The 57671-nt window shown below is 52.8% G+C and carries 52 protein-coding genes (1 of these 52 running past the window's edge); 24 read left to right on the plus strand and 28 right to left on the minus strand.

Annotated elements, in window-relative coordinates:
* Positions 1 to 275 (plus strand): hypothetical protein (locus V2P20_RS10875; protein WP_331818209.1); only part of this gene is annotated, 275 nt, incomplete at its 5' end.
* 17 nt (positions 276 to 292) lie between these two features.
* On the opposite strand, the gene V2P20_RS10880 is transcribed toward V2P20_RS10875, so the two are convergent.
* The gene (locus V2P20_RS10880; RefSeq protein ID WP_331818210.1) at positions 293 to 493 is read right to left on the minus strand and encodes a hypothetical protein; all 201 of its coding nucleotides are present in this window, start codon (positions 491 to 493) and stop codon (positions 293 to 295) included.
* A 2-nt stretch (positions 494 to 495) separates the two neighbouring features.
* The gene (locus V2P20_RS10885) at positions 496 to 2868 is read right to left on the minus strand and encodes a DNA translocase FtsK 4TM domain-containing protein (RefSeq protein ID WP_331818211.1); all 2373 of its coding nucleotides are present in this window, start codon (positions 2866 to 2868) and stop codon (positions 496 to 498) included.
* Positions 2869 to 3063: 195 nt separating this feature from the next.
* Here V2P20_RS10885 and trxB point away from each other — a divergent pair, with 195 nt between their 5' ends.
* From trxB to infA, 4 genes are all read left to right on the plus strand, one after another.
* Positions 3064 to 4017 (plus strand): thioredoxin-disulfide reductase, encoded by a 954-nt coding sequence (gene trxB, locus V2P20_RS10890; protein WP_331818212.1) that lies wholly within the window; start codon positions 3064 to 3066, stop codon positions 4015 to 4017.
* A gap of 63 nt (positions 4018 to 4080) precedes the next feature.
* A complete protein-coding gene (gene aat / locus V2P20_RS10895; protein WP_194968419.1) occupies positions 4081 to 4773 on the plus strand; it encodes a leucyl/phenylalanyl-tRNA--protein transferase in 693 nt (230 codons plus the stop codon).
* A complete protein-coding gene (locus V2P20_RS10900) occupies positions 4773 to 5480 on the plus strand; it encodes an arginyltransferase (protein WP_331818213.1) in 708 nt (235 codons plus the stop codon). The genes aat and V2P20_RS10900 overlap by 1 nt, the downstream gene beginning before the upstream one ends.
* A gap of 91 nt (positions 5481 to 5571) precedes the next feature.
* Complete coding sequence (infA, locus tag V2P20_RS10905; RefSeq protein WP_020157601.1) at positions 5572 to 5790, plus strand: translation initiation factor IF-1; 219 nt, start codon at positions 5572 to 5574, stop codon at positions 5788 to 5790.
* A gap of 38 nt (positions 5791 to 5828) precedes the next feature.
* Here the strand turns inward: infA and clpA are convergent, their stop codons facing one another.
* Positions 5829 to 8099: an ATP-dependent Clp protease ATP-binding subunit ClpA gene (clpA, locus tag V2P20_RS10910; protein WP_331818214.1), complete on the minus strand. Its 2271-nt coding sequence runs from the start codon at positions 8097 to 8099 to the stop codon at positions 5829 to 5831.
* Between the two features lie 16 nt (positions 8100 to 8115).
* Complete coding sequence (gene clpS, locus V2P20_RS10915) at positions 8116 to 8439, minus strand: ATP-dependent Clp protease adapter ClpS (protein WP_027157262.1); 324 nt, start codon at positions 8437 to 8439, stop codon at positions 8116 to 8118.
* A gap of 254 nt (positions 8440 to 8693) precedes the next feature.
* On the opposite strand from clpS, the gene V2P20_RS10920 reads away from it, so the two are divergent.
* The 6 genes from V2P20_RS10920 to pckA all read left to right on the plus strand — a co-directional run bounded on the left by V2P20_RS10920 (position 8694) and on the right by pckA (position 16292).
* Positions 8694 to 9155: an NUDIX hydrolase gene (locus V2P20_RS10920; protein ID WP_331818216.1), complete on the plus strand. Its 462-nt coding sequence runs from the start codon at positions 8694 to 8696 to the stop codon at positions 9153 to 9155.
* On the plus strand, positions 9148 to 10239 hold the full coding sequence (gene mnmA / locus V2P20_RS10925) for a tRNA 2-thiouridine(34) synthase MnmA (protein WP_331818218.1): 1092 nt from the start codon (positions 9148 to 9150) through the stop codon (positions 10237 to 10239). Before V2P20_RS10920 ends, mnmA begins: the two co-directional genes overlap by 8 nt.
* A gap of 93 nt (positions 10240 to 10332) precedes the next feature.
* On the plus strand, positions 10333 to 11697 hold the full coding sequence (gene purB, locus V2P20_RS10930) for an adenylosuccinate lyase (RefSeq protein ID WP_331818220.1): 1365 nt from the start codon (positions 10333 to 10335) through the stop codon (positions 11695 to 11697).
* Positions 11698 to 11920: 223 nt separating this feature from the next.
* The gene (locus tag V2P20_RS10935; protein WP_331818222.1) at positions 11921 to 13150 is read left to right on the plus strand and encodes a nucleoside recognition domain-containing protein; all 1230 of its coding nucleotides are present in this window, start codon (positions 11921 to 11923) and stop codon (positions 13148 to 13150) included.
* Between the two features lie 4 nt (positions 13151 to 13154).
* Positions 13155 to 14444, plus strand: coding sequence for a tRNA (N(6)-L-threonylcarbamoyladenosine(37)-C(2))-methylthiotransferase MtaB (gene mtaB / locus V2P20_RS10940; RefSeq protein ID WP_331818224.1), 1290 nt, complete (start codon positions 13155 to 13157; stop codon positions 14442 to 14444).
* Between the two features lie 267 nt (positions 14445 to 14711).
* A complete protein-coding gene (gene pckA, locus V2P20_RS10945) occupies positions 14712 to 16292 on the plus strand; it encodes a phosphoenolpyruvate carboxykinase (ATP) (protein ID WP_331818225.1) in 1581 nt (526 codons plus the stop codon).
* A gap of 68 nt (positions 16293 to 16360) precedes the next feature.
* Here the strand turns inward: pckA and V2P20_RS10950 are convergent, their stop codons facing one another.
* The 3 genes from V2P20_RS10950 to mtnA are packed head-to-tail and all read right to left on the minus strand — an operon-like array spanning position 16361 to position 18741.
* The gene (locus V2P20_RS10950; protein WP_331818227.1) at positions 16361 to 16972 is read right to left on the minus strand and encodes an inorganic pyrophosphatase; all 612 of its coding nucleotides are present in this window, start codon (positions 16970 to 16972) and stop codon (positions 16361 to 16363) included.
* Between the two features lie 16 nt (positions 16973 to 16988).
* Complete coding sequence (gene cysZ, locus V2P20_RS10955; protein ID WP_331818229.1) at positions 16989 to 17708, minus strand: sulfate transporter CysZ; 720 nt, start codon at positions 17706 to 17708, stop codon at positions 16989 to 16991.
* A complete protein-coding gene (mtnA, locus tag V2P20_RS10960) occupies positions 17695 to 18741 on the minus strand; it encodes an S-methyl-5-thioribose-1-phosphate isomerase (RefSeq protein ID WP_331818231.1) in 1047 nt (348 codons plus the stop codon). The genes cysZ and mtnA overlap by 14 nt, the downstream gene beginning before the upstream one ends.
* A gap of 60 nt (positions 18742 to 18801) precedes the next feature.
* On the opposite strand from mtnA, the gene V2P20_RS10965 reads away from it, so the two are divergent.
* From V2P20_RS10965 to V2P20_RS10995, 7 genes are all read left to right on the plus strand, one after another.
* Positions 18802 to 20127 (plus strand): TRZ/ATZ family hydrolase, encoded by a 1326-nt coding sequence (locus V2P20_RS10965; protein ID WP_331818233.1) that lies wholly within the window; start codon positions 18802 to 18804, stop codon positions 20125 to 20127.
* 68 nt (positions 20128 to 20195) lie between these two features.
* Positions 20196 to 20903, plus strand: a complete 708-nt coding sequence (ubiG, locus tag V2P20_RS10970; protein ID WP_331818235.1) for a bifunctional 2-polyprenyl-6-hydroxyphenol methylase/3-demethylubiquinol 3-O-methyltransferase UbiG — start codon at positions 20196 to 20198, stop codon at positions 20901 to 20903.
* Between the two features lie 7 nt (positions 20904 to 20910).
* Positions 20911 to 21591, plus strand: a complete 681-nt coding sequence (locus V2P20_RS10975; RefSeq protein WP_331818237.1) for an HAD-IA family hydrolase — start codon at positions 20911 to 20913, stop codon at positions 21589 to 21591.
* Positions 21582 to 22310, plus strand: a complete 729-nt coding sequence (locus V2P20_RS10980) for an SDR family NAD(P)-dependent oxidoreductase (RefSeq protein WP_331818239.1) — start codon at positions 21582 to 21584, stop codon at positions 22308 to 22310. Before V2P20_RS10975 ends, V2P20_RS10980 begins: the two co-directional genes overlap by 10 nt.
* Positions 22311 to 22320: 10 nt before the next feature.
* A complete protein-coding gene (gene sufT / locus V2P20_RS10985) occupies positions 22321 to 22869 on the plus strand; it encodes a putative Fe-S cluster assembly protein SufT (RefSeq protein WP_194968435.1) in 549 nt (182 codons plus the stop codon).
* 351 nt (positions 22870 to 23220) lie between these two features.
* Positions 23221 to 24237, plus strand: a complete 1017-nt coding sequence (locus V2P20_RS10990; protein WP_331818241.1) for a bacteriohemerythrin — start codon at positions 23221 to 23223, stop codon at positions 24235 to 24237.
* A gap of 312 nt (positions 24238 to 24549) precedes the next feature.
* Positions 24550 to 25002, plus strand: a complete 453-nt coding sequence (locus V2P20_RS10995; protein WP_331818243.1) for a nucleoside deaminase — start codon at positions 24550 to 24552, stop codon at positions 25000 to 25002.
* A 117-nt stretch (positions 25003 to 25119) separates the two neighbouring features.
* Here the strand turns inward: V2P20_RS10995 and rluB are convergent, their stop codons facing one another.
* The 9 genes from rluB to V2P20_RS11040 all read right to left on the minus strand — a co-directional run bounded on the left by rluB (position 25120) and on the right by V2P20_RS11040 (position 33400).
* Entirely contained in the window at positions 25120 to 26118 is a 999-nt protein-coding gene (gene rluB / locus V2P20_RS11000) for a 23S rRNA pseudouridine(2605) synthase RluB (protein ID WP_331818245.1), read from the minus strand.
* On the minus strand, positions 26072 to 26677 hold the full coding sequence (scpB, locus tag V2P20_RS11005) for an SMC-Scp complex subunit ScpB (protein WP_331818247.1): 606 nt from the start codon (positions 26675 to 26677) through the stop codon (positions 26072 to 26074). Before scpB ends, rluB begins: the two co-directional genes overlap by 47 nt.
* Before the next feature lie 211 nt (positions 26678 to 26888).
* Positions 26889 to 27701 (minus strand): ScpA family protein, encoded by an 813-nt coding sequence (locus V2P20_RS11010; RefSeq protein WP_331818249.1) that lies wholly within the window; start codon positions 27699 to 27701, stop codon positions 26889 to 26891.
* A 9-nt stretch (positions 27702 to 27710) separates the two neighbouring features.
* Complete coding sequence (locus tag V2P20_RS11015) at positions 27711 to 28364, minus strand: site-2 protease family protein (RefSeq protein WP_331818251.1); 654 nt, start codon at positions 28362 to 28364, stop codon at positions 27711 to 27713.
* A 16-nt stretch (positions 28365 to 28380) separates the two neighbouring features.
* Positions 28381 to 29001 carry an L-threonylcarbamoyladenylate synthase gene (locus V2P20_RS11020; protein ID WP_331818253.1) on the minus strand — a complete coding sequence of 207 codons (621 nt, stop codon included), beginning with the start codon at positions 28999 to 29001 and terminating at the stop codon, positions 28381 to 28383.
* A 42-nt stretch (positions 29002 to 29043) separates the two neighbouring features.
* Positions 29044 to 29727, minus strand: a complete 684-nt coding sequence (gene tsaB, locus V2P20_RS11025) for a tRNA (adenosine(37)-N6)-threonylcarbamoyltransferase complex dimerization subunit type 1 TsaB (RefSeq protein WP_331818255.1) — start codon at positions 29725 to 29727, stop codon at positions 29044 to 29046.
* A complete protein-coding gene (locus tag V2P20_RS11030; RefSeq protein ID WP_331818257.1) occupies positions 29724 to 31643 on the minus strand; it encodes an ATP-dependent DNA helicase in 1920 nt (639 codons plus the stop codon). Before V2P20_RS11030 ends, tsaB begins: the two co-directional genes overlap by 4 nt.
* A gap of 189 nt (positions 31644 to 31832) precedes the next feature.
* Positions 31833 to 32570: a rhomboid family intramembrane serine protease gene (locus V2P20_RS11035; RefSeq protein WP_331818259.1), complete on the minus strand. Its 738-nt coding sequence runs from the start codon at positions 32568 to 32570 to the stop codon at positions 31833 to 31835.
* A 170-nt stretch (positions 32571 to 32740) separates the two neighbouring features.
* Positions 32741 to 33400 carry a diguanylate cyclase gene (locus V2P20_RS11040; RefSeq protein ID WP_331818261.1) on the minus strand — a complete coding sequence of 220 codons (660 nt, stop codon included), beginning with the start codon at positions 33398 to 33400 and terminating at the stop codon, positions 32741 to 32743.
* A gap of 514 nt (positions 33401 to 33914) precedes the next feature.
* On the opposite strand from V2P20_RS11040, the gene V2P20_RS11045 reads away from it, so the two are divergent.
* Together V2P20_RS11045 and V2P20_RS11050 are read left to right on the plus strand one after the other, a co-directional pair.
* On the plus strand, positions 33915 to 34160 hold the full coding sequence (locus V2P20_RS11045; protein ID WP_331818263.1) for a DUF1496 domain-containing protein: 246 nt from the start codon (positions 33915 to 33917) through the stop codon (positions 34158 to 34160).
* A gap of 75 nt (positions 34161 to 34235) precedes the next feature.
* The gene (locus V2P20_RS11050; RefSeq protein WP_194968446.1) at positions 34236 to 34643 is read left to right on the plus strand and encodes a TraR/DksA family transcriptional regulator; all 408 of its coding nucleotides are present in this window, start codon (positions 34236 to 34238) and stop codon (positions 34641 to 34643) included.
* Between the two features lie 45 nt (positions 34644 to 34688).
* Here V2P20_RS11050 and V2P20_RS11055 read toward each other — a convergent pair whose 3' ends face one another.
* The 8 genes from V2P20_RS11055 to V2P20_RS11090 form a co-directional block, all read right to left on the minus strand.
* Positions 34689 to 35921 carry an HlyD family efflux transporter periplasmic adaptor subunit gene (locus tag V2P20_RS11055; RefSeq protein ID WP_331818265.1) on the minus strand — a complete coding sequence of 411 codons (1233 nt, stop codon included), beginning with the start codon at positions 35919 to 35921 and terminating at the stop codon, positions 34689 to 34691.
* On the minus strand, positions 35918 to 37378 hold the full coding sequence (locus V2P20_RS11060; RefSeq protein ID WP_331818267.1) for an efflux transporter outer membrane subunit: 1461 nt from the start codon (positions 37376 to 37378) through the stop codon (positions 35918 to 35920). Before V2P20_RS11060 ends, V2P20_RS11055 begins: the two co-directional genes overlap by 4 nt.
* Before the next feature lie 3 nt (positions 37379 to 37381).
* The gene (locus V2P20_RS11065; RefSeq protein WP_331818269.1) at positions 37382 to 39034 is read right to left on the minus strand and encodes a DHA2 family efflux MFS transporter permease subunit; all 1653 of its coding nucleotides are present in this window, start codon (positions 39032 to 39034) and stop codon (positions 37382 to 37384) included.
* A gap of 365 nt (positions 39035 to 39399) precedes the next feature.
* On the minus strand, positions 39400 to 39996 hold the full coding sequence (locus V2P20_RS11070) for a VPLPA-CTERM sorting domain-containing protein (RefSeq protein WP_331818271.1): 597 nt from the start codon (positions 39994 to 39996) through the stop codon (positions 39400 to 39402).
* Positions 39997 to 40447: 451 nt separating this feature from the next.
* A complete protein-coding gene (locus V2P20_RS11075) occupies positions 40448 to 41113 on the minus strand; it encodes a hypothetical protein (protein WP_331818273.1) in 666 nt (221 codons plus the stop codon).
* Between the two features lie 286 nt (positions 41114 to 41399).
* Positions 41400 to 43211 carry a sigma 54-interacting transcriptional regulator gene (locus V2P20_RS11080; RefSeq protein WP_331818275.1) on the minus strand — a complete coding sequence of 604 codons (1812 nt, stop codon included), beginning with the start codon at positions 43209 to 43211 and terminating at the stop codon, positions 41400 to 41402.
* An 80-nt stretch (positions 43212 to 43291) separates the two neighbouring features.
* Complete coding sequence (locus tag V2P20_RS11085; RefSeq protein ID WP_331818277.1) at positions 43292 to 43582, minus strand: chaperone modulator CbpM; 291 nt, start codon at positions 43580 to 43582, stop codon at positions 43292 to 43294.
* A gap of 1 nt (position 43583) precedes the next feature.
* Positions 43584 to 44528 carry a DnaJ C-terminal domain-containing protein gene (locus V2P20_RS11090; protein WP_331818279.1) on the minus strand — a complete coding sequence of 315 codons (945 nt, stop codon included), beginning with the start codon at positions 44526 to 44528 and terminating at the stop codon, positions 43584 to 43586.
* A gap of 242 nt (positions 44529 to 44770) precedes the next feature.
* Here V2P20_RS11090 and V2P20_RS11095 point away from each other — a divergent pair, with 242 nt between their 5' ends.
* The 3 genes from V2P20_RS11095 (at position 44771) to V2P20_RS11105 (ending at position 50742) form a co-directional block, all read left to right on the plus strand.
* Positions 44771 to 47194: an AAA family ATPase gene (locus V2P20_RS11095; RefSeq protein WP_331818281.1), complete on the plus strand. Its 2424-nt coding sequence runs from the start codon at positions 44771 to 44773 to the stop codon at positions 47192 to 47194.
* 105 nt (positions 47195 to 47299) lie between these two features.
* On the plus strand, positions 47300 to 49819 hold the full coding sequence (gene glgP, locus V2P20_RS11100) for an alpha-glucan family phosphorylase (protein WP_331818283.1): 2520 nt from the start codon (positions 47300 to 47302) through the stop codon (positions 49817 to 49819).
* Between the two features lie 83 nt (positions 49820 to 49902).
* Positions 49903 to 50742, plus strand: a complete 840-nt coding sequence (locus tag V2P20_RS11105) for a hypothetical protein (RefSeq protein WP_331818285.1) — start codon at positions 49903 to 49905, stop codon at positions 50740 to 50742.
* 255 nt (positions 50743 to 50997) lie between these two features.
* Here V2P20_RS11105 and V2P20_RS11110 read toward each other — a convergent pair whose 3' ends face one another.
* Positions 50998 to 52017, minus strand: coding sequence for a dihydroorotate dehydrogenase-like protein (locus V2P20_RS11110; protein WP_331818287.1), 1020 nt, complete (start codon positions 52015 to 52017; stop codon positions 50998 to 51000).
* A gap of 7 nt (positions 52018 to 52024) precedes the next feature.
* Entirely contained in the window at positions 52025 to 55618 is a 3594-nt protein-coding gene (gene nifJ / locus V2P20_RS11115) for a pyruvate:ferredoxin (flavodoxin) oxidoreductase (protein ID WP_331818289.1), read from the minus strand.
* A 276-nt stretch (positions 55619 to 55894) separates the two neighbouring features.
* Between nifJ and V2P20_RS11120 the strand changes: the two genes are divergently transcribed.
* Positions 55895 to 56161, plus strand: coding sequence for a hypothetical protein (locus V2P20_RS11120; protein ID WP_331818291.1), 267 nt, complete (start codon positions 55895 to 55897; stop codon positions 56159 to 56161).
* 146 nt (positions 56162 to 56307) lie between these two features.
* Here the strand turns inward: V2P20_RS11120 and V2P20_RS11125 are convergent, their stop codons facing one another.
* Together V2P20_RS11125 and V2P20_RS11130 are read right to left on the minus strand one after the other, a co-directional pair.
* Complete coding sequence (locus V2P20_RS11125) at positions 56308 to 56583, minus strand: hypothetical protein (RefSeq protein WP_331818292.1); 276 nt, start codon at positions 56581 to 56583, stop codon at positions 56308 to 56310.
* 1045 nt (positions 56584 to 57628) lie between these two features.
* Positions 57629 to 57671 carry part of the coding region annotated (locus V2P20_RS11130) for a hypothetical protein (protein WP_331818294.1) on the minus strand (this coding region is incomplete at its 5' end). The annotated region continues 218 nt past the right edge of the window, so 43 of the 261 annotated nt are shown.

The raw sequence follows: 57671 nt of genomic DNA on the forward strand, positions 1-57671 counted from the left end.
GGTTCTCGCACCCGAGGGCGAGTTACTTTCTTTTGCGCGGCCAAAAGAAAGTAACCAAAGAAAAGGCCGCCCGGTTGCCGCTTGCTTCCTGCGCTCCTCGCTTTCGCCGAGGGTTGCCAAAAGGGACTCCTGTCCCTTTGGCAACGCGCTTCATCCATGAAACGCCCCTGCGGGCTGTTCTCGCCGAAAACTGCGGTGCTCGGCGCGGCAAACGGGAAAGGGTGCCTATCGTAACATCAGTTTATGACTTAAACCTGCTGGCTAAAGGCGACTAAAGTCGCCCCCACACGCATCAGAAAAAATGAAACTTTTGGTTCAGCGCATAGGCCAGAGCCAAAATAATTATTTCCACAAAAATGAGCCCCCAGAAATAAAGTCCGAAAAGCACCATTTTTACTTGTATCTGCGGCTGTTCGGTGTGCCGTCTGACGAAAAGTACCCCGCCGATGACGGCAATAATTACCATGACCGCGCCAATAATTGCAATATTCATCGTCAATCCCTGACCGGAGGCGGTGCCAGAACCACTCTCGAGCCGTTGGACTCGGCCGGACTGACAACGCCCGCCGCTTCCATCTCTTCGATCATGGAGGCGGCACGGTTGTAACCGACCTTGAAACGCCGCTGCACACTGGAGATTGAAGCCTTTCGTGATTCGGTGACAAACTGCACGGCCTCGTCATACAGCGGATCGCCTTCTCCGCCGCCACCATTGCCGCCACCGCCCATGCTGAAGCCGTCGCTGGAATCGGATGATTCGCGCGTAATTTCATCAAGGTAATTTGCCGGGGCCGTTTTCTTCAGAAACTCGACAACCCGGTGAACTTCATGGTCATCGACAAACGCGCCATGAGCGCGAACCGGAATGCTGGTGCCGGATGGCAAAAACAGCATATCGCCGTTGCCCAACAGCGCTTCAGCGCCGCCCTGATCGAGAATCGTGCGCGAGTCGATCCTTGAAGAAACCTGGAACGAAATCCGCGTCGGCACGTTGGCCTTGATCAGACCGGTTAGTACGTCAACCGACGGGCGCTGGGTCGCCAGAATCAAATGGATGCCGGCCGCCCTGGCTTTCTGGGCCAGACGTGCGATCAACTCTTCGACCTTCTTGCCGACGATCATCATCATATCGGCCAACTCGTCGATGACGATAACGATGCTCGGCAATGTCGTCAGAATCGGAAATTCTTCACCTTCTTCAAGCTCCCTGACCAACTGGAACATCGGGTCCCTGATCGTCTCGCCCCTGGCTTCGGCATCCGTAATCAACTGGTTGAAGCCGGCCAGGTTTCTGACGCCCATCTTGGACATCAGCTTGTAGCGACGCTCCATTTCGGCGACAGCCCAGCGCAAGGCATTGCTGGCTTCTTTCATGTCGGTCACGACCGGCGTCAGCAGATGGGGAATGCCCTCATAAACCGATAATTCCAGCATTTTGGGGTCGATCATGATCATGCGTACCTGCTCCGGCGTCGATTTATAGAGCAAACTGAGAATCATGGTGTTGATAGCGACCGATTTTCCCGAGCCCGTCGTACCGGCCACCAGGGCATGCGGCATTTTGCCGAGATCGGCGACGACGGGCGCGCCGGAAATATCCTTGCCCATCGCCAGCGTCAGCTGTGATTTCGATTTCTCAAAATTCTTTGAGGCCAGCAGTTCGCGCAAAGTCACCATTTCGCGTTCGCGATTCGGAATCTCGAGGCCGATAACCGATTTGCCCGGAATCACTTCGACAATACGCACACTGGTCACCGATAAGGCGCGCGCCAGATCCTTGGACAGGCCGCTGATGCGGCTGACTTTAACGCCGGCGGCCGGCTGCAATTCAAAGCGCGTGATCACGGGGCCCGGCAGTACGCCCACGACTTCCACGACAACATTAAAATCCTCAAGAATGCTCTCGACCAGTCGGGACATTTCTTCCAGATCGCTTTCGGAATACCCTTTAACATGGGTATCACGTTCATCCAGCAGCGTCAAAGGCGGTAATACGCCCTCGCCCGCAATTGAAAAATCGGTATTCTGTTGTTTTTTGGCTTTGCTTATTTTTTCAACTTTTTCAAAGATGGCGATTTCTGCCTTTTCAAGAATGGGCACCGTCTTTCCTGCCGCCTTTTCAATAACGGGTACCGCTTCGATTGCAGGCAGCATTTTCGGCTTGGGCTTTTTCCTGACTTCGGGTTTCTCGGCGGAAAACTCAGGCGCCTGAACCCGGACAGAAGGCTTGACAGATATCTCAATCCGGTTGAGGGGGCTCATCTGCCAGAGACTCATGATTTTAGCCCCTAAAAAACGGCAGAGGATAACTGTGGATTTACCGATCAAATCAAGCAACGTAATCCAGGATAGTCCTGTAAACAGCGTAACGCCGGCCAATAACACGACCAATAGAAACAAAGTCGCTCCTGAATTGCCGAATATTATCAGCAAGGCGTCTCCGGTTTCCTGGCCTAAAATGCCTCCTGTGCTGCCCGGCAATTCAATCTTGACCCTTAACAAATGCAAATAAAATAAGGCCGCTCCGGAGACAATGGTGGCGATGAGACCTGACCAGCGCAGGGCTGTAATAACTTTGCCGCCTGTTGGCCTGCCCTGTCTGTAGATCAGATAACCATACCAGGAGATCATGGCTGGAAACAGGTAGGCCGTTAAACCAAAAATGCTGAGAGTAAAATCAGAAAGCCAGGCCCCGACGACACCGCAGGCGTTGGTAACTGTCTGTGCCGCGCCGCTATGCGACCAGCCGGCATCTTCATTGCTGAAAGTGATCAGCGAAATGAGTAGGAATAATGCGCCAGCTGAAAAACTCAGTAGAGCGACCTCGCGCAAACCCCGAAAAGTTTTTTCTTCCATCACAGCAGCCATGTCATAACTCGTCAGATAATAATTCCAATAAAACATTATTATAGGCGAATGATCACATATTTTACATTAGAAGTATACTCAATAACCGCCCGCCTGCTTTCTCTCTAAATGCTAGAGAATAAAGTTTACGAAATAGTATTTCGCCTTCATAATTTCTTGAAGATTTATCTATATTTGTCCTTTGGAGGATTTTTGATGAGCGACGTCAAACACTGTCGTCTTTTGATTCTTGGCTCCGGCCCTGCCGGGTATACGGCTGCCATCTATGCTGCGCGCGCCAACCTGAATCCGGTTATCATCACTGGCATGCAACAAGGCGGCCAGTTAACCACTACCACAGAAGTTGATAACTGGCCCGGCGATGCTGAAGGCCTGCAAGGCCCAGCTTTGATGGAGAGAATGCTTAAGCATGCAGAGCGATTCAATACCGAGATTATTTTTGACCATATCCATACGGCCGACTTGTCAGCCCGCCCTTTCAAACTGACCGGCGATGCCGGCAGATATACCTGCGATGCGCTGATAATCGCTACCGGCGCCTCAGCGCGTTATTTGGGGCTGGAATCGGAAGAAGCCTTTAAAGGCAAAGGTGTTTCGGCCTGCGCGACCTGTGACGGATTCTTCTACAGAAATAAACCGGTCGCGGTTATCGGCGGCGGCAATACTGCCGTTGAAGAGGCGTTGTATTTAGCGAATATCGCTTCGAAAGTCACCGTCATCCACCGCCGCGACAAGTTCCGTTCCGAAAAAATCCTGTCCAGCAAATTGCTTGAAAAAGCCGAAAACGGCAATGTAGCCATCGAGTGGAACCATACGCTGGATGAAGTTTTGGGCGACGATATGGGTGTTACCGGCGTCAGAATCAAAAATACCCACAACGGCTCAACCAAAGATCTGGATGTGCACGGCGTTTTCATCGCGATCGGCCATACGCCCAATACGAGCATTTTCGAGGGTCAACTTGACATGGAGAATGGCTACATTAAAGTGAAAAGCGGCATTCATGGCAATGCCACGGCCACAAGTGTCGAAGGCGTATTTGCGGCGGGTGACGTAATGGATTCCGTTTATAAACAGGCAATCACTTCAGCCGGAACGGGCTGCATGGCCGCTCTCGATGCAGAAAAATTCCTGGATGAACTAGCATAGGAGATATGCAAAAACGCGAAGGCACCAGGCGAAAATTCCCGCCTGGCGCCTTCTGTCCGCATTATGCAACTGACAATTCTAGATCCGAATAATCCATATGAAGACTTCCCGTCATTGAGTCAAGCACTACGGGATCCCGACGGTTTGCTTGCGGTAGGCGGCTGCCTGTCAAAAACACGACTGCTCAAAGCTTATCGAAACGGAATCTTTCCCTGGTATAACCCTGAAGATCCTATACTCTGGTGGTCGCCAGACCCTCGACTGGTCTTGTTCCCGGACAAGCTGATCGTTTCCCGCAGCTTGCGCAAGACTTTGCGGCAAAACAAGTTCTCGGTAACTTTCGACCTGGCTTTTGATAAAGTCATCAATGCCTGCGCGGCGCTCCGGAAAGACAGTTCGGGCACCTGGATAACGGATGAAATAACCGAGGCTTACAGCGAACTGCACCGGCTCGGCTTTGCTCACTCTGTAGAGGCCTGGTTTAATGGCTCGCTGGTCGGCGGATTATATGGCGTTGCCCTGGGTCAGGTTTTTTTTGGCGAATCCATGTTTCATACCATGACTGATGCCTCCAAGATAGCTTTTGTCAGCCTGGTCGAACAACTTAAATTATGGGATTATCAGCTAATAGACTGCCAGGTTCATACCCGCCACCTGGAAAGCCTGGGTGCCCAGGAAATTGACCGAGCTTATTTTGTAGAGTTGCTTAATCAATATTGCGATACTGCCGCCAATAAATCCGCCTGGAAACTTTGATGACAACAATTTCTATCCCGCTATTTCTGACTCAGGAATATGACTGCAGTTATCTGGATGGGGAGCAGGCGCAGTCCGCGTTCGTGCACCCGACATTTCAATTGACTACGCCTATCTATTCATTACTGATAGAGCAAGGCTTTCGCCGTAGCGGCGATCAGGTCTATGTTCCAAAATGCCTTCAATGCTCTGCCTGTATCCCGGCAAGGCTGGCGGTCAACCAATTCAGGGCCAACAGGGCCCAGAAGCGCTGCCTGAAAAAGAACAGCCAGACCCAAGTTACGGTTAAACCGCCTGTTTTTGAACAACAGCATTACGATATGTATATGCACTATCAGAAAATGAGACACGATGATAGCTCCATGGCGCATTCCAGTCCCGATGAGTATCTCAGTTTTCTGAGCAGTTCGTGGTGCGATACTCGTTTCGTGGAATTTTCGATCAATGACCGGCTGGCTGGCATAGCGGTAGTTGATTACCTTGATAATGCCTTATCGGCTGTTTATACATTTTTTGATCCCGAACTTTCAAGTTACAGCCTCGGCGTTTACGCCGTGTTATGGCAGATCGAGCAGGCCAGACGCCAACAGCGGGAATATTTATACCTGGGCTTCTGGATAAAAGACTGTAAAAAAATGTCTTACAAGAGTGAATATCAGCCTTTACAGTTATTTAGTAAAAATTGTTGGACTGAATTATCCCTTTAGACAAATAAAGCCTCATTTCGATATACACGTTTGTTGTTAAAAACAAGCTTATGTTATCATTGGCGGCTTTATATTACCTGGACCAAAACAAATGGCAAAAGAAGATCAAATCGAAATGGAAGGCAAGGTGATTGACACCCTTCCGAATACCATGTTCCGCGTTGAACTCGAAAACGGTCACATTGTGACAGCGCATATTTCCGGAAAAATGCGCAAACATTACATCCGCATCCTCACCGGAGATAAAGTCAAGGTTGAAATGACGCCTTATGACTTAACCAAAGGCCGCATCACATTCCGCATGCGCTAATCCCATTGTTCATGGGACAGCGCATGCTTCCTGATTTATTAGCTGTTTTCCGGCACGCTTAGCTCTCTGCTTTCTATAGCAAAGGCAAGCTCATTGTTTTCCACGTAAATCCGCACATCGCCTCCGTGCGCCAACTTGCCGAATAGCAAATCATTAGCAAGAGGTTTCTTGATTTTTTCCTGAATCAAGCGCGCCATAGGTCTCGCTCCCATTTTGGGATCACAGCCGTTTTCAGCTAGCCACAACCGGGCATCGGGCTCCAGCGTCAGCGTTACATGCTTTTCTGCAAGCAAGGCTTCGAGTTCAAAGATGAACTTATCGACCACATGCCCGACAACTGAGATATCCAGCGGCTTAAACTGGATGATGGCGTCCAGGCGGTTGCGGAACTCAGGCGAGAAGCCTTTTTCGATCACTTTCAAGCTGTCGCTGGCATGATCCTGCTGGGTGAAGCCAATGGAGGCGCGACTGCCCTCTTCCGCTCCGGCATTCGTAGTCATCACCAGGATGATGTTGCGAAAATCGGCTTTGCGTCCGTTATTATCGGTTAATGAACCGTGATCCATGACTTGCAGTAGCAGATTGAACACGTCCGGATGGGCTTTTTCCAGCTCATCAAGCAGCAATACGGCATGCGGATGCTTGGTCACCTGCTCGGTCAGCAAACCGCCCTGATCGAAGCCCACATAACCAGGAGGCGCACCGATCAGTCTGGAAACCGTATGACGTTCCATGTACTCGGACATATCGAAGCGGATCAGCTCGACGCCCAGCACTTTGGCCAGTTGCCGCGTCACTTCGGTTTTACCTACGCCCGTAGGCCCTGCAAACAGGAAAGCGCCAATGGTTTTTTGCGATTCACGCAAACCGGCGCGAGATAATTTTATCGCCGAAGCCAATGCCGAGATTGCCTCGTCCTGGCCGAAAACCAGCATTTTCAGGTTTTTCTCCAGATTTGCCAGCTTATCAATATCGCTGGAAGAAACGGATTTCGCAGGAACTCTGGCTATTTTTGAAACAATCTCTTCAATTTCAGCGACATCAATAACCTCTTTGCGATCAGCCTCGGTCATCATACGCTGTCTTGCACCCGCTTCATCAATGACATCGATGGCTTTATCGGGCAGATGCCGGTCCGTGATGTAACGGTCCGACAACTCCGCAGCCAGACGCAAGGCCTCAGCGGAATATTTCACCTCGTGATGATCCTCAAAGCGGGATTTAAGTCCCTTTAAAATGAGAATAGTATCCTCAACGGAAGGCTCGGCGATATCGACTTTCTGGAATCTGCGCGCCAGCGCATGATCTTTTTCAAAAATGCCCCGGTATTCTTGATAAGTGGTAGATCCGATACAGCGCAACTGGCCGGAAGCCAGCACCGGCTTAATCAGATTGGAAGCATCCATGACGCCGCCCGAAGCAGATCCTGCCCCAATAATGGTATGAATCTCGTCAATGAACAAAATCGAATCAGGCTCTTTCTTTAACTGACTGACCAAAGCTTTGAGGCGTTTTTCAAAATCGCCCCTGTATTTGGTGCCGGCAACCAGAGCCCCCAAATCCAGCGCATAAATGGTACTGTTCAGCAGAACTTCAGGGACATTCTCCTCGACAATTCTTTTCGCGAGGCCTTCCGCGATGGCCGTTTTACCAACACCCGCCTCGCCTACCAGTAAAGGATTATTTTTACGACGGCGGCAGAGTATCTGAATGGTTCTTTCAACCTCAAGCTCTCGTCCGATCAGCGGGTCTATCCGGCCTCTCAGAGCCTCTTCATTGAGATTGACGGCATATTTGTCCAGCGGACTGCCTGAAGCGTCAGGATCAGAACTGCCAACCTCCGATGTCCGCTCATCGGGAGAATCTTTCTCCTGATCCACTTTTGAAATGCCGTGAGCCAGATAATTGACCACATCCAGGCGGGATATGTCCTGTTTGTTCAGCAGATAAACCGCATGAGAATCCTGTTCGCTGAACAGGGCTACAAACAAATTGGCTCCGGAAACTTCTTTCTTATCCGATGCCTGCACATGAAAAACCGCGCGCTGCAGGACTCGTTGAAACCCCAAAGTAGGCTGAGTTTCCCGCTGCACACCTTCCGGAATCAACGACATGGTCTCATCAATGAATTGGGTCAACTGCGCGCGCAGCAACTTGATATCACATCCACATGCTCTCAGAATAGGTTCTGCGGAAGCGTTATCGAGTAGCACCAGCAGCAAATGCTCAACCGTGATAAATTCATGTCGCTTTTCATGCGCAGTTTTAAAAGCATGATTCAATGTAATTTCAAGTTCTTTACTTAACATAATTTATCTCTCCAACCTATGCTTCTTCCATTGAACACAATAATGGATGATGATGTTCACGTGAATATTCGTTGACTATATACACCTTGGTTTCAGCAACATCTTTAGAATACGTGCCACACACACCTACACCCTGCGTATGCACTTGCAACATCACCTGCGTCGCTTTTTCTTCAGACATAGCAAAAAAATCCATTAGAATCTCAATTACAAAGTCCATCGGTGTAAAATCGTCATTTAACAGGATAACTTTGTATAAAGGTGGCCGTTTTAACTTAGGCTTGGCTTCCTGAACAACCAAACCGTCATCGTTATCTTTAGATGGATCAAAATCAGACATATCAACGAAAATAATAAAAGTATTTTAAGAGCTTAACCATAGTGCCAATATCAGTAAATTTCAACTCTAAACATAACAAAATACACCCGTTCTTTTCGACTAGCGAAAAGTTTATTCTCACACATTAACCGGTATCTCCGGGAAACGCTTGCGACACCCGTTTGACTTATTTCATCAGTAGAGTTCAAAAATCTTTACAAACATAATATAGCCAAATCAAGTAAAATAGCATTTTTTACAGCTGGAATTCATCAATGGTTTGGAAACCACACGTCACAGTCGCTGCCGTGATTGAACAGAACAATCGTTTTTTAATTGTTGAAGAAGAAACCTCCAATGGCATTCAATTCAATCAGCCTGCGGGCCATCTTGAAAAGGGAGAGAATTTGATCGCGGCCGTCAAACGTGAAGTTCATGAAGAAACTGCCTGGTTTTTTGAGCCCGAACACATCGTAGCGATTCAACTTTGGCGAAAGAACCCGGAATTTCCGAGTTTCATCAGAATCTGCTTTTCAGGACTATGCCATTCGCACAATCCGAACCAGAAACTGGATGACGGCATTATTGGCACCCATTGGCTGACCCGCGACGAAATAGCCTCCAGAGAGCATCGTTTGCGCAGCCCTTTGGTGCTTATCAGCGTGGATGAATACCTGAGCGGGCAGCGTCACTCCTTATCATTACTACAATCATTTCTCGATCTTGATCATGCGTAAAAACATAATCGTCGGCATGTCCGGCGGTGTCGATTCATCCGTAACAGCGTTACAACTTCTGGAACAAGGCCATCAGGTAACCGGTTTATTCATGAAAAACTGGGAAGAAGATGACGGCACCGAATACTGCACAGCCATGCAGGACCTCGCTGACGCGCAACAGGTCTGCGACAAGCTGGGCATTGAATTAAAAACCATCAATTTTGCCGCCGAATACTGGGATGAAGTGTTTGAAGTCTTTCTGTCCGAATTCCAGGCAGGCCGCACACCCAACCCGGATATCCTCTGCAACAAGCACGTCAAGTTTAAAGCCTTCCTGAATTATGCGATCGAGGATCTGGGCGCCGAATACATTGCCACGGGACACTATGCCCGCGTCAGCGAAAAAAACGGCGAATACTTTCTTTTGAAAGGACTCGATCCCGGCAAAGAGCAAAGTTATTTTCTTTATACGCTGGGGCAAAAACAGCTGTCGCGCACCTTGTTTCCGATCGGTCATCTGCACAAAACCGAAATCCGGGCCATGGCCAAAAAGGCCGGTTTCGCCAATCACAAGAAAAAAGACAGCACCGGCATTTGCTTCATTGGCGAACGCAAATTCAAGGAGTTCCTGCAACGGTATTTGCCGACCCAGCCCGGCGAAATGCGCACGCCGGAAGGCCAATATATCGGCCGGCACCAGGGCTTGATGTATTACACACTCGGGCAGCGCCAGGGCCTTGGCATAGGCGGCGTTAAAGATGCGCCGGACGAGCCGTGGTATGTTCTCGAAAAAGACCTCGAAAACAATGTCCTTGTCGTTGGCCAGGGTCACGATCATCCATTGATGCTGCACAATGTGCTGGAAGCCAGCCAATTGGACTGGTGCAGCAACAAGCCATTGACCCAGCCGATACGCTGCAGCGCCAAAACGCGCTACCGGCAGCCGGACCAGCCTTGCCGCCTGGAGCCTATCGGCAACGACCGCTGCAAGGCGGTTTTCGATCAGCCTCAGCGAGCCATTACGCCAGGCCAGTCCGTCGTTTTTTATGACGGGGAAATCTGCCTCGGCGGCGGCATTATTGAATCCAAAGCCAATGAATAATATCTAAAGTTTATTCAGTGCGAAGCCCTGCTGCCGCCAAGCATCGGCATGGCTTCGTCGTGACCAAAATATCAAAAACATTCGGACAAACTCATGACTAATTTTGCTCTTACCGCTATTTCTCCCATTGACGGCCGCTATGCCGATAAAGTGCAAGAATTAAGGCCTATTTTCAGCGAATACGGCCTGATCCGTTTTCGCGTGCAGGTTGAAGTGCGCTGGCTGCAGGCGCTGGCCTCTCATCCGCAGATCACCGAAGTCAGCCCGCTGAGCGATTCCGCCAACCAATTACTGAACAGCATCGTCGACAACTTTTCGGAAGCCGATGCGCAGCGCGTTAAAGACATCGAGAAAACCACCAATCATGATGTCAAAGCGGTTGAGTACTTGCTGAAAGAAAAAATAGCCGGCCACGCTGAGTTGGAAAAAGTCAGTGAGTTCATTCATTTTGCCTGTACTTCAGAAGACATCAACAACCTGTCTTACGCACTGATGCTGAAAGAAGGCCGTGCAGTCATCGCCAAGCAAATCACTGACTGCATTAATGCGATCAAGGCTATCGCTGTGGAAACGGCCGGCCAGCCCATGCTGTCGCGCACGCACGGCCAATCCGCCACCCCGACCACGACCGGCAAGGAATTCGCCAACGTGGCCGCGCGCATGCTGCGCCAGAAAGAGCAACTGGAAGACGTCGCCTTATTAGGCAAAATCAACGGCGCCGTCGGCAACTACAATGCCCATGCCGTGGCTTATCCCGATGTGGATTGGGCCGAGTTTTCCAAGAACTTCGTCGAATCCTTAGGGCTGCAATGGAATCCTTATACGATCCAGATCGAGCCGCATGATTATATTGCCGAATTTTTCCACGCGCTGTCGCGTTTCAATACGATTTTGCTCGACTTCGACCGTGATGTATGGGGTTATATTTCGTTGGGTTATTTCCGCCAAAGAACGATTGCCGGCGAAATCGGCTCATCGACAATGCCCCACAAAGTCAACCCGATCGATTTTGAAAATTCGGAAGGCAATTTAGGCATTGCCAATGCCCTGTTTTCATTTTTGGCCGAAAAGTTGCCGGTTTCCCGCTGGCAGCGCGATTTGACCGACTCAACCGTGCTCAGAAATATCGGCGTCGGCATCGCTCACACCAGCATCGCCATACAGGCCAGCTTGAAAGGCATCTCCAAGTTGCAGATCAATGCCGAAGCCATTGAAGCCGATCTGAATGCCAACTGGGAGGTGCTGGCCGAGCCGATTCAAACCGTCATGCGTCGTTACGGCATTGAAAAACCTTATGAAAAATTAAAAGAGCTGACCCGCGGCCAGCGCATTACGCCAGAGCAGCTTCGGACCTTCATTGAAAGCCTGGACATACCGGCTGAAGCCAAGACAGCGTTGCTGGAATTAACGCCCCGCAATTACACCGGCTATGCTGAAAAACTGGCCAGAAACATTTAATGATCAATTTTGTGAGACGGCTCACAGCATGATTCAATAATTTTCGAGATAATCGAACGCGATTGTCACACAGGTTAACTTTCTCCCTTGTTAGGCTAACTCGACAATCAGACTTCCTGGCTGTGTCGCCGCTCCTGGCACAGCCCTCTTTTTATTCCCGGCAAGACAACCACGGCTTTCCCGCATTAAAATAGCACGCAGTTATTACTCATACTGGCCTGCCGTGCTCAATATCATCTGGATTTTCTTTTTCGTCGCTGCTTTTTTCACGGCGCTGTTTAAACTGCTGTTCCTGGGAGATCAACAGGTTTTTGCACAAATCATGACCGCGATGTTCAGTTTGTCCAAATCGGCATTTGAAATTTCAATAGGCCTTACCGGCATCCTGGCCTTATGGCTGGGCATTATGCGCATCGGCGAACGCAGCGGGTTCATCCAGTTAATGACGCAAGGACTGACGCCGCTATTCAGCCGTTTGATGCCGGACATCCCCAAAGACCATCCTGCGCTGGGCGCCATCGTCATGAATATCTCGGCCAATGCCCTGGGGCTGGATAACGCCGCCACGCCGATGGGCATCAAAGCTATGAAGGAACTGCAAACGCTGAACCCGCATCCTGACACGGCCAGCAATGCGCAAATACTGTTTCTGGTTATCAATACCGCAGGGGTCACGCTGTTTCCGGTCACGATTTTCACTTATCGCGCGCAGCTGGGCGCCGTTAATCCGACCGATGTCTTCATCCCCATTTTATTAGCGACTTATATGTCGACCCTGGGCGGCCTCCTTGCCGTGGCATTCGTGCAGAAAATCAATCTGCTCGATAAAGTCGTCATGGCTTACCTGGGCGGCTTTACCTTGCTTGTAGCCGGCATTATCGGTTATTTTTCAAGCCTGCCCCAGCAGCAGATGCTTGAGCAATCGGCCTTGATGAGCAATGTCATCCTGTACACGCTGGTTGTCGCATTTATTTTCGGCGCGATCCATAAAGGCATCAATGCCTATGAAGCCTTTATCGATGGCGCCAAAGAAGGCTTTCAGACTGCGATCACCATCATCCCTTACCTGGTTGCCATGCTGGTCGCCATCGGCGTATTCAGGGCCAGCGGCGCTTTGGATTTATTGGCAGACCTGGCGCGCTATCTGGCTTCTTTATTCATGATCGACAACCGCTTTATCGATGCGCTGCCCACTGCGCTGATGAAGCCATTCAGCGGCAGCGGCGCCCGGGCCATGATGATCGACACGATGAAAACGATGGGCGCCGATTCGTTTGCCGGCCGTCTGTCATCGATCGTGCAAGGCAGCACGGAAACGACCTTTTATGTGCTGGCCATTTATTTCGGCGCAGTCGGCATCAAAAATATCCGTCATGCCGCTGCTTGTGGGATAATAGCGGATTTTGCGGGCATTATGGCCGCCATTTTTATTGCCTATTGGTTCTTTGGCTGATTTTATGAATATCCACCTCAAAACGCTCGGTTGTCGTCTTAACGAAGCGGAACTGGAAACCTGGGCTCAGGCTTTTCAAAAAGCCGGCCATCAGATAACGCGGCAGGCGGAAGCCGCCAATCTGGTCGTCATCAATTCCTGCGCCGTGACTCAGGACGCCGCCAGAAAATCGCGCCAGCTGATTAAACGCATACACCGGGACAATCCAGCAGCCAAGCTGGTCGTCAGCGGCTGCTACGCCACTTTGAACGAAGATGAAGCAGCGCAGTTAATGGGCGTCGACCTGGTCGTCAGCAACAAGGACAAGGATCGGCTGGTCGAAAAAACCCTGACCGCGCTCAACATGGACAGCATGCCGGCCATGTCGACCGAACCGGGAGAGATTTCCCTGTTCACACGCGGCCGGCAGCGAGCTTTTGTCAAGGTTCAGGACGGTTGCCGCTACCGCTGCACGTTCTGCATCGTGACTGTCGCACGCGGCGTCGAACGCAGCCGGCCTGTCGCGGACGTGATCGATGAAATCAACGCGCTGCACCGCCAGAACATCGACGAAGTCATCCTGACCGGCGTGCATCTGGGCGGCTACGGCAGCGATCTGGGCAATAACTTGTCGGACTTGATTAAAGCGATCCTGGCCGAAACGGATATTCCCCGCCTGCGATTGGGCTCCTTGGAACCGTGGGAATTGTCGGACGATTTCTATGCGCTGTTCGATAATCCGCGTTTGATGCCGCACTTGCATCTGCCCCTGCAGAGCGGTTCGGATTCGGTGCTCAGGCGCATGGCGCGGCGCTGCAAAACCGACGAGTTTTCCGCCATCGTGAACAGGCTGCGCATGCAGATACCGCACTTCAACATCACGACCGATATCATCGTCGGCTTTCCCGGCGAAACCGAACAGGAATGGCAGGACAGCTTCGATTTCATCAAGCAGACCGGTTTCGGCCATATCCATATCTTCACGTATTCGCCGCGCGAAGGCACGAAAGCTGCTACACTGCCCGATCAGCTATCCAATGAAGTCAAAAAGCAGCGCAGCCAACAGCTTCATGAATTGGCCGACATCATGAAACGGCAATTTTTCGAAGCCAATGTCGGCCATTCGTTTCCGGTGTTATGGGAAGGCTATAGCGAAGAACTCGACGCCGGCAAAAAAAGGGTGTTTGGCTATACGCCCAATTATCTGCGCGTAGGCTGCGTAATCAATCAGGACGAATCGCTTGAGAATCAGATTATTAAGGCCAGATTGACGGCGGTTGCCGAAAATTATCTTGTCGCCCAACTTGCCGAATAATTGCTTGAACAAGCGTGAGCACGGCTTGAGCCGCCTAATCCGGGAGTTTAGCTTTAAGTTAAAATGAGATATCATTTATTTATAGCTCAACATGCAGCGGTATTAGATCCTGCTCTACTAATTTTAGCACCTTGGGACATCAATGAAGGGAAGCTTTCAATTGCTTCTCAATCCTTTAGCAAAAAAGTTGTTGTGGCTGACTAACAAGACCAGTTTAGACATTAATTATTTAGTGATGGTGGAAAAAACCATCTGTGAGAGGTTTTAATGAGTGGATTGAGCCCAGAAAGTTTGGGATTGAAGAGCGTTGGTACCGTTTATCGTAATCTCAGCTACGCTGATTTGCATGCCCACGAAGTCGATAAAAACGAGGGTAAGGAATCAAGCAATGGGACTATGATGGTCGATACCGGCAAATTTACCGGACGCTCGCCAAAGGACAAGTATTTTGTCCAACAGCTTCCCTCCAGCGAACATATCGCCTGGGGCAAAATCAATCAGCCTGTTTCGGCCGAGGTTTTTGATGAACTCTATGCGGACGTCATCGATTATCTTTCCGGCAAGGATATTTATGTAACCGACGGTTACAGCGGCGCCAATGAGCACTCGCGCAAATCCGTGCGTTTCATTACCGAATTCGCCTGGCAGTCGCATTTTGTCAAAAACATGTTCATCCGCCCCGACGAATCGGAACTCGAGCATTTCGCGCCCGATTTTTGCGTCTATAACGCCAGCAACATGACTAATGAAAAATGGCAGAAGCATGGCCTCAATTCTGAAGTCTTCTGCATTTTCAACATCGAAAAGAACATTGCCATCATCGGCGGCACCTGGTACGGCGGCGAGATGAAAAAAGGCATCTTCACCATGATGAACTATTGGCTGCCGCTAAATGGTATCCTGTCGATGCATTGCAGCGCCAATGTCGGCAAAGGCGGCGATGTGGCTCTATTCTTCGGTCTGTCGGGCACCGGCAAAACCACTTTATCGACCGATGCTGCGCGCAAGCTGATCGGCGACGATGAACACGGCTGGAGCGATGAAGGCATTTTCAACTTCGAAGGCGGCTGCTACGCCAAATGCATCGGCCTGTCTCCGGAAAACGAACCGGAAATTTACGCTGCCATCAAGCCCAAGGCCTTGCTCGAAAACGTCGTGTATGACGAAGACGGCGTGGTTGATTTCTTCGACAGCTCCAAAACGGAAAACACGCGCGTCTCCTACCCTATCGAGCATATCGAAAACCATGAGCCGACGCTCAGGGCGGGCCTGCCGAAAAATATCATTTTCCTGAGCTGCGACGCGTTCGGCGTTCTGCCGCCCGTATCCCGCCTGACCAAAGACCAGGCCATGTACTATTTCCTGTCCGGCTATACGGCCAAGGTTGCAGGCACCGAGCGCGGCATTATCGAACCTCAGGCCACTTTTTCTGCCTGTTTTGGCGAGGCCTTTCTGCCGTTGCACCCGACCGTCTACGCCAAACTGCTCGGCGAAAAAATGGAAAAGCACGGCGTTAACGCCTATCTGGTCAATACCGGCTGGAGCGGCGGCGGTTACGGGATCGGCAAGCGCATGAGCATTAAAGCGACCCGTGCCTGTATCAATGCGATTCTGGACGGCAGCATCAACAATGCCGAGTTTAACAAAATCCCTTACTTCGGCCTGTTCATTCCCAAGGAATTGCCGGGCGTCGATGATGCCCGACTCAACCCGCGCGATGCCTGGGCTGATAAAGAGGCTTTCGATGCGACTTCGGCAAAACTGGCTGGCATGTTCATCGAAAACTTCAAAAAATATATCAGCGCCGGCGATGATTTCGACTTCACCAAAGCCGGTCCGCACATCTGATATATCTGCATTAAACTTTCAAAGCCGGGGCGATCTCTCATCGTCCCCGGCTTTGACGCAAAAATAGCTTAATGGCCAAAGTGATTTTTATAATCTTCCATGGCCTTTCTGATCACCTCTTGCGCTTCGTCCCGCCCATAAATATCGACTATCTCGCTAAAACTGTCTTCATCAGGAAGATTTTTATAGGTCAGGAAATAATGCTTTAAGCGGTTGATATAGGATTCGGGGCAATCCGACACGTCACGCCATTGCCCATAAAACTCGTCGTCCTCCATGACCGCGATAATCTTGTCGTCGGCCTCGCCTTTGTCCAGCAAGCGAAATCCGCCAATGGGGATAGCCGGCACAATAATATCCCCATGTGTTATGGCACGTTCACTGAATACGCAAATATCCAATGGATCGCCATCGCCTTTAATAGCCGTTTTACCGGATTTCAATCCTGCAAACTCGGCAATTTTCTCGGCACAGTAAGTCTGCGGAATAAAGCCATATAGCGTCGGCACGGTATTGGAAAACTTCTGCGGCCGGTCGATTTTAAGATAACCGCTGGCCTTGTCGATTTCATACTTGACCGTATCGGTCGGCACAATTTCAATAAATGCCGTCACAGCGACCGGCGCATTATCGCCAGGCCTGATGCCATGCCAGGGATGCGCTTTAAATTGTTTATTCATAATCAACCTCGTGCCTTTAACCCTGTTTGACATCATGGAGATAAATAGTTGCACCAATGACGGCAGCCGGCGCCACGACAATGTTCAATAACGGCAACGTCAACCCTGCCATGGTCAATCCGCCGAAGCTCAAGGCACCCAGACGCATCTCTTTGGCCAGCTGTTTCTGTTCCGAAAACAGCACGCCTTCGTTTTCAAGCGGGTAAGCCATGTATTCGAGCGCCATGCCCCAGGCGCCGAACAAGACCCACAGAAAAGGCGCAATCACATTGAGGCCGGGAATAATAGACAACAACAGTAACGGCAAAGCCCGCGCAACAAGATACCCGAATCGTTTGACTTCGGCAGCCATGACTTTCGACAAAGGCTGTTCTGCGACAATGCCGTTTTTCCCAGTGACGATAGCCAACGTTTTTGCCGCCAATCTGCCGTAAAACGGCGCCGCTATCAGATTCGCCAGTATCGTGAAGGTAAAAAAACCGACGATGAAAAAGCTGATAAAAAACAGCGGCCACAAGATCCAGCTCAACCATTGCAGCCAATCGGGAATAAATTGCTCAATCAGGCTGCCGACATAAAAATAGCCCAACGTCAGCATCACACTGTACAGCACCAGATTGATCAAGACCGGAACGATCAGAAAAGCGCGCAATTGAGGACTGGCCAATAATCCCAATCCTCTAAAGAAATAGCCGACCGCCAGTACCGGATTATTGCCTTTTTTATTGATCTGCATGTTTTAGACTCCCTACCCCATGTTCAGACGGATTCAATACTACCCCTTTCTCGGTCACGATCGCTGAAATCAATTCAGCCGGCGTCACATCGAACACCGGATTCCAGGCACTGACCAGAGAATCCTCCTTGATGTAACAAGATGCCAGCAGTTCATTTGGATTGCGTTGTTCGATCTCTATGCTGCTGCCGTCTTTGATGCTCCAGTCTATCGTCGAGGTTGGCGCAGCCACCATGAGCTTGACGCCATGTTGTTTAGCCAACACAGCGAGGGAATAGGTACCGATTTTATTGGCTGCGTCACCATTGGCGGCAATACGATCGGCGCCGACGACTATCCAATCGATCGCGCCGGATTTCATGAGCCAGGCCGCCGCCGAATCGGCAATCAAGGTTGCCGGTATGCCGTCCTGGGCCAATTCCCAGACGGTCAGGCGTGCGCCCTGCAGCCAGGGTCGGGTCTCGCCGGCATAGACATTGACCGGCTGACGTCGATAGACGCTGCGGATAACCCCCAGCGCCGTGCCATAGCCGCCCGTCGCCAGCGCGCCGGCATTGCAGTGCGTCATGATGCCTTTGGCGCCGGCCAGAATATCGGCGCCCAGTTCCCCCATGGCGTGATTGGCGGCGATATCGTCGGCATGGATTTTCTCGGCACAGGTCAGCGCAGCGGCTAACGGATCGCCCTGTGCCTGATTCAATGCCGCTTTCATCTGATCCAGCGCCCCGAACAGATTGACGGCCGTCGGCCTGGAATGCGCCAGCCTGTCGATATCGGCCGCCACTTGTTGCCGCCATTGGTCCGATCCGGCCGAATAATGCCGCATGACAGACAGCACGACCCCGTAAGCCGCCGCAATGCCGATCGCCGGCGCACCGCGCACACGCATGGAAGCAATGGCTTCCGTCACGCCGGCGGCATCGCTGTATTCATCATAAACGATTGTTTCGGGGAGTTGTCGTTGATCCAATACTTTTAAAGCAGCGCCTGTCCATTGCAGGGCTTGTACAGCCAATTTACTCTGTCTTGTCATTATTTATCAAAATTTAAGTTAAAAAAGTTATAATTCCGCGTCTAAATAACAGGAATACCTATGATAGTTGATACAGTGATCCATGCGCGCTGGATTATACCCGTTGAACCGGAATCCGTAACTACGACTCCTTCCGTATATGAATACCATGCCCTGGTTATCGATGGCGGCCGGATTATCGACTTGCTGCCCTCAGATGTAGCCAGACAAAAATACCAAGGTACGACAACAGAAAACCTGGAAAGTCACGCCTTGCTGCCCGGTTTCGTCAACAGCCATACGCATGCGGCCATGACACTGCTGCGCGGCATCGCCGACGACCTGCATTTGATGGACTGGCTGCAAAACCATATCTGGCCTCTGGAGCAGAAATGGATAAGTGAAGCGTTTGTGCGCGACGGCACCGATCTGGCTATTGCCGAAATGATTCTGGGCGGCACGACCTGCTTCAATGACATGTATTTCTTTCCCGAGATCACAGCGCAACAGGCCCTGCATCATGGCATACGCGCCAGCGTCGGCCTGATCGTGATCGATTTTCCGTCAGTCTGGGCCGAAAACAGTGAAGCCTACATCGAAAAAGGCCTGGCCCTGCACGATCAGCTCAGCCATCATCCGCTGATCTCGACGCCGTTCGCCCCGCATGCGCCGTATACGGTCTCGGATGAGCCGTTGAGCAAAGTCAGAACGTTTGCCGATGAACTGGAACTGCCCGTGCACATGCATGTGCACGAAACCCTGCACGAAGTCGAACAGGCACAGCAGGCAACCGGGCAGCGCCCGTTGCAACGATTGCATGAACTGGGCCTGCTCAGTCCATCATTCATAGCCGTCCACATGACCCAGCTGACCGATGACGAAATCAATCTGGTTGCCGAAACCGGCGCGCATATCGTGCACTGTCCCGAATCGAACCTGAAGCTGGCCAGCGGCTTCAGCCCGGTCGCCAAATGTCTGGCGGCGGGCATCAACGTCGCCTTGGGCACCGATGGCGCGGCCAGCAACAATGACCTGGACATGCTCGGGGAGCTGCGCACCGCCGCGCTGCTCGGCAAAGCCGTTGCCAATGATGCCAGCGCCATCCCGGCCATGACCGCTTTGCGCATAGCCACCATCAACGGCGCCAAAGCCCTGGGTCTGGATCATGAAATCGGCTCGCTCAGCATCGGCAAATCCGCCGATGTCATTGCCATCGACCTGTCGCAACTGGAAACCCAGCCCCTGTATTGTCCGGTTTCACAGATCGTCTATGCCGCCAGCCGCCAGCAAGTTACCGACGTCTGGGTAGCGGGCAAACGCCTGTTGAAACAGCGCAATCTGACCACGATCGATATGACGGATTTAAAACAGAAGCTCGACGAATGGCGGCAACGCTTGTCGGCATGAGCAACCAGTAATGACGAATAACCTACTAATATAGTACACTAATAGCCATCCAACACACGGTTCATAAGATGACAGCATCAGACAACGTACATCTGCACGAAATCAACAAATTCGGCTCAATGGCCGAACGCTGGTGGGACCCGCAAGGCGAATTCAAAACCCTGCACGACATTAATCCGCTGCGCCTCCAGTTCATCCAGCAGCATGCGGAAATCGCCGGCAAGCGCATCGTTGACGTCGGCTGCGGCGGCGGCATTTTAACCGAAGGACTCGCCAGACTTGGCGCCGATGCGCTGGGCATTGACCTCAGCGAAGAACTGATCGATATCGCCGATCTGCATGGACTGGAATCCGGCGTCAATACGCACTATCAGAAGATCAGCGCCGAAGCGCTGGCGGAGCAGCAGCCTGAAAGCTTCGACCATGTCACCTGCATGGAAATGCTCGAGCATGTGCCGGACCCCGGCTCTATCATCAGCGCCTGCGCCCGGCTCGTCAAGCCCGGCGGCATGGTGTTTTTCTCGACCCTGAACCGGCAGCCGAAAGCCTATCTGCTGGCCATTGTCGCGGCTGAGCACGTGCTCAGAATGCTGCCCAAAGGCACCCATGATTTCAAAACCTTCATCAAGCCGTCGGAATTGAGCCAGTCCGCCCGCAGCGCAGGCCTTGAACTGCAAGGCATGGTGGGCATCGAATACAACCCGTTCACCAAGCGTTTCAGCCTTGGCAACGACATCGATGTCAACTACCTCGCCGCATTCAGACGGCCCGAGTAGACGCCCAATGTCGACCGACTTCAAATTAGCCTGCGTTTTATTCGACCTGGACGGCACACTGGTCGATACCGCGCCCGATCTGATCGCCAGCCTGAACAAGGCTTTGGCCGAGCATGGCTTTTCAACCGTCGCGCCCGAAGCTATCCGCCCTTTTATCTCCTATGGCGGTGCAGCCATGGTCAGGGAGAGCATGGGCGCCGGTACCGATCAGGAGATTCAGGCTGCTGTTTTAAAGAGCATGCTCGATTACTACCAGACCAATATTGCCGAACATACGGCGTTTTTCTCGGGCATGGCCGAAACACTGGGCATCATCGAAGCGCTGGGATTGAAATGGGGCGTCGTGACCAATAAACGCAAGCGTTTTACCGACCCGCTAATGGAAGCGTTAAAACTGACAGCGCGGGCCGCCTGCATCGTCAGCGGCGATACTACGGCCAACAGCAAGCCGCACCCTGAACCGATGCTGGAAGCCTGCCGGCAGGCCGGCGTTCAGCCCCAGGAATGCGTTTTTATCGGCGATGCCGTTCATGACATTGCGGCCGGAAAAAATGCCCGGATGAAAACCCTGGCCGCACTGTACGGTTACCTGAAACCGGGCGACATGCCGGAAACCTGGGGCGCCGATGCGCTGATAGAGTCGCCCGAACAAATTCCAACCTGGATAGAGTCATTCACATGCCGCTAACTCATCACGTCATTCTTATCACCGGTGCAGGCGGCGGCCTGGGAAGCACGGCGGCGCAGGCCTTGGCCAAACAGGGTGCACATATTATCCTGCTCGATAAAAGCATCTCCAAACTGGAAAAAACTTACGACGCCATCGTAGCCGCCAACGCGCCGGAACCTATTATTTATCCTTTCGATCTGGCGGGCGCCAATGAAGTGGACTATCAGGAACTGGCCGACAGAATCGACGAAAAATACGGTTCCCTGCAGGGCGTTCTGCATTCGGCCGTGGAATTCACCGCATTCTCGCCTATTTCAGTCACCAAAACCAAGGACTGGGGGCATACGCTGAACGTCAATCTGAATGCGCCTTTTCTGCTGAGCCGCGTGTTGCTGCCGGTGCTGAATAAAAGCGCGCATGCCTCGATCGTCTTCACCTCCGACTCATCCGCCAGAAACGCGCCGGCCTTTTCCAGCGCTTACGGCGTATCGAAAATAGCAATGGAAGGCTTGGCCAATATCCTGGCCGAAGAACTTGAAGCCTTCAACAAAATACGCGTCAATACCTTAGTGCCCGGCCCTGTTGACTCGCCGCTAAGAAAGCGCGCTTATCCGGCGGAAGACAAACACAAGCTGCCCGCCATGGAATCCCTGTCCCCCGTTTATGTCTATTTATTTGGCGCCGAAAGCATTGGCATTACCGGCCAGATTATAGACGCCCGAACCTTTAATCTATAACTGAACTATTATGGCAGAAAGAGAAACCGTTGTTTTAACCCGCGATGTCAATGTTGTCACTATACCGGACGGCAATACCGGAACTTTGAGCAAAGGCCATCAGGTTACTATTCACCAGTCTCTCGGCAACAACTACACCGTCGTAACCGAACACGGCCACATGGTTCGCATTGCCGGCGTCGATGCCGACGCGCTGGGCAAGGATGAGCATCAACTGCACACCCTGGTCAAGGATACCAGCCCTGAAGCGGTTGAAAAAAACTGCTGGGAAGTCATGAAAACGGTTTACGACCCGGAAATTCCGGTCAACATCGTCGACCTGGGCCTGGTTTACTCCTGCCAGGTCACGCCGACTGGTGAAGGGCTCAACGACGTGCACGTCATGATGACTTTGACAGCACCCGGCTGCGGCATGGGGCCTGTCATCCAGAGCGATGTGGAAAAATGCATCCGCGCGCTGCCCGGCGTCGCCAGCGTCAATGTCGAAATCGTGCTCGATCCGCCCTGGTCGCGCGAAATGATGTCGGAAGTCGCTCAGTTGCAGCTAGGCCTGTATTAAGCAAGCCCGAACAGGCTCGACACGAACGTACGCGAACTTGCACAACCTGGGCCTGGACCTGATATTTCCCGGCGGCTGCATGATGGATGCTATATTCCGGCCGCCGCCATCCCTCACCTTTCTTCAGGACTATTAACCGGGAAACGGTTTTCATCCCGGCTACATTGCCGCTACGGCATGCACTCGGAATGTTGTTTTTCCGGCAACTCTCCCTATTCATCAATGTTGTCCTCTGACCCTATTCAATCAGATTATCAGCATTTACTGACATTATTATAATTTTTGCATGATTGTATAAAACTATCGGGTACTGTAAAAATTACTGTCACCGTCAATTTATACACATGAACCATGACACTCTTCCCTTGGGACCCAAAATTCACTACCGGTATTGATAAGATTGATACACAGCATAAGCGGCTGTTCAATCTAATCAATCGGTTGAATGAGGTCATTGCCATGGGAGAAGCGCAGCAGGTCCTGATCAGAACATTAGATAAACTGGTCGCCTATATCTATTATCATTTCGATGCCGAAGAAAATTTCATGCGTCAAAATGACTATCCTGAACCGCTCTTTCTGGAGCATCGGGTAAAACATCAGGAATTTGTTAAAAAAATTGCCAAAGAGCAACTCCGGTGTGCAATCAACCCGAAAAGAATCTCGCTGGAACTGCTCAATTTTTTTATGGATTGGCTCACCGACCATATACTCAATGCCGATAAACAGATGGCGTTAACAATGCTTGAAGTCGAGCAAGCTGTCGGCGAAACCAGCGCATGCTACTTCATCAAAGACACTTCCGGCAGTGCGCCACAGGACAGCGAAAGCCAATTCACAACGTTTGTCGATCATCTGCCCGTCTTTATCTGGCTCAAGGATGAATGTAACCGGCTTATTTACTGTAATAAACACTGGCAGCAAGTCACTGGTTTAACGGCCAGCGACTATTCAACCGACGCATGGCTGAATTACATTCACCCGGATGACTGCAATCGATTACTGGCCGAATATGCCCGAGCGTTTAAAGAAGGCTCAATAGTGCAGATTGAATACCGGTTGATTGCCCGTGATGAGACCTGCCTTCATGTTTTAGAAACCGCGGCTCCCAGAAGGTTTGAAAATAACGAGTTTGCCGGCTTTATCGGCTGGGGCATGAATATTTCCAGGCAAAAACAGATTGAAGCGGCACTGGCTTTATCTGTGGCTCAACTTGAAGAAACTTTAAGAAAACGAACCCAGGAATTGCAGCAAATCCATGAAAAGTTTAATCGAAAAAAGGAAGCGCAACGGGTTTTACACCGAAAATTGAAAGAAACCCAAGGCCGCCTGATACAGTCAGGAAAGAAGCCGCGGCAGGACCGCTGACTGCAGGCATTATTCATATTATCCAGGGTCATCAAAGGACACAGATCAGAGTCTATTTGCCGATTAATCTATTTTGTCCGCCAACTGCCCTCGTTTCGTAAATGCCTGATACCAACGCCTTGTCTCCAGAAAGTGTCTGAAGAAAAACCATTAGAAAACAGTCATTCTGATGGAGAAATTATGGACGCAGACAAAGCGCACTTCTGCCATAATCAGTAAACTACCGCCAGCTTCGTTTCCGCGCAGATAAACGAAGGAATGACTGGACAAGCAAGTCGAAACTAAATAATTGCAGAGAAGTGGTGATCAATTATGACAACGAGAGAACAAGACCAAAAATTCATGGACATGGCTTTTGAGCAAGCGCAAAAAAGCTACGACGAAGGTGGTTTGCCTATCGGTGCGGCAATGGTTGAAAACGGCAAGGTTTTAGCCGTAGGCCACAACAAACGCGTTCAGGAAGGCGACCCGATCGCGCATGGCGAAATGGACTGCCTGCGGCAAGCCGGGCGGCGCAGCAGTTACAAGGCCGTTACCCTGTATACAACGCTCAGTCCCTGCATGATGTGCGCAGGCACCATTGTTCAGTTCGGCATTAAACGCGTTGTCGTTGGCGAAAACAAAAATTTTCCCGGCAACATTGAGTTTTTAAAAAGCCATGGCGTCGAAGTAATCTTGCTTGACGATGAACGGTGCATCGAACTGATGGCCCGTTTAATCCGGGAAAAGCCGCAACTTTGGAATGAAGATATCGCCGTGGAATAAGCCGGTCGCCTAAAAAGTTATCAGCCCCTGCAGTCGAACTGGCCCAGTCACGTCCGCTGACCAGCTTATAAGGTTGCTTATAGGACTTATATAACAGGTCAGCGGACGTGACTGGCGTTAACGCCGTCTGGGCTTGTGGCTTTTCACTTCGGGCTCGGTTATAACCGATCTTTCCTCTTTAGCCATACCGGCGAATTCAAACAACAGATCCAGTTCTTTATCGGTCAGTTCATAAAAAGCCTGCGTTTTCAAACGCTCCGGCAGCACCACAGGCCCGTAACGCAGACGAATCAGCCGGCTGACAGTGACCTCCTGCGATTCCCACAAACGCCTGACCAGCCTGTTGCGGCCCTCGGTCACAATGACGTGATACCATTTATTGGCCCCTTCGCCGCCGGCAAAATGGATCTCGTCAAACTTGGCCTTGCCGTCTTCCAGTTCCACGCCCTGCTTGAGCTTTTCCATCGTCGCATCCGATACTTCGCCCAGAATGCGCACGGCATATTCGCGCTCCACGGATGTGGACGGGTGCATCAAGCGATTGGCCAGCTCGCCGTTATTGGTCACCAGCAATAATCCCGAGGTGTTGATATCGAGACGGCCTACCGCAATCCAGCGGCCCACCGCCAGTTCCGGCAACTGCGAGAATATGACGGGCCGGCCTTCCGGATCGCGGCGCGTAACGACTTCACCGGTCGGCTTGTGGTACAGCAGCACGCGCGTAGGCTGTTTGCCGAATTTTTCCCAGTGCACGACCCGGCCGTTGATCTGCAAAAAGTCCCCCGGCTTTAAACGGGTGCCTGGGGTGACATCTACACCGTTCAGCTTGACCCGTCCTTCTTCTATCCAGCGCTCGATTTCCCTACGGGAACCGACGCCGCCGCGCGCCAGTACTTTTTGGATGCGTTCGCCTTCTGCCGGCTGATCCGCATCGGTCTTTTTGGGTGCCTTGGCCGGCTTGGTTTTGCTGAATGGTTTCCGTGCATCTGAACCGTCGCGCCGCGGCGCTTTTTTATAATGTTCGCCCGCCGCCGGTTTAGCGCGATCGGTCTTTTTCGGTGCCTTGCTGTTATTCGGCTGTTTCTGCGAACTGTTCGCTGGTTTCTTGCTCTTCACTCTTTACCTGCATGGGTTGTTGCCCGTTGTCCACCGACAAATCAAGATTTTGAATCTCCTGTAAAGTCGGCAGCTCTTCCAACGCGGCAATATTGAAATAATCCAGAAATTGTTTGGTCGTGCCGTAAACCGCGGGCCGCCCCGGCGCTTCCTTATACGCCACTATGCGCACCCACTCGCGCTCGATGAGCGTCTGCATAATGCTGCTGCTGACGCTGACGCCGCGAATATCTTCGATATCGCCGCGCGTCACCGGTTGACGGTAGGCGATGATAGCCAGCGTTTCCAGCAAGGCGCGCGAGTATTTGGGCGGTTTTTCCTCAAAAAGCCGCGCCACCCAGCGCGACAGTTCCTGCTTGACCTGGAACCGATAGCCGCTGGCCACTTTTTTCAGTTCGACAGGCCTGAACCGGTATTCTTCGACAATGGCGTCGATGGCCGCCTGAATTTCCGGCAATTCCGGCTGTTCGATCTCGGGAAAGACCTGTTGCACCTGTTTTGCGGTCATCGGTCTGCTGGCAGCGAATAAAATGGCTTCGACTATGCGTTTGATTTCCATGTTGAATTCCGGCTGCTCACTGACGGGTAGCGGTTCGGGTAATTGTATGGGTTGATATTGTCGGCGTCGATTCTTGTGGCTGACGTAGGCTCTAAGTCTGTCTAGATCGACAGGCGGCCCTTCAACAGGCTCGGGAATAATTGAGGTATCTGAATCAGTCGCAAGATTGGGTACCGGTTTGGCTTTTCTGGGCTTTCGCTCTTTTTTTGGCTCAGGCGGCGCTGCCGGCTCTTCTGACTCGAAGCCCGGCAATGGCGTCTGATTCGATGATGTCGATGAGCCGCTCTTTGCTGAGTTCGAGGATGGCCAGAAACGAGACAACGACCCCTTGTCGTCCTTCTTTTCGGATAAATAATTGCGAGAAAAGGAGACTATTTTCTCCTTCAAGTTTTTCCAAAATGGTTGCCATTCGTTCACGGACAGATAACGGTTCTTTGATAATTTGATGGTGACTAAGCTGTTCTACGCGTTTCAGTACATCCTGAAACGCCAGCAACAGTTCTCTTAACTGAACATCAGGTAATATTTTCTCGACGTTGAGCGTGGAAACATCAACTGGCGTTTCAAACAGATCACGCTCAATCCTGGGCATCAGATCGATTTCCTCGGCCGCATTCTTGATCGCTTCATATTCCTGCAATCTGCGGATCAGCGTGGCTCTGGGATCTTCTTCCTCGTCTTCCGCTTCCGGCTGTCGGGGCAGCAGCATCCTGGACTTGATCTCCGCCAGCAGCGCGGCCATCACCAGATATTCGGCCGCCAACTCCAGATTCAGCAACTCCATCATCTGTATATAAGCGACATACTGATGCGTAATCTGGGCGATCGGTATGTTGAGAATATCGAGATTCTGCCGTCTGATCAAATACAGCAACAAATCCAGCGGCCCCTCGAAAGCCTCCAGAAACACTTCCAGCGCATCGGGCGGAATGTAGAGGTCTTCCGGCAACTCATTGAACGGCGCGCCATGAACTATAGCGATGGCTTGCGGCTCCTCCAGAACCTCGGCTGTATTTTGATTCATCTCAAAAAACTACAGTCCGGCAATCGAGAAAAACAGCTGCTGAACAATATACATCGGATAAGCCAGAATCGCGCCCAAAGCGCCTGTTGCCAACAACAGCAACAGAATATAAAAACCGTAAGGCTCCAGCTGGTTGTATTTCCAGGCCAGCCGAGAAGGCAGAATGCCGGTCAGAATACGGCTGCCGTCCAGCGGCGGAATCGGCAACAGATTGATCAGCGCCAGCACCAGATTAATGGAAATGCCGGCAATGCCCGTATAAATCAGCGGCAATGATAAGACTTCCATGTTCAGCGCAACGCCTATGCGCGCGCACAAAGCCCAGCTGATCGCCATCAGCAGATTGGATACAGGCCCTGCCAGCGCGACGATCGCCATATCCCGGCGCGGATTCTTGAAATAGCGCGGATCGACCGGCACCGGCTTGGCCCAGCCGAAAATAAAGCCGGTCCCCGTGATCAATAATATGCCCGGCAAAATAATGGTGCCGACCAGATCAATATGCTTTATTGGATTCAAGGTCAGCCGGCCCAGCATGTAGGCGGTGTTGTCGCCGTATTTTCTCGCAACCCAGCCGTGAGCGACTTCATGCACGGTAATCGCGAAAACCACCGGCAATACCCAAACCACTATACGCTGCAGCAGCGTCAATTCATTCATCATAATTTGCTTTCCTGTATCAATCGAGCATGGGGGCAAGTCCCTTGCCCTGTCTGACAATTTCGCAGCCACTGCCGGAACATTCGATCATGGTCGTCTGCTCGGAGGCAATGATGCCGGCGTCGATGACCAGGTCCAGCTCATGTTCAAGCCTGTTTCTGATCTCGTAAGGATCGGTGAGCGCCTCGCTGTCGCCCGGCAATATCAGCGTGGAACTCAGCAAAGGTTCGCCCAGTTCCTGAACCAGCAATTGCGTGACGGGATGATCGGGAATGCGTATGCCGATCGTTTTTTTCCTGGGATGCTGGAGCCTGCGCGGGACTTCGTGCGTAGCGCCGAGAATGAACGTAAACGGACCCGGCGTTAAAGCCCTGATCAACCGGAAGGCATCATTGCCCATCTTGGTGAAATTCGATACCTGCGCCAGGTCATTGCAGACCAGCGTCAGATTGTGCTTCTCGTCCAGCTGCCTGATGCGGCGAACCCTGTCCAGCGCCTGTTTATCGTCGATCTGGCAGGCAATCGCATAGGATGAATCCGTCGGGTAGGCGATGACGCCGCCTTTACGAATGATGTCCACAGCGCGGTGTATCAAACGCAGCTGCGGGTTCTCGGGATGAATTTCGAAATATTGAGCCATTGCCTGATGCGGAGGTTGCAAACGATGAGCTATTATACCGTATTATCGCTCCGATTCTTTCTTTGCGACTTTGTCGCGCAGATAAACCGGCATGGCCTTTTCGACATCGACCGCCAGTCCCTGTTCGAAACCGTATGCGCCCAAACGCGCAACAGCGCCGGCACGCGGCAATAAACCGGTCTCGCAGCGTTCGACGAACCCTGCCAGCCGAGCCATCAATAGGTCTTGATAGACGCCCCAGCCAGAACCGACGCCAACGCCGGCCAGCGCCGGAAACTCGACCCGTTCGGCCGGTGTCACGGCTTCCTGGCCCAGCAGTTCGGCATAGCCCCGCTCATCGCGCCGGTAAACGCCCCAGAAAATCTCGCCCATGCGCGCATCCATGGCCGTGAAGGAGATATTGTCATCGCAGCTATCAAAAAAATCCTGCGCGATGGCCGCCAGCGTGGACACGGGCACGACCGGCAGATCGGCGCCGAAGGCGATGCCCTGGATGATGCCCGTGGCGATACGCACGCCGGTAAAACTGCCCGGTCCTCGGCTGAGCGCCAGGGCATCGAGCTGCTGCGGTTTGAGCCCTGCTTCGGCCATCAAACCATCGATCATCGGCAATATCAGCCGGGTATGTTTCTGGGGCGATATTTCAAACCGCTCGGCCACGGCCCCGTCTATGAACAGCGCCGCCGAACAGGCTTCGGTGGATGTTTCTACCGCTAGTAATTTCATTTTTCAGTCTCTTGTTGAAAGAATGCCCGCACGTCCTCGATATCGCGCGTGCGCTTCATGGGCGGCACGCTGTCCAGAAAAATCTGGCCGTAGGACCGCTTCAACAGGCGCGGATCGCAGACCATCAGCACGCCCCTGTCCTTGACGTCGCGGATCAGGCGGCCTATACCCTGTCTCAGCGCAATCACGGCGGCAGGCAGCTGGTGTTCGAAAAACGGATTGCGGCCCTGCCGTTCCATGGCGTTCAGGCGCGCTTTCAGCACCGGATCGCCGGGCGATGAGAACGGCAGTTTGTCGATGATCACGCAGGATAAAGCTTCGCCGCGCACATCGACGCCTTCCCAGAAGCTCGAGGTGCCCAGCAGAACAGCGTTGCCGGCCTCTTTGAACTGTTCCAGCAGCAGCCCTTTGGGACGGCTGCCCTGCACCAGCAACGGGTAATCCAGCTTGTCCTTCAGCAGCATTTCGGCCTGTTTCAGCGCGCGGTGACTGGTAAACAGGAAAAATGCCCGCCCTTTGCTGGCCTGCAGGACCGGCAAGGCGAAATTCATGATGAGCGGAATAAACTCGGGATCATTCGGCTGCGGCAAGCCTTTGGGATGATAAAACAGCGACTGGTTGGCGTAGTCGAACGGGCTGCCCCAACTGGCGCTGGCCGCATTGGTCAAGCCCAGGTTATTCGAGAAATGATCGAACTTGTTCGCCACGCTCAGCGTCGCCGAGGTAAAGATCCAGACGGCCTGATGCCGCTGCATGAACGAGCGGAACTCGGCCGCGATATCGAGCGGCGTCCGGCTCAACGTAAAGCTTTTCTTGTGGATCTCGTACCAGCGTATCCATTTGCCGCTGTCGTCTTCGATGATGATCTTCAATTGCTGAAGCAGGTCTTCGGCACGCTTGAAGCACGACTCCAGCCCTTTGGTCTTGACCGAGGCTAGCTCTAGCTGGTCGGTCAGGCGCTGCAGTTGCTCTTTCACGGCGTTCAGGCCGGCGGTTATTTTGGGATTGTTTTCAATCTCGTACCATTCGCCGCGCTTCAGCTCGATCCCGAAAGCCAGGCGCAGATCCCTGACTTCATGGTCCAGATCTTCACAAGCCGTGCGCAGGGCCGGTATGTCGGTGGCATCCTTGAAATACTCGACCAATGCATCACTGGCCAGATCGCTGAGCTGCCTGCCGCCTATATTGATGCCAAGAAAGTTTGAAGCGGTATCGGCCAATTGATGCGCCTCATCGATGATCACGATATCGGCATCCGGCAGCAGCTCGCCGAAACCGCTGTCGCGTATCGACCAGTCGGCGCAGAGCAAGTGATGGTTAACGACCAGAATTTCGGCTTCCTGCGCTTTCTTGCGGGCTTTGACCATAAAACACTCGGCATAATCGGGACAATCCTGCCCCAGGCAATTTTCTACCGACGAGGTGGCCTGATACCAGATGGGATCGGCCTCGGCAACCTCGGACATTTCCGAAACATCGCCGATTTTGGTGCGCTGCGCCCAGGACTTGATCTTTGCCAGCGCCGCCGCGTCGTCCTTGCTGAAACCCAGGGTCGACTCAAATGCGTTCTTTAGCCGATAGCTGCATAAGTAATTGCTGCGGCCTTTCAACAGCGCAGCCATGAAAGGCTTTTTAACGGCCCTGCGGATAACTGGCAAATCCTTATTGAACAATTGATCCTGGAGGTTCTTGGTGCCGGTTGAAATAATGACTTTCTTGCCCGATAAAATAGCCGGCACCAGATAGGCAAACGTCTTGCCCGTACCGGTCCCTGCTTCCGCTATCAAATTCTGGCTTTCTTCGACGGCACGCACGATCGCTTCGGCCATCTCAATCTGGGCCGTTCTGGGCTGATAACCTGAAATTATCTTCGATAATGCGCCATCATTGCCGAAGAATGATTCTAATTCTGTCACTTGAGAAATAATAATGCCCGCACGGGCGAACGCGGATGAACCTGTATAAAAGGGAAAATGTACGAAACAGCCTGATTCGCTTGCAGATTATACCGCGATAAATAAAATGCCGATCGTCTGTTTAATCTAAATCCTGCAATTTTAAGGAATCTTATTGGCGCATGATTTATCAACTTAGCAATGCTTGTCTTATTTTTCCGGATTCAGACGGCGATGCTCATTTAGATAATCCCGCCGGTGCATGGGCCCTATTAATATCAGACCGGCTAAAAAGCCGCCGCCATGCGCCCAGAATGCGACGTTGGCTGGTCCGTCTCCACCGAATATACTGCTGAGCAGCTGAATGAAGAACCATAAACCGAGCATATACACAGCCGGAATGACTGCCGTCGTGAGAAAAAAACCTATTGGGATCAAGGTGTAAATAGACGCTCTAGGATACAGCCTGGCGTAGGCGCCCATCACCCCGCCAATGGCGCCAGATGCGCCAACCATCGGCGTGAGCGCTGCCGGATCGGAAGCGATTTGCGCGCCGGCAGCCGCTATGGTGCAAGCCAAATAAAAGATTATAAAGCGACCCCATCCCATTGAATCCTCGACATTATCGCCGAAAATCCACAGGAACCAGAGATTGCTGATGATATGAAACCAGCTGCCATGCAGAAAGGCATGCGTGATCAAGGTTGTGACACTGCCTTTGCCGTCAAGGACACAACCCACATCTTCAACCAGCGGAATAACAGTGCCAGGCGGCACTGTACCGAGCAGATCGCCGGGAATCAGGCTGTAAAGGCAAAATGACTTGATCAGCGGCATAACGCTCCCGCCGCCCTGAATAAAAAGCCATACCGCAATGTTAAGCCCTATAATGATGACGGTCGCTACGGGCGGACGTACTCTCGGATTTTCATCTCTGATTGGAAACATAACCTTTTCCTTAACGATTAGCTGTTTATAATCTAATTGTGCGGTAAATAAATAGGCGTGTCACTACCTAAGAATTTGGTAAAGCGTTACCTGCCGTAAATAACGGTTTCGACCGGCATCAGCACGAATGCACGTTTATATTCGCATACTGGATTCAAAGTTGCCCCGGCTTATAAGGCAAAATGATAGAGGCGTTTATTGACACTATCGATCTTATATAGCGCTTTTCTCGCGGCCGATAACAATTCATCGAGCGTCTTGCCGTTTTTGGGATAAATCGATATGCCGACACGGCCTGATAATGAAAGATTGCGGTATTCCGTTTGTATAGCTTCTTCAATGCCTTTAAGCAGCCTTTCAGATAATAGGCAAAGCTCTTCCTCCGATTGAAAAAACGGCACGAACAAATACACTTCACTGCTATCCAGCTTTACTGCAAACTCGTCTTTTCTGCTCAAGCTTATGATTCTGTTACAGATATCATTCAACAGAGATTCGCACTCCTGACGCCCCAGCGCGTGATCCATGCTTAAGCAATCACCCACGAACACATCAAGAAAGGCTATGCGCATACCGTATCTATCGGCTTTCGTTTTAAAGAAAGAGAATAGCCTTTCCAGCTCTGCCCTGTTGATTAATGCAGGCGGTGCCGACGGGTCATCCTGAGCCGTCTTTATGGCTTGCTGTTCATCTTTGGCATTGTCAATTTTTTGCTTTTCCACGGCATCAAGTTGAGCTTTTTCAACATCTGTGTCCCTATTTTTGCCGAATAGCCAGCCCCAGGCCTTGCCGATGTCATCAAGCCCTCGATGTGATGTCTTTTTTTCCATAACTCTCCTTATTCTTCTAAAAAAACCGCTCTCGGTGCGATCGCATCAGCCTTTCTGCCAATACCGGCAGACAGAAGCCGCCTCAATCAAAAACCCGTCATTCATATGCGCCTATTTCAGCTAAGCATCCATTATAGTAAAAACAAATCCGGCCATTATCTATCCGTATCATTATCTAAGTGATCCTACGAATACTTTTAATACATTTGATTCGCTATAAATAGCCATAATCCTGTTCAGGTTTTTGCTCACTCGCCAGCTCATGTTGAATAGACTTGATTATCAACGATGCGGATTAGTTGCGGATTGAGATAAACCTGCGGCAATTTAAACCGGCCGGCGGTTAACCGCCGCCGGAAAGATATCAGCAAACATTAACATGCGCCTGCGGAACTTACCGATATGACAAAAATCATTAGCGAAAAGCCCAAATCGTCTATTGGCTCCACCGATATAAGCGTCTTTTATCATGCTATTGAAGCATCCCGATCATTATACTTAAGGCATAGAACAAATGGCTGATCGCATTAATAGACCGCAAGTCGGAGCGCCTGATCCAGAATTAAACACCTCGCCGATCCTTGAAGAGTATCCGTTGGAAGCCCAGGATTTCAAACTTCAGCAACCCGGTGCCAAGAGCTGCCTGTTCAATAATAGGCGATATGATCATGGCGCCTATGTCTGCAGCGGCGACAATTTATTGCATTGCGATTACGGCGTCTGGATAAAAGCCGGCTCCTGTGATCCCGACAACATTTAAACAACCCAAACCATGCCGTTATTGATCAATGAATTCCAATACCGGGCATATCATCACCTCTAAAGGTTTCTAATCATGCATAAATTATCTGAATTCCAGGTCAACAATTTCAAAAGGCAGTTAAAAAGCCGCTATATGGAGCTGCGCAATGAAATACGCGAAGAACTGCTGTCTTATGACAATCAACAATACAGGGAGTTGGCCGGAGCGGTTCATGACTCAGGAGATGAATCGGTAGCGGACCTTCTTGTTGATATCAACCTCGCCAGCATAGACCGGCACGTGCATGAAATAAACGATATCGACGCCGCACTGATGCGCATCGCCGAGGGCCACTACGGCATCTGTATCGAGTGCGATTCGCCCATAGCGTTCAAGCGTCTGCTGGTCTACCCCGCCGCAAAACGCTGCATTGTCTGCCAAACGCTTTATGAAAGAACCTATGCCGCCAGAATAACGCCTGACCTGGAAGTCAACCTGTAAAACACGCCTGTATGGCGCAGGGATTGTTTGAGCCCGATTTATGACTCATTGACGCGCAATCCCTGCTGCGCCGGACAGCCGGTTATCCTCGACTATCTTATCAATCAGGGCATCGGCTCCTTCGAGCTGGGCATCATAAACATCGGTCATATACGTTCCCGGCGGCGTCGTAGTCAAAGGCTCCAGCACCGAGCGCCCCGGCTTTCGAGTATCGATGCGCGCGATTGCCGAAAGCCCGGGACGCAACGGATGCGCGCGCAGTTCCTCCGGATTCAGGCTTATCCTCACGGGCACGCGCTCGCTGATATGGATATAGTTGCCGGTGGCGTTTTCCGGCGGCAGCAGGCCGAATACGCTGCCGGTGCCTGCGCCCAGGCCGAGCACCTCGCCGTGATAGACCACATCCGTCCCGTACAGATCAACGGTGATTTCGACCGGCTGTCCCGGCTGCACGAAAGTCAATTCACTTTCCAGAAAGTTGGCCTCTATCCACAAATAATCCAACGGCACGATGGCTAGCAACGGCGTATCCGGCCGCACCTGTTCACCGGGCTGAATGCTGCGCTTGGCGACGAATCCCGACACCGGCGCCACGATGTCCTGCCTGACCCGGTCCAGATAGGCCCGTTTGAGGGCGGCGGCGGCCTGCTGGACCTTGGGATTGCCAGCCAGTCCGGCGCCATGCACCAGGGCCTCGGCCCCGCTCAGTTCGGCGCGGATCTGCCTGATGGCGGCTTCGAGTTCGAGGACGGCGAACTGCGTATCCTCGATCTGCTGCGCCGAAACGGCGCCGTCTTCGGCCACGCTGCGGTAACGCGCGAGGTCGCGGCGACTTCGATTGAGCGCGGCTTCCTTTTCGGCAAGCCGCTGGCGCAGCGTCTCAACCTTGCTGAACAGGATTTCAACCTGACGCACGGCCTCGGCCAGATCGGCCTGCGCCCGCTCCAGTGCAACCTGGGCATCCAGGCCATCGAGACGCATCAGTACGTCGCCCTCGCGCACGTATTGCGTATTGTCGACGCGCACATCCACGATCGTGCCGCTGGTCTGCGCCTTCAGCGAGGCCAGATTGCCCGTGACATAAGCGTCGTTGGTAACCACGAAATGCCGGCTATGGAACTGCCAGTAGCTCAAATAAACAAGCCCGGCCAGGCCGGCTACCGAGGCGACCAGCGTCAACCGGCGCGCCCGCAGATCCCGCCACCGTCGCCGGCGTTTGCCCGCGACTCTCGGCGTCATTTTAAGCGGGCTGATTTTGCTGTCTTGCGTTTTATTCATAACTGGCTTGCCTTGCTTTCGTAACCGCCGCCCAGAGCTTCGATCAGCCCGACCGCCGCCTGAAGATGTTCGGCTTGTAACTCGCTGAGTTTCAGTTGCTGTTCCATCATCTGCATATCAGCCTCGATCTCGCTGTCGCGCGTATTGAGGCCGGCCCGAAAACGTTTTTCGTTCAGCGCTGCTTCCGCTTCGGCGGCGTGCAGCGCCCACTCCTGGGCTTCGTCATGTTCCCGGCTTTTACGCCAGTGCGCCAGCGCATCGGCCACTTGCTGCACCGCGCTCAGCAAGGCCTCGTTATAACTTTCCACCGCGGCGTCGTAACCGGCCTGCTCATTCTTCAAGGAAGCTTCCAGGCGCCCGCCTTCGAAGATCGGCAACGTCACGGTCGGCCCGATCGAATAAGCCACGCTGGCGCCGTTGGAAAGGAACAGATCCTTCAGATTCAAGCTGTGCAAGCCTGCGAACCCCACCAGGTTGACGTCGGGGTAAAATTCGGTTTCGGCGACTTTCACCAGCTTGGCGGCCGCCTTGACCCGCCAAAGCGCCGCGGCGACGTCCGGCCGGTGAGCCAACAGGCCTATCGACAATGACTCGGGCAACGGGAACGGTCCGTGAAAGGCACTCTCTGAGGTTGTGATGGCCTTACCCCAGTCCGGCCCCTGCCCCGACAGCGCGGCCAGCCGGTTGCGCAGCACCCGGGTTTCTGCGCGCAAGCTGGCTTCCCGCTGATGCGCTGCCGCCAGCTTCTGCTCGGCGGCGTGGACGGGGTCCTGCTTGTCAATGCCCTTATCCCGGCGCAGCCTGGCAAGGCGCAGCATTTCTTCGGCATCGGCAATCAATGCCTGAGCCAGCTTGATCTCGTCCTCGGCAGAGCATAAGCGAAAATAGCTGCGTGCGATGGAGGTGCTTAAAATCAGTTTCGCCACGGCCAGTTCCGACGCCTGCGCCTGCTCTCTGCCCAGCGCCGCTTCCAGCGCCGCCCTGTCCTTGCCCCAAAGATCGAGGTGATAGCGAAACACCAGCGGGTCAATATAAGCCCCAAAAGCGGTTGTCCCGCCGGTGGGACCATAGAAGTCGGTCTCGGAGAAATGGCGCAGATGAACGTCGGCGCTGGCTCCCACGCTGGGCAGCATCTCGGCAGCCTGATAATCGGCCACGGCCTGCGCCTGGCCCAGTCTGGCCCGGACGATCCGAAGCGCCGGGCTTCCGCTCAACGCCGTTTCCACCAGACGCCCCAGTTCCGGATTGTGAAAGTCGCGCCACCATTGGGCTCTCGGCCATTCCCTGACGCGCTTTTCGACGGCCGGATCGGCATTCGCGGTTTGCTCCAGGCTCGGCATATCCAGCAATTTTGCTCTGTCGCCGGCCTCCGGCAGCAGAGCGCAGCCATTGCCCAGCAACATCAGGCCGATCAGCAACCCTGTTATTGTTCGACGTTTACCAATCTGTCTGCGCATCGGTTAGGGCTCCTCAACCAGCGCTTCCAGGGCCGTTTCGCGCAAAGCGCGCTTGGGCGAGGGCCGGCGCGTAGGGCCCGTCGGATGCGCAAACCAGACCAGGGCCGCGAGCCCCAGAAATATCCAGGCCGCAAGACGAAACGTGTCATTGAGGCCTAGAATAGCGGCATGCCCGCCTGCCAAGCCGGCCAGCTTGGCTGTGGCAATCTGGCCGTGCATGCCGGCCGCATTCAGGCTGGCGATAGCCTCTCTGCCCAATGTATCGTAAGACGTCAGCGTTTCGATCAATCGGCTCTGATGAAATGCGGCGCGACGCTCCCAGATCACGCCGAGCAGCGGCGATGCGATGCTGCCGCCCAGCACGCGCAGCATGCCGCCCAGCTCCACAGCCTGATTTTGGCGGCGCGACGTCAGGCCGGACAGGAATAGCGTCGTGAGCGGCACAAACAGCCCGCCCAGACAAAAACCTTCCAATACCTGAGATCCGAGCGATTCGCTGAACAAACTGTTGCGCCGGAAAAAATCATAATCGCTGGTCCAGAAGCAAAACACGGCGAAACTCGCCAGATTCAAGCTGGCCAGCCAGCGTGCGTCGAAGTAATGGATGATCCGATGGAAAAAGGCAGCCATGGGCTTGGCCAGAAATAGCAGAGGCAGCAGCACGGAACCGACCATGAATGAGGTATAGCCGGCCACTGATTGCAGGCGCACCAGCAGAATCGACAGCAGGCCGTACATGAGCAGAAAGCTCACGCTCAGGGTGATAGATCCGATGACAAAATTGCGGCGCGCGAACAGGCGCATGTCCAGCAGCGGATGGCGTTCGGCCAGTTCCCAAATGACGAAACAGGCCAGCGCCAGCAGGCCGATGAGCACCAGCGATACGATCAGGCCGGAATTGTACCAGTCTGCATCCTGGCCCTGATTCAGTACCGTCTGCAAACAGCCCAGCGCTACTGCCAACAACAGAAAGCCGATACGGTCAAAGGGCCGTTTCGCAGGTTGAGCCATCCGGTCGGACAGCAAGGCCCAGACCAGCCCTGCCGAAACAAGCGGCAACGGCACATTGAGATAGAACAGCCAGCGCCAGCCCAGCGTATCGGCGATCCAGCCGCCTGCGGCCGGCCCCAGCGTGAACGGGCTCAGCGAAGCCATGCTCCAGAGCGCGACGGCGAAACCTTTTTTGGAGTCCGGATATTCATTCAGCAACAAGGTCTGCGACAAAGGTATCGTCAAGCCTCCGAAAAAACCTTGAAGAACCCGGCCCAGCAAAAACCAGATCAAGTCGTCCGTGACAGAACAAAGCATCGATCCCGAAGCCATCAGCATCATGGCCGCAATAAACAGGCGCACTCTGCCAAAACGCGCCGCCATCCATGAACTGACAGGCAAAGCCATCGCCATGCTGATGAAATAATACGTCTGCATCCAGCTTGCGTGGCTCGGGCTGATCCCTAGCCCGCCGGTGGCATGCAAACTGATGGATGCAAATGCGCCGGTATTGAAAAGCACCAGCATGTTTCCGAGCAGCAATGCGAAGTTGAGCAGGATAAAATGCGTCCCATTCAAGCCGCCCTGGCTCGCCTTGACCGCTTGCCGGCTGTCTGGCTTCGTTGGTGGCAGGACATGCCGCGCTTTTTTGCGGACGATAGTCATGATGGAAACCTCTTATTAGAATATTATGATATCCAATAAGAGCAATTTCCCTGCCAAATTAAAAAAGTTAAAAAATACCCAATAAAATCAAAAAATTATTATCAACTTTCGGCAGAGCGTCAGCGATAAGACGTTACGACTAATTACTTAATATCGTTAAATAACGAAATATCGTAATGATTGCCGCTTTCGCTGACGGATTGATCAATCCTGTACGAGCGCCTGAGCAGGAGATAGCTAGAAAACTGCTCCATGCGTTTCCACATTCGCCGTATTTTCCTGAGACTTGACAATGCTGGAATAATAAAAAACCGCCTTCGGGCTACCCGAGAGGCGGTCCCTGTTGAGCAATCGTGAGTGGTATTCTATGCCGCTAACGACTGAGAGCGCTTGCGATTGAAGCCCAACAATCCCAATACGCCGGAACCGAACAGCCAGACAGCGGCAGGAACAGGCACAGCTGATACCGAATCTGAACTGACGTTATCTATAAAAAGAGTTGAGTTGAATGCAGTATCAGTATGGTTGCTGACAATGAACTTAAGATCAGAAAAATCGCTGAGCGCAGTGAACGAGAAATTCTGCCAGCCGCTGGACTCGCCATCACCCACTGTAGCGACATTTGATACTAAATATTGAGCATCGCCTGCGACTAGAGCGAAATCATTGTAAGGCAAATAATCATCAGTATTGAAACTATAGCTGAACGAGATAACATCGCCGGCTGCCGCATTAACTGTTTGTGATAATGTTGAACCGTTGGTTCCACCATAAGCGCTTGTATCAATACCTAAGAATGTATTTAATACAGCATAACCGCCGGCATCCAGAGTTACATTACCCGCAGTGCCCCAGCCTGTCAGCCCGGTATCAAAGTTTCCGTTTGTAATCGTTGCGGAATTTGCGATTTGACTGACAGACAGCAATCCTAAAATAGCCGCCGCTAATTTCACTTTTTTCATCGTATCCTGCCTTGTTGCTTAATGTTAAAAGTCCATATTTTTTGATACTCTAAAATCTATGGAATCTCACCCCTATGAGCTGATAAGCATTCATAGCCAATATAAAGAATTACTCTACCTGTAGGGGCTCTGCGAGATTATATTTGCCCTCATCGCTTATTTATGTGACAGGCCCCTAAAAACTATTACTTTCCATAGACCTAGTAAAAATTTCAAGCGCATCTAACTGCTCCGCCCCTGGCTGTTTTTTCGAATATCTATTTAGCCGGCAAAACATGAGTTGCTTCTGGTTATGCCGATCTCCGGAATGCTTGGCTCAGAGTATAGGGATACGTTTGACATTGCGGCGGCATCCCTGGCGCTAAAGAACGGTTCTCAGAAATTGAGCAATAAAAAATCGCCTTCGGATACCCGAGAGGCGATTTTCCTGCCGGACAGCAGCGAATTGTCTTTATGCTGCTAAGGATTGAGTGCGCTTGCGATTGAAGCCCATCAATCCTAACAAACCGGAGCCAAACAGCCAGACAGCGGCTGGAACAGGCACGGCTGCAACAGAATTCTCGGCAAAGTAAATATCCTGAATGGCAAAAAAGTTTCCATCCAGTTCAATTCGGCCAATCTTCTCGCCCGCGTTGGCGACGATGCCCCAGAAGCTAAACATGTCTGACAACTGATTGTTAAATGTCGCTGTTAATATATTGGCTTCGTTGTAGATACGAATAGATTCCAGGGGACTACCAAACTCGACCAGTCCGAAGCCGACCCCGGAAACAGTGTATCCGTTGGCCAGAAAATCGATATTAAGAATGCCATTCCATGATCCGTAAGGACCGATTTCCCCCGAGGCGGCATTCACTGATCCAGTATCTGAACCGCCAAAAGCACCTGCCTTTGTCGAGAAAGTCACATCAGTTGAATAGCTCGTACCATCATTATTAGCGGCGCCAGCAAAGCTGATATGGTCATTTTCGGCACCAAGTGCTGTCAGGAAGCCTGATGACGCCGTATTATGGGTATAACCGCCGGCCGAAGCGGTATAAGTAACAAGAGCGGCTTGCGCGGCATTGACTCCGAGCAGGCCCAAGCCGAGCGTGGCAGAACAAAGTATTTTTTTCATGGGAGCTCCTAAATTAAGCAAAGAATTTCAACGTCCCGACTGCGACTATTTGTTTTAATTTTCTTAAGCCGGGCGCGAAAAGAATATTCGCTCCTACTGTCCCCGTCAATAGCCATTTGGGCGATAAATCTTATAAATAAAAATTGCCATTTTTATAGTCAAATCAGCCAGTTTCTCTAACTAATAGATTAAGCCTCTATTGTCGAGCGGTGTTTTCTGGACTCGCTCAGCGGCCGGCGGACAGCCTGGGCAGTAGCGTGGTTTTTATCCAGCCTGCAAATACCTATCAGCGGCTTCGGGTTATGCCTAGCTTCAGCATGCGTGAACGCAAGGTATTCGGATTCATATCCAGCTTGGCGGCGGCGCCTTTGGAGCCTGAGATGACCCAATCTGATTCTTCAAGCGTGCGCAGAATGTGATTGCGCTCCATCTCTTCCATGGTAGCCGGCTGGCTTGCAACAATATGGGCGCCGGCGTACGGATTGAGCAATGGGCCGATTTCCAGTATCGGCGCCTGACAGAGAATAACGGCGCGCTCGATCACGTTCTGCAATTCCCGCACGTTGCCGGGCCATGCGTAATGCTGCAACGCTTCCAGAGAGGCCGGATCGATGTCGTCGATGCGTCTGCCGAACTTCTTCGCGTATTTGGCCAGGAAAAACCGAGCCAGCAGCGGAATATCGGCCTGGCGTTCGCGCAGCGCCGGAATATTGATGGGAAACACGTTCAGGCGATAATACAGATCGGCCCGGAAGCGGCCGGCCGCGACCTCGTCGGCGAGATTGCGATTAGTCGCCGCGATGACGCGCACGTCGACCTTCAACGTCTCGCTGCCTCCTACGCGCTCAAACTCCTGTTCCTGCAGCACGCGCAACAGTTTGGCCTGGGCCGCCGCCGGCAGCTCGCCCAGCTCATCCAGCAGCAAAGTTCCGCCGTGCGCCAGCTCGAAGCGCCCCTTGCGCTGCTGGGTTGCGCCGGTAAAAGCGCCTTTCTCATGGCCGAATAGTTCGCTCTCGATCAGTTCGCTGGGCAATGCTGCGCAATTGACCTTGACCAGTATCGCGCCACTGCGATCGCTGAGGTCGTGGATGCCGCGCGCAAGCAGTTCCTTGCCGGTGCCGGTCTCGCCCAGCAGCAGCACCGGCGTGTCCGTGCGGGCCACCATGCGGGACTGCTCGAAGACGGCGCGCATGGCCTTCGAGCCGCTGACGATCTCGCCGAAGTTGTGTTCGTAATCGATCACTTCCTGCAGATAGCCTTTCTCTAGCTGGAGCCTGTCCAATTCCTGTTCGGCCAGCCTGCGGTCATTCACATCGCGCAGAATCATGGTATAGAGGCGCTGCCCGCCGGCTTCCAATGGCGAAAAAGTCGCTTCGATTGCGAATTCCTCGCCGTCGGCGCGGCGCGCACTGAGACCTTCCGGCACCCAGGTCGGCGCCTTGACAGTATGCTCGTCAAAATTGAGGAATTGCCTGAACAATGTATGGCAATGCGGTGCAATAAATCGCTTTACGGGTTGGCCGATGGCGAGGTCGGCGGCACAGCGGAAAATTCTTTGGGCGGCGGCATTGAATAACGTGATGTTGTGCTGATGGTCGATCGCCACAATGGCGTCCATAGCCGATCCCAGGATGGCTGAAAACCGGTGCTCGCTTTCTGCCAAAGCTTGCATGGTCAGCTTCTGCTCGGTCCTGTCGCGCTGGGTTTCCACGACGGCGACGATCTCTCCCCTGTCGTTGACAATAGGCCCGGCATCGATGACCAGATAAAGCTTGCGGCCGTCCGGCATCGGGCACCAATTCTCTGTTTGCAGCGTACCGGCATCCGATACCAAATTACCGGCTTTTTCGTAAAGGCTGTCCAGTTTTCCGAGCGAGTGGTCGAGCAGCAGATCGGCCAGACAGGGACGCGGCTCGGCATAAAATCCCTGCCAATGCTTGCTCGTGCCGATCATGTCCTCGGCCTTGAGCCCTGTCAGCCGCTCACAAGCCTTATTCCAGATCACGACCCGGTGCTGGGTATCCAGCACGAAGGTCGGAACAGGCATGTGTTGCAGCAAGTGCTCGGCGAAGCTGTTTTGTGGCAGTTTTTTCAGCATGAAACAAAATCACAGGAGGTTTCACAGCAAACCTAAGCCTGCTGCGGCAAAAAGGAATGGCAGTTTACATCAAGTACCGGTTATCGCTTCAATCTTTCCATTTCTTCCAACAAATCCAGTACCAGCGCGCTGCCCGGCAGATTCACGCCCAGGTCCTGTTCCAGCCTTATAGCGATCTGCAGGCGTTTCAGGGCATGCGTATCGAAACGCCAGGTATAAACAGAGGTTCCTTCGGGCTCCAGTACCCCTTCCTCGACCATTTCAATGATCTGGTCGGGACTGGCCTTGGCGAAATCGCACAATTCAACCAGCGAGAAGCGCATGCTTTCATCAAGCACAATACCGGAAATGACGACTATCTCATTTTTCATCTCATACCCCCATCGCCGCGCGCGGATTCATCGGCATCACTTTGGCCATTTTCTCATATAAGGCTTTTGCTTCATCGGTTCTGGCCGATGGCGCAACGATTTTCAATGTCACGTACTGGTCGCCGGCAGGCGTTCCGGGCAGACCGCGGCCTTTCAGGCGCAATTGCTTGCCCGCCTGCGAGCCGGGCGGAATTTTCACTTCGACGGGGCCGCCCAGCGTCGGCACCGGAACAGTGGCCCCTAAGGCCGCTTCCCACGGCGTCACCGGCAGTTCAAGATGAATATCGCGCTCCTCGGCGCGGAAATAACGGTGGGGCTTGAATTCTATTTCCAGATACAAATCGCCGTTGCGGCCGCCTCCAACCCCCGGCATGCCCTGCCCGGCCAAGCGTATGCGCTGCCCGGCCTTGATGCCTTTTGGAATTTTGACATTCAGCGTGCGCACGTTTGAAACCAGATGCCCCTGGCTGTCTGCTTGCGGCATGTTCAATGAAATCAGGCTGTCAGCGCCGCGATAGGCATCTTCCAGATCAATCTGAATCCTGGCTTGCTGATCGCTGCCCTGCATCTGCCTGTCATAGGCGCCGCCTCGCCCCCTCCTGAAACCGCCGCCAAACAGCGCCTCAAAAAAGTCACTAAACCCGCCGCCCGGCTGCGTGCCGGTAAACCCCTGGTCAACTCCGAAATCAAAGCCCCAATCAGGCGGCGGCGTAAATGGCTGCCCTTCCTGCCAGCCGCGTCCTACCTGATCATAGGCGGCCTTTTTTTTAGGATCTTTGAGCACTTCATAGGCCTCGCCCAATTCCTTGAACTTTGCCTCGGCATTGGCTTCCTTGCTGACATCGGGGTGGTATTTGCGGGCCAGTTTGCGGTAGGCGCGTTTTATCTCCTCCGGCGTCGCATCCCTGGAGAGACCCATTATTTTGTAATAATCTTTATATTCCATAAGGCTAATCGACTCTGCTTTAGCTTGAGAAACGGATAAATTAAGCACGCCATACAAATATGGCTATAATCTGAAAACAAGGCCCGAATAAGGCTAAGAACTTTATAAAGCCATGACTGTCTTTATATCACGACATTGCCTTCATTTGGAGCCTTTGTGACAGGGTAAGTTTCTCCCGCACCTGAATACGAAACATTTATAACAATTAAGAAAAATCAAGGTTTCCAAGCAAGGTTCATCCCATGAAAAATACACCGCTGGCTCCTTCACAACTTTACAAACCGTGTAACATCGAGCAGTTAAAGTTCGATTCTACCGACGAGCTTGAAGACATCGACATCATCGTCGGCCAGGAACGCGCTCTGGAGGCCATCAGGTTCGGCATCCGCATCAATAAAAGAGGCTACAACATTTTTGCGATGGCGCCTTCCGGCACCGGCAAGTTCACGACCATCAAACAACTGGTCGAACACGAAGCCCTCCATCGGCCTGTTCCTTCGGATTGGTGCTACGTCAACAATTTCAGCCAGCCGGCAAAACCCACAGCCATCCGCTTATCGCCGGGGCAAGGCAAGGTTTTCCAGCACGACATGGCGCAACTGATCGACGAATTGAGCGTCGCCATTCCAGCGGCATTCGACGGCGATGAATACCGTTCCCGCGCCGGCGAGCTCGAAAGCGAATCGCGCCAAAGGGAAATCACCGAATTGAATCAACTGCGCGAAGAAGCCGAAAACGCCCATATTCTGCTGACCGAAACAGTGACCGGTTACGGATTCGCGCCGGCCGATGAAAACGGCGTCGCGATGACGCCCGAACAGTTCAACAAGCTCGATAAAGAGCAGCAGCATAAAATCCAGGAGAGCATTTTTAATTTGCAGGAACGCCTTCAGCAGCTGCTGAAAAAATTCCCGATCTGGCGCAAGGAGACCAAGCGCAAACTCCAGGCATTGAACCGCGAAACCGCCGCCTTGGCCGTCAACCACTCCATTGATGAGTTGATCGAGAAATACGCCAAGCAACAGGACGTCATCGATTACCTGAATGAAGTCCAGAAAGACATCATCGAACACGTCCGGGATTTCGTGCCGCACAGCGAAAAAGCGCTGCCTTTTCTGGAGATGCCGCAGGAAGGGAATCCGCTGAAACGCTATCAGGTCAATCTGATCGTGGATTTCAGCAACAAGCGCGCCGCTCCCGTGATCTACGAAGACCTGCCCAATTACAGCAACCTGATCGGCCATACCGACCATCAGGCTCACATGGGCTCATTGATTACCGATTTCACGATGATCAAGCCTGGCGCATTGCATCAAGCCAACGGCGGCTATCTGATCATCGATGCCCGGAAAATCCTGTTTCAGCCTTATGCCTGGGAAAGCCTTAAAAGAACGCTGCAGGCGGGTGAAATCCGCATCGAACCGCTGGAGCGGACGCTCAGCCTGATCACGACCTCGCCATTGGAGCCGCAGCCCATCCCGCTCGTTGATTTAAAGATCATCCTGTTCGGTGATCCGCTGCTTTATTATCTGTTAAGCGTCTATGACCCTGAATTTCCCGACTTCTTTAAGGTCGCCGCCGATTTCGATACATCCGCCAACCGTGAAAGCAGCACACATGAATATGCCCGCCTGCTGGCCACGATCGCCCGGCGCGAAAAATTGCGCCCGTTGAGCCAGCAGGCCGTCGCCAGAGTCATCGAGCACAGCTCGCGCATGGCCGGCGACGCCGAGAAACTGTTGACGCACCTGCGCAGCATCAAGGATTTGCTGACCGAATCCGACCATTGGGCCGAAGAAAACGGCCATACCCTGATCGCCAACAGCGATGTCCAGCAAGCCATCGACCATAAGATTCACCGGCTGGACATGATCCGGGAAAAGCTCTACGAAAACATCGAACGCGGCACCGTACTGATTGATACCGAAGGCAAAGTGACAGGTCAGATCAACGGCCTGTCTGTGCTGCAACTGGGCGAATTTACATTCGGCCAGCCGTCGCGCATCACGGCGACGACGCGCCTGGGCAGCGGCAAAGTGGTCGATATCGAACGCGAAACCCAACTGGGCGGCGCCATACATTCCAAGGGCGTACTGATCCTGTCGAGCTTCATCGCCTCGCGCTATGCGAGAAACAGCCCATTCTCGCTGTCCGCCAGCCTGGTGTTCGAGCAGTCCTACGGCCATATCGAGGGCGACAGCGCCTCGCTGGCCGAACTTTGCGTCATCTTATCCTCGCTGGCCCAGGTGCCTTTACGGCAGGATCTGGCGATTACCGGATCAGTCAATCAGCTGGGCCATGTCCAGCCGATAGGCGGCGTCAATGAAAAAATCGAAGGCTTTTTCGATATCTGCTTAAAAAAGGGCCTGACCGGCACGCAGGGTGTGATCATCCCGGCCGCCAATGTCAAATACCTGATGCTGCGCTGGGACGTCGTGCACGCGGCCCAGTCCGGCCAGTTCAATATCTACGCCGTCACGACCGTGGATGAGGCGCTTGAACTGCTGACCGGAATGGAAGCCGGCGCTGCCGACGCACAGGGCAAGTATCCGCCGGCATCGTTTAACGGCAAGGTTGAAGCCCAGCTGCTGCAATTTACGGCAATCAGCAAGGAATTCCGGCTTAAGGCCGAACAACAGGAAACACCCAAAAACAGCGAAGGTTAACCTGTGCAGCTGTAGGGGCGAATTTATTCGCCCAGAGCGACTGAAGTCGCCCCACAGCCCTATATTGCCACTTTTCGGATTTGCCATTTCAGGGAGCCCACAACGATGACCGTCCCCAAATATTTCCGCCCCGACATGGAACGAAGACTCGATGGACTGGACGAATTGGCCCGGGATTGCAGTTATTCCTGGGCCCATGGCGCCGACGAGATATGGCGCGAGCTGGATGCCGAATTCTGGGAGCAGACCCGAAATCCCTGGCTGGTGCTGCAAACGGTTTCACGCGCCCGCCTGGAAGACCTGTCCAAAAATGAAGCCTTCTGTGAAAAACTGCGGGTTATCGTTTCAGCCCACCGCCAGGCCTTGTCGGAACAACGCTGGTTTCAAGCGAAACAGCAGCAGGACATCGCCCTGCAGAAAATCGCTTATTTCAGCATGGAGTTCGGCCTCAGCGAAGCCCTGCCTATTTATTCGGGCGGGCTCGGCCTGCTCGCCGGCGATCATTTAAAGGCCGCCAATGATCTGGGGCTGCCGCTGGTGGGCGTCGGCCTGCTCTATCAAAAAGGCTATTTCCGCCAGGCTTTCGATGCCGACGGCAATCAGATTGCCCTGTACCCGGCCAGCGAAACCAGCGACATGCCGATCTCGCCAGTCCGCATCAACCGTGGCGAATGGCTGCGCATACAACTGGTGACGCCGTCCCGCTTATGGGTGCGGGTATGGCAGGCGCAAATCGGCCGCATCAAGCTGTATCTGCTCGACACCAACGACCCGGCCAATCATCCGGTGGACCGCTGCATTACCGCCGAACTGTACGGCGGCGGATCGGAATACCGGCTGTCCCAGGAAATCCTGCTCGGCATCGGCGGCTGGCAGGTACTGCAGGCGTTGGGCATAACCCCTGATGTCTGCCATCTGAACGAAGGCCATGCCGCCCTGCTGGTTCTCGAGCGGGCGCGCCACTTTATGCGGGCACATAACGTCGATTTCGCAACGGCTTTGACTGTAACACGCGCTGGCAATCTGTTTACCACCCATACTTCGGTGGAAGCGGGTTTCGATCGCTTCAGCCCGGATCTGATCAAGAACAGCCTGGGCCTTTATGCCAGAGAACTGAATCTTGATCTCGGCGGACTGCTGGCTTTGGGCAGAATTCCCGGCAACAACGATGTGGCTGCGCCTTTCAATATGGCTTATCTGGCGATACGCGGCAGTGCCGCCGTCAATGGCGTCAGCCGTTTGCACGCCGAAGTCAGCCGGGATATTTTCAATCCCCTCTTTCCGGGCTGGCCGAGATACGAAGTGCCGATTACGCATGTCACGAATGGCGTCCATGTCCCGGCCTGGGATTCCATGGAAGCCGACGAACTATGGACCAACTTGTGCGGCAAGAGCCGCTGGTTTTGCGAGCCGGAACATCTGGCCAAACAATTCCATCGTGTCGGAGACCAGGCCCTGTGGCATTTGCGCGCCCGGAACCGGTCCCGGCTGGTGCAGTTCGTCAGGGATGAATACAGCCGGGAGCTGAACGTGCACAGCAATTTGTCGGACAGCGAAGTGGAAGACCTGGCGCTGCGCCTTTTCGACCCGAACGTGCTGACCATCGGCTTTGCCCGCCGCTTCGCCACTTATAAAAGGCCCAACCTGCTGCTGACCAACCCTGACCGGCTGGCGCGCCTGTTGACCGATCCTCACAGGCCAATGCAATTGGTCATTTCCGGCAAGGCGCATCCGGCGGATTTGCCGGGCCAGCGTTTAATCAAGGACTGGAACCAGTTCATGCGGCGCCCGGAAATCCGCAATCATGCCATTTTCCTGAGCGATTACGACATGATCACGGCCGAGTATCTCGTGCAAGGCGTCGATCTGTGGATCAACACGCCAAGGCGTCCCTGGGAAGCCTGCGGCACCAGCGGCATGAAAATCCTGGTCAACGGCGGCCTGAACCTGTCCGAGCTGGACGGCTGGTGGGCCGAAGCCTATCGGCCTGAAGTCGGCTGGGCGCTGGACGGGCACGAGGGCGAGCATACCGATGCCGATCAGGCCGATAGGCTATACCAATTGCTGGAACAGGAAATCGTGCCGGCCTTCTATGAACGCAACGGCAACGGCATTCCGGAACGCTGGCTAAGCAAGATGCGCGAAAGCATGACGACCTTGACGCCCTTTTATTCGGCTAACCGCATGGTGCGGGAATATACCGACCGTTTCTATTTGCCCCTGGCCGAGAAATATCAGCGCCGCACCGTGAATGGCGCGCAGGCGGGCCGGTCCCTGAGCCGCTGGCTGTCGCGCCTGAACGATCTGTGGCCTAAGATTCATATCGCGCGCGTCAATATCGAGAACCGCGAAGCCGTGTATTTTTTCAGCTTGCAGATTTACCTGGGCGACTTGACGGCGCAGGATGTCAGAGTGGAGCTGTTTGCAGAACCGATTGAAGGCGATAGGGATAACATTCATGAAATGCACATCGACCATGCCCTGCCCGGCGCCGTCAACGGTTTTGTTTATACTATCAGCATTCCGGCAAAGCGGCCGATTTCGGATTACACGCCCAGAATCATACCCAGCCATCCTGATGCCGGCATACCTGCCGAAGCCCAAGCTATTTTATGGGTAAAATAAGAACAGGTACTGCGCACCGGCGGAAACGGATACGGGCCATTTAATGTGAACGTTTTATCGCAACCATTTTATATAGGAGAAATATGAACATAGTCCTGGCATATGGCATTCTTGGATTCAACACCGTGCCTTTTACGGATATCGAATACTTCAACAACATCCAGAAACATCTCGAAGACAGATTCCGGGCTCGGGTATTGGTCGCTGAAGTTGCCCCGGTAGCCGGTATTGAGGTGCGCGGCAACCAACTGAAGCGTAAAATTCTTGATGATCTGGAGCAAACCGTCAAACCGTCCGTCCTGGACCCGGACAAGAAAGTGCATATCATCGCCCATAGCATGGGCGGACTGGACAGCCGCTATATACTGTCTCCGGCTAACTCCGACAATATTGCCGGCCGGGTCAGCTCGCTGACCACTATCGGCACGCCGCATCAGGGCTCGCCGCTGGCCGATCTTTTCGAGTCATTCGTGGACGGCGAATCCGATATGCCGCTGCTGGGAGCCATAGAAGGCGTCATTCGCGGCATAGTCAGTAAATTTCTTTGGTTTGATGCCGTATATGACTTGACTACGGAATCCACGCGTAAATTCAACGATATCTATATTGATAATCCGCAGGTTGACTATTTCTGCATCGCCGGCGAAGGGCGCCATGGCGACGAGTCATCGAAGACCTGCAAGCTGCTGCTTCCGGCGCATCGATACATCAAAAGAATGACGGACGAGGAAAACGACGGCACGGTGCCGGTTTCTTCCGCCCTGCGCGACGGCTGGGAAGCCATTTCTCCGCCCTGGCCGGCCGATCATTTCGATGAAGTCGGGCATGATCTGGATAAGGGCGTGAACAGCACGCCTGATCACTTCGATTACCTGCGCAAGTACGAGGAAATTGTCGAGCGTCTGCAAAGCTACCAAGCCTGACCGAGCTGAAACGGTACGCGGTGCCTACCCTACCGTAACCAGTGTAGGCTAGGTTGAAGCTTTAGCGGAAGCCCAGCATGGGCGATTTCGAAATACTGGGTTTAACAGCCTGGCTCACCCCGCTGCCCTGCAAAAACCAGGGCGAAATCCACTGTAGGGTACGCATCGCGTACCTATTCAGGGCTTTTCGGCACACCGCAAGTTCGGGAAGATACGCGATGCGTACCCTACAGAGCTACAACTTTATCTCATAAATCACCGCCGCATCGCCGGCGGAGAACTGTAACTGTCCAGTACGGCAATGTAATTGGTGCGTTCGAACGATTCGGAATCGGCACAGAACTGCTGGCTCAAACGGCCTTTCATGTCATTGACCGAAGCGTACTCATGCTGCTCCATCCAGGCCATCAGACCGGCTTTGATGCGCGTCAGCTGTTCCGGCCCATGCAGCAGCAGCGTGGCGCACAGGTGCGTGACGTCGGCGCCGGCCAGCAGCAGCTTGATGACGTCAGCGGCAGTGTGCACGCCGCCGGTCGCGGCCATCGACAATTTGACCCGGCCGTAAAGAATGGCGATCCAGCGCATAGCCAGCAGCGCGTCCGCGGAGGTGGAAAGATGCAGTTGCGGGATGATTTGCAGAGTGTCGATATCCATGTCGGGCTGGTAAAAACGGTTGAACAACGCTACGGCATCGGCGCCTTCATTTTCCAGCTCCCTGATGAAACGAGGCAAAGCGCTGAAATAAGGCGACAGCTTCATCGCAATCGGAACATGCACCTTATGGCGCAACATCCGCAACAATTCCAGATAGCGGTTTTCCACGTCCATATTGGTTTCATAGGGATCGGTGTCCAGATAATAGACATTCAGCTCCAGCGCATCGGCGCCGGCCTCTTCGAGCAATCTGCCGTTTTCCACCCAGCCATTCAGGGAAATGCCGTTAAGGCTGGCGATGATCGGGATGTTCAGCGCGTTTTTCAAGTCCGCGAGATGCTCCAGATACTGATCCAGTCCCGGTTGAAAACAGCTGTCGAAAGGCAGAAAACTCTCGGCTTCGGGATGCCCTATGGTCTGATGAATCAGAAAGCGCGCCGTCATTTTTTCTTCGTTGCGCAGTTCTTCCTCAAACAGCGAATACATGACCAAAGCCGAAGCGCCGGCGTCTTCCAGACGGCGCGCCGAATCGAGGCTGCGCGATAGCGGCGATGATGAAGGCACCAGCGGATTGTCCAGTTTAAGACCCATGTAGTTTGTGCTCAGATCTATGCTGCTCATGGTCGATCTACTCCTGTTCGTTTTTATTTTGTCTGCCGGACGGCTGCTCGGCCTGCAGCCGGTAATGCCGATAGCGGTCGTTCACATCGCGCTGCGCCTGCTGCAGGAGCTGTTCCGAGCGCTCGGCATGCGTGCGGCTGAGGATGCTGAAACGGGCCTCGGTCATGGCGAAATCCCGGTAAGGAATGGAAGGCTTCTGGCTGTCCAGGACCAACGGATTCTGCCCCTGCGCCGTCCGCCTCGGGTCGAAGCGCAGCAAAGGCCAGTGCCCGCTGCGCACGGCCAGATCCTGTTGGCGCAGGTCGTTGGACATGTCGACGCCATGCGCAATGCAAGGGCTGTAGGCAATAATCAGCGAGGTGCCCGGATAGGATTCGGCTTCCAGAAACGCATGCAGGGTCTGGATGTCCTTGGCGCCAAAAGCGACCTGGGCCACATAGACCTGTTCGTAATCCATCGCCAGACGCGCCAGATCCTTTTTGGGCGTGGTCTTGCCAGCCGCCGAAAACTTGGCGACGGCGCCCCGCGGCGTGGCCTTGGAGGTCTGGCCGCCGGTATTCGAATACACCTCCGTATCGAGCAGCAAAATATTCACATCGCGGCCGGAAGCCAGCACATGATCCAGGCCGCCGAAGCCGATATCATAGCCCCAGCCGTCGCCGCCGATGATCCAGACGCTGCGCCTGACGAGATTTTCCGACACTTCCAGCAGCCGGCCTGCGGCATCGGCAGCGATGCCTTGCAATCGTTGGTTCAGCTCGGCGACGCGCTGGCGCTGGTCATAGATGCCGGCCTCGTCGCTTTGGTCGGCATCGAGAATCGCATCGGCCAGTTCCGGGCCGACCGGATCACGCAGGCTTTGCAGCAGCTCGCGCGCGTATTGAAACTGCTGATCTATCGCGACGCGCATGCCCAGGCCGAATTCGGCATTGTCCTCGAACAAGGAATTGGACCAGGCGGGACCGCGCCCTTCGGCGTTTTTGGTCCATGGCGTGGCCGGCAGATTGCCGCCATAGATGGACGAACAGCCGGTCGCATTGGCGATCACCATGCGGTCGCCGAACAGCTGACTGACCAGCCGCAGATACGGCGTCTCGCCGCAGCCCGGGCAGGCGCTTGGAAACTCGAACAAGGGTTGTAGATGCATGGCTTCCGGCAGTTTGTTATGGTGCAGCAGGCGGCGGTCCGGCGCCGGTATTTGCAGAAAGAAATTCCAGTTTTCGCGCTCCTGAGCACGCAGCGGCGGCTGCGGATGCATATTGACGGCTTTACGCTCGGGATTGTCGCGGTCGCGGATCGGGCAAACCTGCACGCACAGGGTGCAGCCGGTGCAGTCTTCGGGCGCAACCTGATAACTGGTCAAAAGATCGCTGCCTAAGGCCTTGCTTTTGACCGGCACGGATTTGAATGTCGGCGGTGCATTTTTAATGCTGTCGGCGGTAAACAGTTTGCTGCGGATCACGCTGTGCGGACAGACAAACACACACTTGCCGCACTGAATGCAGATATCGGGCTCCCAGACCGGAATCTCCAGGGCGAGATTGCGCTTTTCGAACGCGGAAGTGCCGGTTTTAAAGGTGCCGTCTGGCTCAAAGCGGCTGACCGGCAGAAAATCGCCGTGCCCGGCAATCATCTCGGCGGTCAGGCGTTGCACATAATCAGGCGCGTCGGCGGCCACGGCAGGCGGCATTTCGATCGCGCTGCTCGCCTGCTCAGGCACGGTGATCTGATGCAATTGGGCAAGCGCCGAGTCGATGGCCTCAAGATTGGCCTGCAGTATGCGTTTTCCAGCCTTGGCGTAGGTTTTCTGCCCGGCCGCCCTGATCGCATCCAGCGCCTCGTCCAGCGGAATAATAGGGCTCAGAGCGAAGAAACAGGTCTGCATGACCGTATTGATGTGCCGGCCCAGGCCGCAGTTCCTGGCGATGGCATAGGCATCGATCGCGTAAAAGGCGATGTTTTTTTCGATGATGGCCTCCTGAAAAGAGCGCGGCAGACTGTCCCAGACCTGATCGGCGCCAACAGAGGTATTCAGCAGAAACACCGCGCCCGGAGCCGCTTTGTCGAGCATCGGGTAGCGCTCCAGAAACACCGATTGATGACAGGCGACAAAGCTGGCTTCGTTATCGCCGATCAGATAACTGGAACGGATTTTCTCCGGGCCGAAACGCAGGTGAGAAACCGTGACGGCACCCGCTTTTCGGGAGTCATAGACAAAATAGCCCTGGACATTGAGCTGCGACTTGTCGCCGATGATCTTGATGGAATTCTTGTTGGCGCTGACCGTACCGTCGCTGCCCAATCCGTAGAAAACGGCACTGACCGTGGCTTTAGCGGCATCGGTCCTAAATGACGGGTCCCAGTTCAGATGGGTCTGCGTCACATCATCGATAATGCCGACCGTGAACGGGTTCTTGGGCCGTTCTTTGGAAAGTTCATCGAAGATGCCTTTGACCATGGCCGGCGTAAATTCTTTCGAGGACAGGCCGTAACGGCCGCCGACAATTTTGGGCAACCGGGCAAACTTGGGATTGTCGCCCAGATAATTCTGTGTGACAGCGGTCAAAACATCTTTGTATAAAGGCTCGCCATCGGCGCCCGCTTCCTTAGTCCTATCCAGAACCGCCAGGCTGCGCAGCGTGACCGGCAAGGCGTCAACCAGCGCATCGGCTGCAAACGGACGGAACAGGCGGACTTTCAGCACGCCGACTTTTTCCCCATGCGAGCTCAAATGACAAACGGTTTCCTCGGCGGTTTCGGCGCCGGAACCCATCAGTACGATGACCCATTCGGCATCTTCAGCACCGACATAGTCAAACAGATGGTACTGGCGTCCGGCCAATCCGGCGAAACGGTCCATCGCCGCCTGCACAATGCCGGGCATGGCTTGATAATATGGATTGACGCTTTCCCGCGCCTGAAAAAACACATCGGGATTCTGGGCGCTGCCGCGCAGGACCGGATGGTCCGGCGACAAGGCGCGCCGGCGGTGCTGATGTATCAACTCGTCGTCGAGCATGGCGCGAACAGTCGTTTCGTCAACAGGATCGATCGTGGCGATCTCGTGCGAGGTTCTGAAGCCGTCGAAGAAGTGCACGATGGGAATGCGCGCGGCCAGCGTTGCCGCCTGCGCAATCAGGGCAAAGTCCATGACTTCCTGCACCGAGTTGGCCGACAAGAACGCAAAGCCCGTTGCCCGGGCCGCCATCACATCGCTATGATCTCCGAAGATCGACAAGGCGTGCGTCGCCAGTGTGCGGGCCGCGATATGAAAGACGGTTGACGTCAGTTCGCCGGCAATCTTGTACATGTTCGGAATCATCAGCAGCAATCCCTGCGAGGCCGTAAAAGTCGTGGTCAACGCGCCATTTTGCAAGGCGCCATGCACGGCGCCGGCCGCACCGCCTTCACTCTGCATTTCTATCACCTGCGGCTGCGCGCCCCAGATATTCTTGTGGCCTTCCGAAGCCCAAGTGTCTGCCCACTCCCCCATAGGCGAGGCCGGCGTAATCGGATAGATAGCGATGACTTCATTGGTCAGGTAGGCGATCTGCGCGGCCGCTTCGTTGCCGTCGATCGTGATAGTGGTTGCTGTTGACATCAATCGTCCCCGTAAAATAACAACTTTCAGAGCCTCGTGTTCTATCGCAATTATTCGATATGAGCTGCATTAGTTCCTCTGTGACAATCGGCACGTCAAAATATTCGCCTTTTTCCGGAACAGCCTCGCAATCATCAGTTATTTGCATTAAACCGCATCTTAAACTCTTGAAGAATGAACAGAATTTGGGATCCTCTGTCTTAATCTCAAAGACAAGCTGATTTTCTCCGAAGCATGTCCCTTGATTTATCAATCAAACAAAAACAGAGGTGTGTTATGGCATTAAAAGAAGACTTTGGAAACCTGCTCGAATCCCTAAAAACCGAGCGTGATGAAATCAAACTGAAACTGCATCTTGGTTCCATGGAAGCCAGAGAGGAATTTGAGAGTGTCGAAAAAAGCTGGAACGCTTTTGCCCAAAAAGCGGGCGACATCGCTGATGATACAGTGGAAACTTCGGAAGAGTTTATCGAAAAAGCCAAAATAGTCGGCGAAGAATTGAAAGCAACCTATGACCGGATCAGAGCGAGATTGTCTAAATGATTATCGGCTTTGCATCAAGATACAAGATATTGGACCGCTCCCTGCATCATGTAGAAAAGTGCTTTCAACTGTATAAAAAAACGCCCCACACCTTATCTTAAGGCATGGGGCGTTCCATTATCTTAGTCTAAACGGAGTAGTTTAGATTATAAAGATACTGATAAAGCAGTGCCAACAGTGAGAGACGCGCCTGCTTGCAGATTTACAGCTGGCAACAAGGCATCAACTGTTCCGACTACTGATCCCAGAACGCCATTTACCAGAGTAAGAGTGCTGCCCAGCAGAGAATCCAAACCTAAGAGTGCACCAGCTGAAACATTGTCCATCTGAGCATCAGTCAAAGCTACAGGCTCAGCAGAAGCCAAACCAGTCGCAGTTAAAAGAACGCCTGCTGCCAAAACTTTCATCATTTTATTTTTCATAACAATAATCTCTACTTTAGTATTATTAATATTATTAACACATAACCCACTCCGAACCTATCAGAATGGGGTATTTACCGTAGTGTTTTAATTTTCCAAAACACTGGGCAAATTCCTTACACACCCAAAAATTGAACCGTACAGCTACACCATAAAAAAGGACTGGTTAGTAAAACATTGTTCAGCGTCGAATTATTTTTGCGATACGCTTCACATTTTTACAATTTTTGGACATAAATTTCCGCATATTTTTGTATTATTATCAGCCTATCCTGAACCTATCGGGATGGGAGGCGTTTACCGTAGTGTTTTAATTTTGCCAAAACACTTGGCTAATTCCTTACATGCCCAAGAAATTGAGTCGCCAACCACACTGGAAGAAACGGCTGAATAATAAAGCATTATTCTGTACTGAATATTCTGTGATCAACTTCTCATTTTCTTAATTACTGGGCATGCGTTTTACAAAACTTTAGTATTATTAGCATAACCCATCCTGAACCTATCGGGATGGGATTTTTTCTACCGTAGTGCTTCAAATTACCTTCCAAACACTTGGCAATCTCCATGCATACCCTGGAAATTGAATCACAAGATCCCTCCAAAAAAATGACTGAATTGAAAAGCATCATCCAGTATTAATTTTGTGACCGACTTCTCATTTCTCAAATCCCCGGACATTAAACCCCACATATCTTTTGTGTGATTTAATTTAATTCAATTTAATTTAATTTAGCAAGATTTAATTTAATATTTGTTAATATATTTTTGCGAAAGCGATACGGAATCAGGCTCAGCACCGGTATATAACCCTGTTTTTGTTACGCATTATTGCAAAAACTGCCTCTAAAGTATTAGTAGGATAATTTCCTTTTTAATCGCGGTGAGCATATAACATCAGGAAGTGAAAGAGGTCTCCATCATTCTATTGCAGGGCATATACAATATTAAAAAAGTATTTTCTACTAAAAAAATATTGAGAACGCCCTATGCCTTTCTGAAAGTATAGGGCGCTCCTACCATAATCTAAACGGAATCGCTTGGATTATAAGGAAACTTGTAAACCAAGCCCTAGACTGACAGATGTA

Origin of the sequence: Methylobacter sp. Wu1 (assembly GCF_036553575.1) — a bacterium.
Taxonomy (GTDB): domain Bacteria; phylum Pseudomonadota; class Gammaproteobacteria; order Methylococcales; family Methylomonadaceae; genus Methylobacter.

Bases quoted from the DNA above. Each gene is read 5' to 3' on its own strand.
- V2P20_RS10880 (WP_331818210.1), bottom strand. From the start codon at position 493: ATGAATATTGCAATTATTGGCGCGGTCATGGTAATTATTGCCGTCATC.
- V2P20_RS10885 (WP_331818211.1), bottom strand. From the start codon at position 2,868: ATGGCTGCTGTGATGGAAGAAAAAACTTTTCGGGGTTTGCGCGAGGTC.
- trxB (WP_331818212.1), top strand. From the start codon at position 3,064: ATGAGCGACGTCAAACACTGTCGTCTTTTGATTCTTGGCTCCGGCCCT.
- aat (WP_194968419.1), top strand. From the start codon at position 4,081: ATGCAACTGACAATTCTAGATCCGAATAATCCATATGAAGACTTCCCG.
- V2P20_RS10900 (WP_331818213.1), top strand. From the start codon at position 4,773: ATGACAACAATTTCTATCCCGCTATTTCTGACTCAGGAATATGACTGC.
- infA (WP_020157601.1), top strand. From the start codon at position 5,572: ATGGCAAAAGAAGATCAAATCGAAATGGAAGGCAAGGTGATTGACACC.
- clpA (WP_331818214.1), bottom strand. From the start codon at position 8,099: ATGTTAAGTAAAGAACTTGAAATTACATTGAATCATGCTTTTAAAACT.
- clpS (WP_027157262.1), bottom strand. From the start codon at position 8,439: ATGTCTGATTTTGATCCATCTAAAGATAACGATGACGGTTTGGTTGTT.
- V2P20_RS10920 (WP_331818216.1), top strand. From the start codon at position 8,694: ATGGTTTGGAAACCACACGTCACAGTCGCTGCCGTGATTGAACAGAAC.
- mnmA (WP_331818218.1), top strand. From the start codon at position 9,148: ATGCGTAAAAACATAATCGTCGGCATGTCCGGCGGTGTCGATTCATCC.
- purB (WP_331818220.1), top strand. From the start codon at position 10,333: ATGACTAATTTTGCTCTTACCGCTATTTCTCCCATTGACGGCCGCTAT.
- mtaB (WP_331818224.1), top strand. From the start codon at position 13,155: ATGAATATCCACCTCAAAACGCTCGGTTGTCGTCTTAACGAAGCGGAA.
- pckA (WP_331818225.1), top strand. From the start codon at position 14,712: ATGAGTGGATTGAGCCCAGAAAGTTTGGGATTGAAGAGCGTTGGTACC.
- V2P20_RS10950 (WP_331818227.1), bottom strand. From the start codon at position 16,972: ATGAATAAACAATTTAAAGCGCATCCCTGGCATGGCATCAGGCCTGGC.
- cysZ (WP_331818229.1), bottom strand. From the start codon at position 17,708: ATGCAGATCAATAAAAAAGGCAATAATCCGGTACTGGCGGTCGGCTAT.
- mtnA (WP_331818231.1), bottom strand. From the start codon at position 18,741: ATGACAAGACAGAGTAAATTGGCTGTACAAGCCCTGCAATGGACAGGC.
- V2P20_RS10965 (WP_331818233.1), top strand. From the start codon at position 18,802: ATGATAGTTGATACAGTGATCCATGCGCGCTGGATTATACCCGTTGAA.
- ubiG (WP_331818235.1), top strand. From the start codon at position 20,196: ATGACAGCATCAGACAACGTACATCTGCACGAAATCAACAAATTCGGC.
- V2P20_RS10975 (WP_331818237.1), top strand. From the start codon at position 20,911: ATGTCGACCGACTTCAAATTAGCCTGCGTTTTATTCGACCTGGACGGC.
- V2P20_RS10980 (WP_331818239.1), top strand. From the start codon at position 21,582: ATGCCGCTAACTCATCACGTCATTCTTATCACCGGTGCAGGCGGCGGC.
- sufT (WP_194968435.1), top strand. From the start codon at position 22,321: ATGGCAGAAAGAGAAACCGTTGTTTTAACCCGCGATGTCAATGTTGTC.
- V2P20_RS10990 (WP_331818241.1), top strand. From the start codon at position 23,221: ATGACACTCTTCCCTTGGGACCCAAAATTCACTACCGGTATTGATAAG.
- V2P20_RS10995 (WP_331818243.1), top strand. From the start codon at position 24,550: ATGACAACGAGAGAACAAGACCAAAAATTCATGGACATGGCTTTTGAG.
- scpB (WP_331818247.1), bottom strand. From the start codon at position 26,677: ATGGAAATCAAACGCATAGTCGAAGCCATTTTATTCGCTGCCAGCAGA.
- V2P20_RS11010 (WP_331818249.1), bottom strand. From the start codon at position 27,701: ATGAATCAAAATACAGCCGAGGTTCTGGAGGAGCCGCAAGCCATCGCT.
- V2P20_RS11015 (WP_331818251.1), bottom strand. From the start codon at position 28,364: ATGATGAATGAATTGACGCTGCTGCAGCGTATAGTGGTTTGGGTATTG.
- V2P20_RS11020 (WP_331818253.1), bottom strand. From the start codon at position 29,001: ATGGCTCAATATTTCGAAATTCATCCCGAGAACCCGCAGCTGCGTTTG.
- tsaB (WP_331818255.1), bottom strand. From the start codon at position 29,727: ATGAAATTACTAGCGGTAGAAACATCCACCGAAGCCTGTTCGGCGGCG.
- V2P20_RS11035 (WP_331818259.1), bottom strand. From the start codon at position 32,570: ATGTTTCCAATCAGAGATGAAAATCCGAGAGTACGTCCGCCCGTAGCG.
- V2P20_RS11040 (WP_331818261.1), bottom strand. From the start codon at position 33,400: ATGGAAAAAAAGACATCACATCGAGGGCTTGATGACATCGGCAAGGCC.
- V2P20_RS11045 (WP_331818263.1), top strand. From the start codon at position 33,915: ATGGCTGATCGCATTAATAGACCGCAAGTCGGAGCGCCTGATCCAGAA.
- V2P20_RS11050 (WP_194968446.1), top strand. From the start codon at position 34,236: ATGCATAAATTATCTGAATTCCAGGTCAACAATTTCAAAAGGCAGTTA.
- V2P20_RS11055 (WP_331818265.1), bottom strand. From the start codon at position 35,921: ATGAATAAAACGCAAGACAGCAAAATCAGCCCGCTTAAAATGACGCCG.
- V2P20_RS11060 (WP_331818267.1), bottom strand. From the start codon at position 37,378: ATGCGCAGACAGATTGGTAAACGTCGAACAATAACAGGGTTGCTGATC.
- V2P20_RS11065 (WP_331818269.1), bottom strand. From the start codon at position 39,034: ATGACTATCGTCCGCAAAAAAGCGCGGCATGTCCTGCCACCAACGAAG.
- V2P20_RS11070 (WP_331818271.1), bottom strand. From the start codon at position 39,996: ATGAAAAAAGTGAAATTAGCGGCGGCTATTTTAGGATTGCTGTCTGTC.
- V2P20_RS11075 (WP_331818273.1), bottom strand. From the start codon at position 41,113: ATGAAAAAAATACTTTGTTCTGCCACGCTCGGCTTGGGCCTGCTCGGA.
- V2P20_RS11080 (WP_331818275.1), bottom strand. From the start codon at position 43,211: ATGCTGAAAAAACTGCCACAAAACAGCTTCGCCGAGCACTTGCTGCAA.
- V2P20_RS11085 (WP_331818277.1), bottom strand. From the start codon at position 43,582: ATGAAAAATGAGATAGTCGTCATTTCCGGTATTGTGCTTGATGAAAGC.
- V2P20_RS11090 (WP_331818279.1), bottom strand. From the start codon at position 44,528: ATGGAATATAAAGATTATTACAAAATAATGGGTCTCTCCAGGGATGCG.
- V2P20_RS11095 (WP_331818281.1), top strand. From the start codon at position 44,771: ATGAAAAATACACCGCTGGCTCCTTCACAACTTTACAAACCGTGTAAC.
- glgP (WP_331818283.1), top strand. From the start codon at position 47,300: ATGACCGTCCCCAAATATTTCCGCCCCGACATGGAACGAAGACTCGAT.
- V2P20_RS11105 (WP_331818285.1), top strand. From the start codon at position 49,903: ATGAACATAGTCCTGGCATATGGCATTCTTGGATTCAACACCGTGCCT.
- V2P20_RS11110 (WP_331818287.1), bottom strand. From the start codon at position 52,017: ATGAGCAGCATAGATCTGAGCACAAACTACATGGGTCTTAAACTGGAC.
- nifJ (WP_331818289.1), bottom strand. From the start codon at position 55,618: ATGTCAACAGCAACCACTATCACGATCGACGGCAACGAAGCGGCCGCG.
- V2P20_RS11120 (WP_331818291.1), top strand. From the start codon at position 55,895: ATGGCATTAAAAGAAGACTTTGGAAACCTGCTCGAATCCCTAAAAACC.
- V2P20_RS11125 (WP_331818292.1), bottom strand. From the start codon at position 56,583: ATGAAAAATAAAATGATGAAAGTTTTGGCAGCAGGCGTTCTTTTAACT.